Origin of the sequence: Burkholderia sp. TSV86 (assembly GCF_001522865.1) — a bacterium.
Taxonomy (GTDB): Bacteria; Pseudomonadota; Gammaproteobacteria; order Burkholderiales; family Burkholderiaceae; genus Burkholderia.
Genome location: NZ_LOWB01000033.1, coordinates 57,511 through 115,181 on the forward strand (window position 1 = coordinate 57,511; position 57,671 = coordinate 115,181).

Genomic DNA, 57,671 nt, shown 5'->3' on the forward strand with positions numbered 1-57,671 from the left:
AGAACGGCGGCTTCGCAAGCCCGCGATCGACGAAATGCGCGAGGTTGTAGAGGTGCGAGATGTCGTAGCACTCGAATTCGAAGCGCGTACCGTTCGCGCCGCAGCGCGTCAGGATGGTTTCAATGTCCGAGAAGGTGTTCTTGAATACGAGGTCGCGGCTCTTTTCCAGATGTTCGCGTTCCCACAGGTGCTTGAATTCCCGCGTGCGTTCGAGCATCGGGTAGAGGCCGAAATTCATCGAACCCATGTTGAGCGACGCGATTTCCGGTTGAAAATGAAGCGCCGGGCGCAGACGTTCGTCGACCGTCATGTGCGGGCTGCCGCCCGACGTGATGTTGATCACCGCATCGGTTTGCGCTTTGATGCGCGGCAGGAATTGTTCGAACACGGCGGGATCTTGCGTGGGCTTGCCATTGGACGGATCTCGCGCGTGCAGATGCAGAATCGCCGCGCCGGCCTGCGCTGCGTCGATTGCCGCGGTTTCGATTTCGAGAGGCGTGACGGGCAGGTGCGGTGACATCGAAGGTGTATGGATCGCGCCTGTCGGCGCGCAGGTGATGATGACTTTGCGAGCGTTTGCCACGGTGGTCTCCTGGTCGAGCTGGGTGCCGACGGATTAAAGCGTTTCAACGTTGCCGCAGACGGAAATGGCTTGGCCGGTGATGCCGCGTCCGCCCGGTGTGCACAGGAATAGCGCGGTGGCGGCGATTTCGTCGGGGTCGGTCATGCGGCGCAGTGAAATCTTCTCGAGGTAGCGTGCCTGCATCTCGTGATAGCCGAGGCCGAGTTGCGCGGCGCGTGCTTCGATCACGCGCCGCATCCTCGGGCCGCGCACGATGCCCGGCTGGATCGCGTTCACGCGGATGCCGAGCGGGCCGAGTTCGATCGCGAGACTTTTGACCAGACCGACGATCGCCCATTTGGTCGCTGAATACGGCGTGCGATACGCGTAACCCAACCGGCCCGCTACCGACGAAAGCGCAATGATCGAGCCGCCATGGGTGGCGTCGCGCAACAGCGGCACCGCACGGCGCGCGAACTGGAATTGCGCGTTCAGATTGATCGCGACGGTCTGTTCCCACTGAGCGGGGGTGATTTCGTCGATACCACCAGTCGGCCCTGCGATGCCGGCGTTGTTGACGAGCACGTCGAGCCCGCCGAATGTGCGCGTGATATCGGTGAACACGCGATCGATTGCGCCGGGATCGGTGACGTCGGCTAGCGTCGCACCGAGTGCTGGCCGTTGGGGCCGGTCGGCAAGCGCGGCGAGTGCCGTTTCGGATGCGTCGCAAATGTGCACGCGCGCACCGCAGTTAGCGAAGGCGTCTGCGATCGCGAGGCCGATGCCGGCTGCGCCGCCTGTCACCAGCACGCGCAGATCGCCGTAGGGTTTGAGCAAGTCGTGTGTGGCCATGCGCAATGTCTCCTTCGATGTTGGATGGTTTTTCGAATCGAAATCGAATCGGTTCGTGTGCGGCCGGCTCGTGGATCGCGGCGGGCCAGCGTGGCTGCTAGGTGTGTTGCCTAAGCGTCACGAGCGCGCGCGCAGCCGCGGCGACGCCTGTTCGGCCGTGAGTGAAGCAGCGAGATCATGCGCGGCATGGCCGATGTCCAGCGCGATGCCGGCACGCACGCCGGTGCCGTCACGCCGCTCGAGCGCATCGACGATCGTGCGGTGTGCATTCATCGAGCGGCGCATGTGCGGAATATCAAGCGCGACCATGTTCAAGAACGGGCCGATCCGCATCCACAGGTTCTGAATGATCGCGAGGGTGCTTTCGCCCGCGCCGTGCGCATAGATCGCGCTGTGAAACGCGAAGTTGCTTTGCAGATACGCATGGGTCCGGCCGGCTTCGGCTTGGGTTTGCATGGTTTCGCAGAGGCGACGGATGCCGGCGATCTGCGCGTCGTTCATCCGCGCAGCCGCGCGTTCGGCGACGCAGCCTTCAAGTGCGATGCGCACGTCACGCAGTTCGTCGAGCATGTCGGTCGTCATCGGCGGTACCACGAGTGCCCGGTTCGGCCCATCGATGAGTGCGCGCTCGGCTCGCAGCCGTGTGAGCGCGGCGCGCACCGGCATCGTCGACGAGCCGACCGCTTGCGCGACGCCGCGCAAGCTCAGCGCCTGGCCAGGCGCGAAGCGGCCGCTCATCAGTGCTTCGCGCAGTTGTTGGTAGACCTTATCGGCCATCGTTTCTTGTTCAATGACCTTCAATGCGGGAGGGGCGGTGCGCGTGATCAATCCGGGCTCCTGATTTTGATATGTGATTCGTGATCACACTGTGGGTGCGTGGAAGTGTTGTCGATGGCGTTGCGTGCGTCAAGGAGCGAGCGGTAGGGGAAAACGCTAGACGTGCGAGCGCAGTTGGGGATGTAGTCAGCACGCGCAGCGTGTTTGTGCAAGAATCCGCCCGGTTCGCCGAAACATGCCGGCAGCGTTGAATGCCGGTTAGTTCGCTAATGAGCATGCGATTGGCGTCACCCTGAACGAAGAGACGAGGAGAGACAATTGATTCAACGCATTTCCGCTTTTTTCACACAGATCGTGCATCGGGTGCTGCCCGACCCGTTGATTTTCGCGATCCTGCTAACCATCGCGACGTTCGCACTCGCGTTCGGCCTTACGCCGCAATCGCCGCCGCAACTTGTGATGATGTGGGGCTCGGGCTTTTGGAATCTGCTTGCATTCTCGATGCAGATGGTGATGATCCTCGTCACCGGGCATGCGCTCGCCAGCTCCGCGCCCGTCAAGCGCTTGCTGGTCGCGCTGGCGTCGTCGGCGCGCTCGCCGGGGCAGGGCGTGATGCTCGTGGCGTTCGTCTCGGCGCTCGCGTGCGCGATCAACTGGGGTTTTGGCCTCGTGCTCGGCGCGATGCTCGCGCGCGAAGTCGCGCGGCGCGTGCGCGGCGTCGATTACCGGCTACTCGTCGCGTCGGCTTATATGGGCTTTTTGAGTTGGCACGGCGGGCTGTCCGGATCGATTCCGCTCGTTGCCGCGACGAAGGGCAATCCGATGGAAAAGACGGTTGGCCTGATCCCCGTGTCGGACACCCTCTTTACCGGCTATAACGCATTCGTGACGATCGGCCTCACTGTGATGCTGCCGTTCCTCGCGCGGTTGATGATGCCCAAGCCGTCCGACGTCGTGATGGTTGATCCGAAGCTGCTCGAAGATCCGCCGAGCGTCGAGCGCACGCTCGGGCAGGATGCGACGCTTGCCGAGCGGCTCGAGGAGAGCCGTTTGCTGTCGATGCTCGTTGCCGCAGTGTGCTTCGTGTTTCTCGGCGTGCGCTTCACGCAAAAGGGCTTTGCACTCGACATCGACACGGTAAACCTTGTTTTCCTTGCCGCCGGTATCCTGCTGCACCGCACGCCGATGGCATACGCGCGCGCGGTTGCGGCGGCCGCGCGCGGCGCGTCGGGCATCATGATCCAGTTTCCCTTCTATGCGGGTATCCAGGCGTTGATGGATCACTCGGGGCTGGCAGGCGTGATCACGAAATGGTTCGTCGATATCGCGAACGTCCACACGTTCGCACTGCTCACGTTCCTAAGCTCGGCGGTGATCAATTTCGCGGTGCCGTCGGGCGGCGGTCACTGGGTCGTACAAGGGCCGTTCGTGATGCCGGCCGCTCAGGCGCTTGGCGCGGATCTTGGCAAGGCAGCGATGGCGATCGCATATGGCGAGGCGTGGACCAACATGGCGCAGCCGTTCTGGGCGTTACCCGCGCTCGCGATCGCAGGGCTCGGTGTGCGCGACATCATGGGGTATTGCGTGACAGCGCTGTTGTTTTCGGGAGTGGTGTTCGTGGCGGGGATGTATTTGTTCTGAGCATGCCTGCCCGCCACGGCGTCGATGGGTTTTGACTTTCGTGCGTGCGTCGCCTACGATGCGGGCGCGCATTGGCTCTGCCGGATGAGTTCCATCATGCCGGGGCCGCGAGGTCGATGTAGCGTTTGTAAATAGCTGGCCGCATAACGCTGCTGATCCTGATCCTGTTCGTCCAACAGAAAGGGTGTCAGTGCGTGGGCGGCTAGATCGCTGAAGAGGTTGTATTGATCGACGGAAGCAAAATGGCGAGTCGTGTCGGCCCACCGGGCATGCATCAAGGCCGAATACGAAGGCGGCTGTGCCATGCCGGCAACCGGCTCGGTCAATTGCTGTTGCATAGCATTGCTGACATACAGCGTGACCAGGTTGTCCGGAAAAACTCGCCGGATAGCGTTTAAGCGGCGCGCTTTTTCCACGCCAGTCATGTCGTCGGAAAACAGTCTGCGCATGATAAAGATGCCAACCGGGCGATGTGGCGCAATGGCCGCGCGCAATTTCTCGAGAGCGGCGACGATTTGCACGGTGGAAAAAAGCCTGAGCGTGCCGGCGGAGGTGGTGTAGTTGCCACCGAGCCAGATCGCGTAATCGACCGGCGGCGCGGGAACGGGCAAAACGTTGGTGTTGCGAACCGTCGTCATGACGAGCGGTGTCAGGTACACGGCAACGCGTGGATGCGCGCGCTGCAGCTGACTGTACAGATCGGCGTCCCTTTCTTGCAATAACGCAAGTTGTGAATCCGTCGTGTACAGATTCAGTCGGCCCATGCTGTCGATCTTGTCGCTTACGAATGTCTTGATCGTGCTATCCAGCAAATGGGTATAAATGGCAACGGGGCGCGTGAGCAGAGACGACCTTATCGGACGTGTTGTCAGCAACGAATCTGCGGCACGCTGCCCGACAATCATGATACAGGCCGAAGCGGTGACGTCGATTTCCTGCGGGGCGAGCTGTGCCAGATCGACGAACTCCGCCGCCGGAGTGAGTTGAGTTGCAAGCATCGACGCGGCTTGACTGTCGGCTCCGTTACCGGTGGCGATCAGCACCGTTTTTGCCGGTGCCGATACGTTGACGGCGAGCAGTATCGTCAACAGAGCAAGTTGGTTTTTCATGCGTTTGTTGCAGGCCAACGATGTGTTTGGGGCAGGTTTCGGTTGCTTGTCGCGCTTCGATTGCATTGCCGGGCACCTGTGTGGCGTCAATCGGCAATCGAGCGGCCGCACGTCATTTTTACCAGACGCGCGTGCGTCGGCGATCGGTATATCGGAGAAATTGATACGGTATCCGAAAAGGCGACGGCTTGGGATGCCGTCGGAAGCGGTGCGGCCTTTTTGTCGTGATTGGATGGTGATGGAAAATACACGCGCATTCTGACGCCGATGCAGGGCTCTTGGCCGGCTCGCATCGGCGGTGCCGAGAAGAATTGCCGCGTGTGGCGGATGCGCGCTGATGAGCGATCGAGAGACAGCGAATGAGACCGTCAAGGCAAGTGCGTGTTTTTTATTTCCGGCCGGGGTAAGCGCTTTTGCACGCCATTTGATATTTCCTTGATTGGCGATTTAGCCGGCCCGGGAAATATTCAAAGCATCGATTCCACCAAAGGGCGAGCCGAGCGGACATGGGCGGCACGCCGATAATCGGAAGGCGATACGCCGGTATGTTCCTTGAAAAAACGCGAGAAATTGCTGGCCGCCGAAAATCCCAGTTCATGCGCGAGGCTCGCGAGCGGCAACCGGCCGTTGATCAGTTCACGGATCGCCTCCTCGAGCCGAAGCGCGCGCCAGAACACTTGCGGCGTGGTATTGAGCTGATCCCGGAACAACACGAACAGGCGCGCGCGCGAAAGCCCTGCTTCGCTGGCGATTTCATCGATGGTCGAACGAGCATCGACGCGCTCATGCATCAGATGCACCGCCATTCTAAGCTTGCGGCTCAATACCGGCGCGTTGACGGCCTTTACTCCGCGCCGTGTCACGGCCGATGATGCTTGCACGGACATCATGATCAGTTGCTCGACGGCTTGGTCGATGGACGCGCTTTTTTCCGAATCGGAGAGAATCAGCGCGAGGAGCTGCCATAAGCGGGCACGTAACGCCGGGTTGATGTCGATTCTTGGCGAAGGAAATAAAAAAGGACCGCCCGCTGTGCGCGCCTTTTGCTCCAGCCACGCTTTCTCGATATAGACGGCAAGAAACAGCGCGGGCCGATCCGACGCGAGCAACTTCAGGTCGTGCTGCTCATATGGGTTGACCGCCGAAGCCTGGGTCGTGCTGTACCGAAAGGCCTCGGTGCCGATTCGCGCTTCGGCTTGCGCGCCGCCGAGCCACCAGACGATATGCGCATCCGGATGGGCGTGAGCGACCAGCCCCGAGCGCAGCGACAACAGCGATATGCGGCCGAAAGCGCCGTCGTGGAGTGCGAATGTCTCCGTCATGCTTCCTCCTGTCTACGTATCAATGCATTTGATTTATAGGCAATAAGACTAGCATTTTCGCGGTTGACCGGGAATCTGACACGTGAACGAATCCTGATTGATTTTTTTAAAAAGTGGATTCTTGGATAAGTTACGGCTGACGAGAAATAGCATGGCGAAAAAGATTTCGGTTTTCAAAAAATAGCGAGACGCCGCGATAGACCGGCAGACGTTTCGATATGGCGCAGGCAATCAGCATTCGTAGAATCGCCGCATACGGGATCGGGGTGTGTGGCCGCGATTCCAACTGGTGAGCGCGGTTTTCGCGCGCGCCCAACGGAGAGCGCGATGCGCACAGTGTCCGAGCAGCACACCCAAACAGCAGATCGGCGCGACGAGCCGTCAGCGGCCAGGCTGCTGGCCGAGACGCTCGTCATTTGCAGAACCTGCCCGAGAAACCGGCCCAGCAGTGGCGCGTTCGCCCATGCGCTGTACCGGGCGATGAAAGATGCGCTGTGCGGGCAGGGTGTCGACGTCAGGCTGGTGCATTGTCTCGGAGGCTGTGTCGATCCTTGCGTCGTGGTGCTTGACTCACCTGTGAAGCCGCGGCTTCGTTTGTCGGGGCTGACGGAATCGATGGCAGGCGATCTCGTCGACGCTGCATTGGCTTATCGGTTAGCCGATGCCGGGCATGTTGGCGCGTCGATGTTGCCGGTGGTATTGCAGTCGAACATATCGGCGATTTCGCCAAAAAACAGGTTTCGGACTGACGCCGGGCCGGGCCGGATCGGCCCTCAACCGATTTTCGAATCGATCAACGAATAATCAAGGAATGCAAATGAAGATACGATACGACGACGCGGGGCACGGCGAGCCGGTGGTTCTGGTTCATGGTCTGGGCGCCTCGGCGAATATTTTCGGCGCGCAGCTGGCGGCGCTGCAATCCGATTTCCGGGTACTCGTGCCGGATCTGATGAGGCAATGGCGCGACAACGGTATCGCAATATCGATCGATACGCTGGTGGGCGACGTGATTGAATTGATCGACGAGGTTGGTATCGAGACAGCCCATTTCGTCGGGCATTCGCTGGGCAGTGTGGTCGTACAGCACTTGGCGGTGCGGCATCGGTCGCGTGTGAAGAGCGTTGCGTTGATCGGTCCGATCCAGGTGCCCGCCGACGCAGGCAAGCAAGCTTTGCTCGGGCGTGCCGCACGCGCAAGGTCGTCCGGGATGACCGAAGTGGCGGATACGACGGTACTGTCGGGAACCGCAAAGGAGACCCGGCACGATCGTCCTGAAATCGCGGCATTCGTGCGCGAACTCGTCATGCGTCAGGACCCCGAATCGTATGCGCAAACCTGCGAGGCGATCGTCGCGCTCTCGCCCGCGCCTATCGAGACGCTGCGTTGCCCAACGCTGGTTGTGACCGGCGATCAGGATGCGACATCGCCGCCGGCGGTTGCGAAGGCGATTGCGCAGAAGATTCCGGCCGCGACGTATGTGGAACTGCCCGCCTGCGGCCACTGGACGCCGATAGAGAAAGCGCGCGAGATCAGCGGCTTGCTGCGCGAATTCCTGTTGCGTATCGCGGACTGAGTGTCAATGGCGGCGGCGCGCGAATACCGACGCGTCGAAATCAGGGCCCGGACCGCTCGCGGGCAATGTCGCGAGTGAAGGGTTGCATTCCGGCGTTCATCGTGAGAGATGCAAATGAAGCCACAATTATTCACGCAGTTGAAGATTTTCGATGGTACTGGCGCGCCCTGTTTCGCGGGCGAGGTGTTGGTCGAAGGGGGCCTCATCCGAAGCGTGGGGCGCGGTACGCACAGCATCACGCGCGAGTCGCACTACGACATCATCGACGGACAAGGAATGACGCTGATGCCGGGGCTCGTCGAAGCGCATGCGCACGTGACATATAGCAACATGGTGAAGTTCAACGAGCTTGGGCAAATTCCGCTCGAAGAGCATACGCTATTGGCGCTCGAGAATGTGAAACTGATGCTCGACTCCGGATTCACCAGCCTTTATTCGGCTGCATCCGCGAAGTTCCGGCTCGAGGTGCCGATTCGCGATGCGATCGACGCAGGACGTTTTCCAGGCCCGCGCATGCGCGCCGCGTCGCCGGAGCTGGTCGCCACCGGCGGTCTCGGCGACGAACGTCAATATCACATGCACCATCAGGGGTTTGAAGTTATCGCGGACGGTATCGACGAAGTGCGCCGCACCGTTCGCACGCTGATTCGCGAGGGCGTCGATACGGTCAAGGTGAATATCTCCGGCGATCCATTCTATGGCCGTCACGGCTTTGGCCATCGCCTGTCGTATACCGAGGCGGAAGTGGCCGCAGCGGCCGAGGAGGCGCACATGCGAGGCGCTTGGCTGTCTTGCCATGCGCGCGCGGACGAATCGGTGAGGCTGGCGTTGAAATACGGCTTTCGCGTGATTTACCACTGCGATTTCATCGAGGGCGACACCTTCGATCTGCTCGAAGCGCAAAGGGACCGCATTTTTCTCGCACCTGCGATCGGCGCGATCTACACGGCAGCCTACGAGGCCGAGCCTTGGGGCATCACGCGGCAGTTTGCGCTGGACCACGAGTTATTCGACATGCTTGAACGATGTCCGAGCGTCTACCGCGATTTGAAGGCGCGCGGTCTGCGAATTTTGCCGGGCGGGGACTACGGATTCGCGTGGAACCCGATCGGCACGAATGCCCGCGATCTCGAACACTTCGTGAATCTGCTCGGCTTCACGCCTGCCGAGGCGCTGATGGCCGCGACGAAATGGGGCGGCGAAATCATGGGCATCGCGAATCTGGGGCTGATCCGGGAAGGTTATCTCGCGGATTTGCTCGTCGTCGACGGCGATCCCATCGACGATATTACGTTGCTACAGGATCGCGACAACATCAAGATCGTGATGAAGGACGGAGCGTATTGCAAACGGCCCGTGCCCGCTGCCGGAATCATTGAGCCGCTCGGCGGTAGCCTGGCCTATGCGTGAGCGACGGCGTTTTCGAACGTGTGGATCCAATGCATGGTTATCCGAAATATTTGATGAGCGTGGACGGTATTGGCCGATCCGCAAGGAGGAGTATTTTCGATGATGATTGGCGGCATTTTTCATTGCGCGATCCGCACGGCGGATCTCGACGCTACGCTTCTTTTCTACAAGGGCGTACTCGGGCTGAAAGAGGTGTCCCGGCCGGCCGGGCTGAAATTCCCCGGCGCTTGGTTTGCCGTGCCGAACGCGATCGGCCAGCCGATTCTTCATGTTTATGCCGGCTATGCGGCGGCAGACGGCAACGGCGAGATTCCCACGGACAACGAACGAGGCGCGGTCGATCACATTTCGCTGCTCGCGCACGGGTTCACGCACTATCGTGCGCATTTCGAAAAGTTAGGGATCAGCGCGCGAGAGCAGAACCAAAAAGGCGGCTCGAACTGGCAGATGTTCGTTCATGATCCGAACGGCATCAAGATCGAACTGACTTTCGATCAGGCGGCGGAGCCGGACTTGCCGGTGCCCATTGTCGACGCGCGCCGCTACAACGCCAGCGAACGGTTCTTCGATGCGCGCGAATATCCGGCATTGAAAGAGAAGATTGTGTTGCTCGCGAATGACGCGACGTAAACGAAGCGTCGGGACGGCCGCATGCTGAGCAGGACGCGTGCGTGCGTTCCGGCGAAATCGACGTTGCGCGCGTGACCGTGCCGGCCGGTGCGGCTCAAGTGGCCAGCCGCGCGCTCATGTGATATCCGAGTTTCGCGCCGCCGATCAGAACGCCGCTGCTGGCTTACGGCCGCTTAGCGTGTTGTTCAGCTTACGAATTACCTTATGGACGAGAAGCGCCGGCTTGGAAATGTGCGGGCGCAGAATCGCGTGCTTGCGGACGTATCGGGGTACGTACCATTCGGAATGGCTGCCGGCGGGAAACAATGCGGCGTCGCCCGCGCGCAGCGTGCGAGGGGCATGGCCCGGTGACGCAATGATCACTTCGCCTTCGATCACGTGAATGGTCTCGTCGACTTCGAAGTACCAATTGAAGCGTCCCGCAGTGCAATCCCAGACCCACATGGTCGTCGTCGAATCAGGGCTGGACGACCATTGACCACAGCGGGCGACGGGATTGCCCTCGATGATCCAGGCCGGGTTGATGGGCGAGGGTTGCAACACAACGTCGTCCAACCGTACGGACTCGAAAGCGGGAGAGGACATCGATCTACCTTTGCAGCTGTTGAATTCGAGGATGAGAAAAGCGCGGTTCCCGATACAGGAAAATAGCTGCCGTGTACTTGATGAAGAACCGGCGATGGCTATTTTGTAAGGTTGAGCCGCACACCAGCAAGAAAAAAATTGTCTACTTGTACAGAATTAACAAATTCTGGTAGCGAATTTCAGGGTCGTTGCAAAAGATGATCAAATCGGACGGGCGCGACGCAATGGAATGTACTGGCATGCATTCGCTCGCCGAATTGGCAGGCGGCCACGTTCGCGGCGGCGGCGCGCTTTTCCTGCAGGAAGAGCCTTGATGCGTGGCATTCCGGCGCACCGCCTGATCGACGCGGTCTATGTTGGCGGGTAGTGATGTGTGATGGCGGTCCGGAATTTATCCAGGAATGCATGCGATTTACCATGCGCGGGGCACAACGTATTTACAGCGCCCGGACAATTCCGCCGTCTACCCGGATATTCTGGCCGGTGATATAACCCGCGCCATCCGACAGCAGGAACGCAACCGTCTTCGCGATTTCCTGCGTTTTACCGAAGCGGCCAAGCGGAATGCGCGCGACGATCTCAGGCGTTTGCGGCCAACTGTCGATGAAGCCGGGCAGCACTGAATTGATGCGGATGTTGTCGTTCGCATAACGTTCGGCGTACAAGCGCGTGAATGCGCTCAACGCGGCGCGAAGCGCGGACGAAACCGGCATCGCCTGCTCGGGAGCGTCGGCCGCGAAGCTCGAGATGTTGACGATCGCGCCGCCGCCTTGAGCCTGGAAGACCGGCGTGACGCGACGCAGCACACGCACGACGTTCAGAATGATGAGGTCGAGGCCCGCGTGCCATTTTTCGTCGTCGATCGACAGCAGATCGCCCTTGGGCGGGTGCCCGGTATTGTTGACGATAGCATCGATGCGGCCGTACCGTTCGAGCGTCAGGCGGACCAGGCGGTCGAGGTCGGCCATATCGGTCACCGAACCGGCAATGCCGATGCCGCCGAGTTCACCTGCGAGCTTCTCGGCGCTGCCCGACGGTGACATCAGCGCCACCCGGTAGCCGTTCGAAGCCAGCTCCTTTGCGATCGCCGCGCCCATGCCTTTACCCGCTGCTGTTACGAGTGCCACTTTTTCTACGGTCATATCGTTCTCCGGAATTCTTGCCGTATATTCTGCTGCCTAAAAATCTGCTTTTATTGACAGTACTTTAGAGAGATGGAATGGTTCTGTCGAACCATGATTTCTCATCATTGCCTGTAGTTTTTCTGCTGTATGAAAAATGAACTGAAAAGGCGGCGCTTGCCGCCGCTCAACGCATTGCGCGCGTTCGAGGCAGCGGCGCGCCATCTCAATTTTCGACTGGCGGCGCAGGAGATTGGCGTGACGCAAGGCGCGGTCGCGCAGCAGGTGCGCCATCTCGAAGCAGTGCTGACGCTGAGGCTTTTCGAGCGCCTGCCGCGTGGACTTGCGCTGACGGACGAAGGGCTCGCGTATTTCTCCGCCATTCAGCGTGCGTTGCACATCATCTCCGATGCAACCGACGCGCTCGATCGCCGCCCGTCGACACTGACGGTCAGCACGACGCCTTCGTTTGCATCGAAATGGCTGATCCCGCGCTTGGCTCAGTTCAGCGAAGCATATCCCGCCATCGAAGTACGTGTCGTGGCTGACGAAAAACTCAGCACGTTCAGGGGCGACGGCGTGGATATTGCAATTCGTCTCGGCAAACCGCCGTTCGGCAACGCAGTGAGCGGCGATCTGCTTTTTTCTCTCGATATCTTCGCGGTCGGCAGTCCGTCGCTGCTCGATGGTCCGCGCGCGATCGACGCACCGTCGGATCTGGCCAAGCATGTGCTACTGCACGACGCGCACGATCTATGGCCCGAATTTCTCGACGCGCTGGATCTGCTCGATCAGATCGATCCCGCGAAGGGGCCGCGATTCAGCATGTCGGCGCTGGCGATCGATGCCGCCATTGCGGGCCAAGGCATTGCGTTGACGAGCGAGCCGTTGGTGGGCCGGGATATCGCCGCGGGCCGGCTGCGCCGGATTGGCGATTTTTCGTTTCCGCTGTCGCTGGGTTTCTACGTGGTATATCCAAAGGAATCCAAATCATCGGACGCGGCCCGGGCGATGCGCGAGTGGTTGTTCGCGCAGCGCGACAAGGACCGGCAAAGCCACTGGGCGAGCTTGCTCCGCATGTGAGCCGCGCGGCTCGAACGCGCGCCGGTGTCCCGGCGCGCATTGCCGTTCGCTTACGGCGTCGTGCGCGTATCCGGAAACGACGGTAATGCCGATGCGTCGGTTCCCCACGCTGCGGCAGCCGGATCGCCCGTCATCGTGAAAGCCAGCTTGCCTCCGCGCGCGATTGCCGCGAGCGGCAGCCATGCGCTCGAATAGGCTGCACCGTTCAATTGCAGCGATTTGACGTAGAACGCTGCGGTGTCGCTCGAGCCGGCCCCCGGCGCGACGATATGCAACAGCTGGTAGCGGCCGTTCGCCTGCCCGATGCGCACGTCGATTTTCTCGAATTGCGGGCTCGACAGCGCCAGCCCGCTCACGCCCGGCACGACTGGATACAGGCCGAGCGCGGCCCACACATACCAGCCCGAGATCGCACCGAGATCGTCATTGCCCGGCAGGCCGCCCGGACTCGTATCGAACTGGGTGCCGAGCGCCGCGTGCAGCACACGTTGCGTATGGGTGGGCGCGCCGGCCCACGCATATACCCATGGCACCGCCATCGTCACTTCGTTGCCTACGTAGAAAAAGGGCTTTTCGGTACCGACGTTCAGGTTCGTGAAAAACGTATCGAGCCGCTTGACGACCGAGCGCGCATCGCCGATCCGGCTGAGCAGGCCGCCGAAATTCTGCGGCACATACCATGTGTACTGTTCGGAGTTGCCCTCCATGAAGCCGCCGTTTGCCACCCATGCGCCGGTCGGCGTCTTCGGATGGATGGCGCCCTGGTTGAGCAGGTTTTTCCAATTGCCGCTCGATTTCAGTAGTGTGGCGGCTGTGGCCGTGTCGCCGAGCGTCATGGCGAAGCGCGACACGGCGAAGTCGCGCAATGCGTACTCCAGCGTATTCGACGCGCTTTGGTTGTCGTCCGCGCTTGCCGAAGGCACGTAGCCGAGGCGATCGAAGTCGGCGCGACCGCCCATCACCGGCGAGCCGGCGCAGGCCGCGCCCGGCGCCGTGCTGTTCTTCATGATCGCGAGCGCGGCCCGCGTATCGAAATTCGTTGCGCCGAATGCGTGCGCATTCGCGACGAGCAGCGAACCCGCGTCGCCGGGCATGACCGCGGTTTCCGTGTTGAAGTACGCCCAGCGTGGGAATGCGCCGCAAGTCTGCGCGTCCAGAACGAGCGACTGCACGATGTCGCTCGTGCGCGCTGGATCGAGCAATGCTTGTAGCTGCATGAACGAGCGGTCGATGTCCCAGCCCGAGAAGTTTGCGTACATCGTGCGGCCGCGCGCGGCCTGCTTCGTTTTCGGCGTCGCGCTGGACGTAAGGAAGTCCGGATACTGGCCGTTGACATCGTTGAAAACGTTCGGGTGCAGCGATGCGTGATAGAGCGCCGTGTAGAACTTGGTCTTGTCCGCGTCGCTGCCGCCTGTTACCTGAATCGCGTTCAAACGCGCATTCCACGCGGTGCCGGCGGCGGCGCGCACTTGATCGAAGTCCCAGTTTGCCCGGCCGCCGGCATCGGTGTCGGGATTTTCGGCGTCCAGATTCGCCTTGGCGTTTGCCTCGCTGACGAACGAGATGCCGAGCTTCATCAACACGATGGGTTGCTTTGCGTCGAGCGCGAACGTCACCGCGACGGGCCGATTGGCGGCGAGCATCGGCTTTGCCGCGAACGGCCGGCTGAACTTTGCGTAGTAATAGACTGGCACGCTATGTCCGGCCCAGCAGAAGCCGCCGCCCGCGATCCGGCCTGAGAGCGCCCGATCGCCGATTTGCTGGATCGTGTCGCTCGTCGAACCCTGCGCGCGGTTGTTGAGCACGGTCGGATCGATCGAGATGCTCGCCTGCTGGCCCTGCGCGAGCGCCGGATAGCTGAAGCGCGCGTAGCCGGTGCGCAGCGTTGCCGTCAATTCCGCCTTGATGCCGTTGTTGAGCGTCACGGCGTAATAGCCGGCACGCGCGGTCTCATTCGCGTGACTGAAGCTTGTCTGCGTGCGCGCGCCGGGGGAGAGCGTCGGCATCACGTTCAGATAGCCGCCGTTTGCCCAGCAGCCGGTGCCGCTCAGATGCAGGACGCTGAATGCGTTGATCGACGTGTCGCCGTACCAATAACCGCCCGAGAACCCGGAGCCGTCGCCTACCGACGCGTCGTATTGCGCGGTCGGCGTCATCGGGCTCCATTGAATCATCCCGAACGGCAGCGTCGCGCCGGGGAACGTGCCGCCGCCAAGCCCCGAGCCGACCGGATCGGCGGGGCGGTGCGTCGCATAGTCCGTGCCGATCAGTGGGTTCACGTATGGCGTGAGTGCGAGATCTGCGTTTCGCTCGGAGGCCGCACCGCTCGAATCCATCCGGCCATTCGGCGCGGCGGCTATCGGTTGATCGAGCGGCGCGAGCCGTGCGCCGTCGAACGCAAGCGCATGGCCGCCATACGATGTCAGTGCCGCGCAGAGCATCAGCATCGCACCTGTCAGCTTCCCGCTTCTTCGCATTTTCGTCTCCGCTTGATTTTGTTCCGAACCGACCGGACCTGTTTGGCACCGTATCGATGTTTATTGAGTTTATTGAATTGAAATAAACAAAAGATTTCTGGAATGAGCGGCCGAATGTACGATCCTTTTAAAGGGATTCGGCGCGCGGCAATCAATAATAATCGCTCGTCGAGACAGTTTGTGGTTTTAGATGGAAGTTACTTCGTTTATTTGAGTGTGAGCGGCCCGCCAATGTGCGCTTGGGCACGAAACAGGCCGAACTTGCGACTAAACTGATCGATACAGGGAGGCGCAGGTTGTTTGTTGGGCTATTTCAAATAATATGTCTTATCAATATTCGGTGTATTAAAAGACCGGCTATTGATTGAAAGCATCCGGCAATGACGGCGGCGCGCCGATAAATCGGGGCGCGGAAACTTTCACGAATTCAAGCAGACGAGGTATTCGATGGGAAACCTGATCCGCAAGCCGCGGTTTCCGGCGCGAATCCGCGCGCGCTCACGCTGGGTGGGCTCGCTGTCATTGTTGGGAGGCCTGACTTTTTCGTTGACGGCGCTGGCTGGCGCGACAGGCTATACGACGCTGTTCGGCGGCGGCCCGATCTATAAGAATACGTCCAACAACATCAGTGAACTGGCGGCGTCGGGCGCGACCGAGATCGTCGTCTGGAACATCGCGGTGAGTTCGGCCGGCGATCTGAATTTCAACGGCGAGTTTCCGCTGGTGAAGAACGGGGTGTACGTCGGCAACGCCACCTATCCGAATTTCGCGAACAATCTGGCGGCGTTGAAGCAGGGCACTGTCAAGCGCATCACGTTCAGCATCGGCTCGTCCAATGTTGGCGACTGGCAGAACATCAAAGCCCTCGTGCAGTCGCAGGGAACGGGACCTTCCAGCATCCTCTATAAGGACTTCCTGGCGATCAAGCAGGCGCTGCCCTCGGTCGACGCGATCGACTTCGATGACGAGAACAGCTACGACGCCGCAACGACCGTCCAATTCGGCGTCATGCTGGGCAACTTGGGTTACCACGTGATGCCTGATCCCTATACCAACGCGTCTTATTGGACTTCGGTGGTATCGCAGATCAATGCGCAAAGGCCGGGAACGGTCGATGGCGTTCATCTGCAAACTTATGCGGGCGGAGCGCTGAATACCCCGTGCAGTGGCTGGAATTTCGGCGGCGTTCCGGTGTTTCCGGGTGTCGCGGATTGGGATGACTCGCCGCCGCAGGCCCAAGGCGTGATGAGCGCATGGAAGAAACAATGCGGGATCGTCGGCGCGTTCCTTTGGCTGTATGACGATATCGCGGGGAAAAGCTATGGGGGCGTCAGCGAAGCGTCGGCCTATATGAGCGCTTTCCGCGCCGGGCTGGCGGCCAAATGAGCGAGTAGGGGCGGCAGGCGGGCCGGTTCGTGCTCGGCGGGCTCCAGTGGGAAGTGAAATCCGCTTCGCTTCTGCGCCGATGGGTTGTGCAAGGCGATGGCTGCGTTTCGATTATCGCTTGGTCGATGCCCGGTCATATCCGCCCGATCGCGGCTTCGTCGAATGGACGGGATGCGTTTTCGGCGCGAGCGATTCGTATGCGGGAGTCACATGCACATGCGCCAACGGGCGCGCATTGGCAACCCGAGATCGAGGATGTTCGCCTGCCGGGCGGCATTCGCTCGCATTGCATTGATTCCATCGCCGTCGAGTCGGCCGGTATTCACAAAAGCTTAATGAGCCGCTACAATAACGCCCCTTGCCCAGGTGGCGGAATTGGTAGACGCACTATCTTGAGGGGGTAGCGCCGAGAGGCGTTCGGGTTCGAGTCCCGACCTGGGCACCAGTATTTTTCCCCGAGCCTCAAGGGCGCTAAAAAGCCTGTCAGTTTCAGGATTGGGAACTGCCCCCACGAAGTTGGACGGTTAAAGACTAGGCGCCCGAGGGCTTTGAACCGCTTGAATTTCTTGGACAGCGCTGAGCGTTAGTGTTCGGTTTTTCATGAGCCTTCGGCCGAAGGCTGTATTGCCGGGCGAATTCACCCGGCGTCAGATCCTTGAGCGCTGTGTAAGGTCGCATCTCATTGTAGTCGCGGCGCCAAGCCTCGGTCTCACGTTTGGCTTCCGCCAACGATTCGAACCAGTGCAGGTTCAGGCATTCGTCCCTGAACGAGCCGTTGAATGTCTCGATGAAGCTGTTGTCGGTGCTAGAGCAGATCAATATTGCATGCGCTCATTTTCTGGAATGCAATTACCGGGTTTCACTATTGGCAAGGTTCGCGTATTTATCTGTTTTATCTACAGCCTGGCAGTTTGCTGTTCCATTTGAGCGTCATCTCGTTGGCGGCGTCACTGTTCTTTTTCTTTTTTTGCTTCAAGTACACGACGTCTTTTTGGCAATGGCTCGGCGTCAAGCAGGTGGCGCACAAGCTGATGGGCAAGGACATGCCTGAGTATTACCGGGTACGTCAGAACGGGATCAAGCGTTATATCCGTTTTCCGCATCATACCTGTCTCGTTATTCTGTTCTGGACACACCCGGTCATGACGCAGGACACGCTGTTTCTGGCAATAGCGGCGACGGTGTATCTGTACGTCGGCACTTATCACCAGGACTTGCGTGGACTGCGCATCATCGGCGAGGACTGGGCGGCTTACCGTCAAGAGACCAATTTGTTATTTCCGGGCGGGAAGGCGTTTCGCCGCTTGTTTCGTGATTTGAAGGCGGCCTGTGCCGGCTCGGAAAGCGTGCCGACGCAGACTGGCTCCGGACGCGCAGCGCTCGAAACGGTGAGGGATTAGTGACGTTGCGCCGCAACCACGAATGTTTTGAACGGGGAATTTCCGGCGCCGTCGGGTGGGCAAAATTCGCTCGCCATAGAGCATGTCGAGCGAATTTTGCCGGCGCCATCCACTGCAGTGCGAAATACGGGCATGCGTCGCCTTGGCGCTCGCGTCAAACTTCCATCTGTGCCTGATATTTTCCAGCGAAATGAACTCATGCGAATTCGGGGTCTTCTCGCGTGAGCGTCCATTTATTCGGCCTGCTGCACGCACACATTGACCGATCTATCTAAGCATGAAACACTGAAATAAAAATAAACGGAAATATTACATTCCACAGTCGTTTCAACATCCATTTCTCGACTATCACTGTGCTCGGAGGCGGCATGCAGATTTATCGCGGGACGTCACAGCAATCCGAAGGCAAGGCGGTTGACCGGCTTGATTTGCTGTTTCCGGAAAAACTCGAACCGGGAAACCAGGCCATTGCGGTTTGGTACAACAGGAGCGGCGCAGGCGGGGTGAAGTCGCGCAGTGCCACCGCGACCATCGCGCGCGTCGATCAGTTGGCATCCGGGCATCACTTTCAAGCCGCATCAACTGACGGGCATCGAATCTTAGGAGCGCTTTCGCCGGATCAACGTACGATCACGGCGGAAGTATTCGACTCCGCGAACGTTCTAATATGCGGGCTCGATACTCATCTCATGCCGTTGGAACTATCAGGGGTTGAGGGGGCTTTCTCGACAACCACCACCGTGGAGAACGATACAACGCATATTTATTACGCGGTCTTGAGCGATGCTGCATCGAGTGCCGAAATCAAGATGTGGACATTTGCTGCAATCGGCGCGATCTTGGGCGTTGTCGGCGTGATTGCGACGCTCGCCGAGGGGCCGTTTGCAGTGGGCCTTGCGCTTGCCACCGCAGGTTACTTCACGGGCGCGGCGGGGCTCGTGGACGCTTTTATAAAGGCAGGCCCTGAGATTAGCGGTGTTCTGTTGCCAAACCGCAAGATTCAGCGAACATCGAAAGGCCAAATCAGACCGAGAAATGATTTGACGCTGACGCGGTTTTTGACTAGCGGGAGTACCGTAACAGTTAAAAGTTGCGTACTGCCTGGTCTCGGTGATGGCACCGTCCAACTTTCCGACCAGGATCTCGACGATCCCAAAAAATGGAACACGTTGTTCAGCTTGGTATTGGATGAAGGCAAAAATTACAGGGTGCAGCCGCGCGCACTCGGGGTAGTTCCTGGTCTTGTTATCTCCTCTGACGATGAATATGACGAAGTGCCAATCGGGGTCAACATGAAGGAGAAACCGCCAAACAGCATGCTGTCATTCGATCTCGAGGCAGGAACCGGACAGGCGAATCTATATGCCGGCGTCTTCACCAGCACGAATCGTCCGCAATTTAAACTGAATGAAAATGGCGTGGTGACATTCCTTGAAGCCCATAATGCGGATTATGGAAAACTTAACAGGGGGTTCATTTTCGGTGAGTTTCAAGACAATGGCTTGCAAACTCAATATATGTGCTTTAAAAATTTCGGCGCCACCGGAAATGGTGGGCGAGTTTTGGGGCATCCTGGCGGTGAAGGCGATGTGGCGGGAATGATGGACGCTAATCCAGATTGTGTCGCGTGCTTATGGCAGGGCGGCGGTAATCCTCTGATTGGTTACAAGGCAACGGAATCCATAACGATTTCATATAGACAAAGCTCTGGCAGCCCCAGCAATGTGTATCTCAGGGTCAAGCAAGAATTGCCATTTGTGAAATTGACATCCCAATCATGAAATTGCGTCGCGCACATGATAAGGCGATCGGCGTGTGCTTTTTGCCGGCCCAATGTTGCGACCACGCGGGTGTGGTGGGTGGACGAGCGAAGGCTCCGCTGTCCAACAGCGGGACGATGTCAGCGGATTCGCATGCGGCGTCGAGCCCGTGACGATGCGTTGGCTGGCACCGCCGGGTAAGTCTTTTGCCGATGGATTCGATTACCTGCTGTTATTTCGATATCGGTCAACCCGCCGACGGGGGGCACTACGAACGGCGAATTGGATAAATTTCGGTATTCAATAAGCACATTTCCGTCGCTCTCCTTTATCATTTTTTCGGAATGCGGCAGCGGCACTGCCGCATTCCGGTGCGGTTTCCTCCTACGCGTGCCCCACTTGCACGAGGCGAAAAAATGAATCTGCAACAATTTGCGCGTTATCCGCTTACGTTCGGCCCGACTCCGATTCAACCACTCGAACGCTTGAGCAAGCATCTGGGCGGAAAAGTCGAACTGTATGCGAAGCGCGAGGATTGCAACAGCGGCCTGGCGTTCGGCGGCAACAAGACGCGCAAACTCGAATATTTGATTCCCGACGCGATTGCTCAAGGTTGCGATACGCTCGTTTCCATCGGCGGTATTCAGTCGAACCAGACCCGGCAGGTGGCGGCCGTCGCAGCCCATCTCGGAATGAAATGCGTGCTCGTGCAGGAAAACTGGGTTAACTATCACGACGCTGTCTATGATCGCGTCGGCAACATCGAGATGTCGCGGATCATGGGTGCCGACGTGCGTCTCGTGTCGGACGGCTTCGATATCGGTTTCCGCCAGAGCTGGCAGGAGGCGATCGAAAGTGTTCGCCGCGCGGGCGGCAAGCCGTATGCGATTCCCGCCGGCTGTTCGGATCACCCGTTGGGCGGGCTCGGGTTCGTCGGCTTTGCCGAAGAAGTCCGCGCGCAGGAAGCTCAACTCGGTTTCAAGTTCGATTACGTTGTCGTATGCTCGGTGACCGGCAGCACGCAGGCCGGCATGGTGGTCGGCTTTGCGGTGGACCAACGCGCGGACCGCGTCATCGGCATCGACGCGTCGGCGAAGCCTGAGCAGACTCGCGAGCAGATCGCCCGCATTGCCGCTCATACCGCCGAGCAGGTGGGGCTTGGCCGGCGCATCGTCGACACGGATATCGTGCTCGATACCCGCTATGGCGGTCCCGAGTACGGTTTGCCGAATGATGGCACGCTGGAGGCGATCCGCCTATGTGCGCGCTTGGAGGGTGTGCTGACCGATCCGGTTTACGAGGGCAAGTCGATGCACGGGATGATCGACAAAGTGCGCAACGGCGAATTTCCGCCCGGTGCGAAGGTGCTGTACGCCCATCTTGGCGGTGTTCCCGCGCTCAATGCCTATAGCTTTATTTTCCGCAACGGTTGACGCGACGGCGCGATTGACACGCGCGGCCGCACCGGCCGCTTCGCAAAGCGCGAAAACGCGATCTCGCAGATCGGCGGAATGCGCCACTCGGCAGATTCACGGCCGAGGCCAGGCGCGCTATTCCGCGGCTTGCGCTCGAATGCACAGGATCTGAGTTGGACATCGTATGCATCAATGGCCCGATCAATTCGGGGAAATCCACAGTCGGGCGCCGCTTATGCGAACTGCTGCCGGGCGCGCGGTTCGTCGACGGCGACGATCATGGTGCGCCGGAAGACGCCGATCTCGATACCGTGATCGCGGTCGCGCTCGCGCGGATCGAGGCGCTGATCGCCAATGCCGATGCCGATCTGGTCATCGCCTATCCACTGCGCGTGGAAGATCATGCGCGCCTGATCGCCGCGGCTGGTCGCCGTGGCGCGGGGCTGTTCGTCGTGACGCTGGCACCGCCGCTTGCCGTCAGTTTGAGCAATCGCGGCGCGCGTGCTTTGTCGCTGGCGGAATGCGAACGAATCGCACAAATGTACGACGAGGGCTATGCCGATCCGCCATTCACCGATCTGCTGCTCGATAATGCAGCGATGGCACCGACGCAGACAGTCGAGGCGATCCGCTCGGCGTTGACAGCATGGCGCGTCGATCGTGAGCGTCGCCGCCGTTGAAATGCTGCTGCGGCTCGTTGCCGGCGGCCCGTCCGCCGGTTGCCCCCGACCGTCGCCACGCAGCTTGGCTCGTTGCTTGAATGCCGAGTGCGCATGCGGAACGCACGTTCGGCCTTTTGCGTGCTCGTAGCCTGACGGCAGAAAGATCTTGATGATCGCGATGCCGGACAGCATTCGCGATTCGATCGGTCGAATGTTGTCAGCGGCCGTCGTTGCGTGCACTGGCGGGCTGGCCCGATTTGGCCGGCCGTTTCGTGCGTGACACGCCGTTGTCCTCCCAGATTCCACTGATGAGCGCAATACCGATTGGCGGCCGAGCGCCGGACGCTTGCGAATCCGCGCGGGGGCATGGCCAGCCGGATCGCGACGGCCAATCGCGTGTGTACCGGCGCTCGAGCGGCGGATTGGCGGGTGTCCTGAGGGGAAGTGACGGCGCGTGATGTTGCATGCGCTCGAGCGTTTGCGAGCCGTGTCGAGTGAAGACGAAGCGTTCGCGGATGCCTCCGGGCCTTCGCAGACGCAGGATCGCGCCGGATGCGGCGCGTAGAGCGGGCGATGGATGACGCGTGACGTGGCGGAGGGGCGCCAGTCGGTCGTACCGCGTCAGAGTTGCTCCATGCCGAAGGCCGCGAGCGTGCGCAGATCGAGCACGTCGATCTGGTTATAGGCGACGCGCAGCGCGCCCAGCGCCTCCAGATGCTGGAGCGCCTGATTGATCCGTTGCCGTGATAGACCGACGAGCATCCCCAGTTCCTCCTGCGAGATCGCGAGAGTCGCACCGGTGTCCGGGTACAGATCGGGGTTGAAGAGTTGCGCCAGCGATTGGGCGACCCGCGCGTTCACGTCGAGCAGCCGGCTGTTTTGAATCGATGCGATGAATTCGCCCATCCGGTTGTTCAATTGGCGGATCACGAAGCCGGTGAACGGCAGGCTGCGTTCGAGGAGCGCGTGGAACGCATCGGCGGGCACGAACAACACGAGCGAGCGCTGGATCGCGATCACGTCGTACTTGCGCTGCTCGCGCTTGATCACGCTGCCTTCGCCGAACCAGCCGCCGGACGGCACGCCGGAGAACGTGCAGCCTCGTCCCGATACGCCATAGATAGACAGCTTCACGAGCCCACGATGCACGCCGATCCAGTAATTGGACGGTGCGTGCCGGCGCGCGACCCAATCTCCGGCATCGTGATGCTGCGCGTACGATTGCGCGATGACGAACGCTTGATGTTCGGGCGCAAGCGCATTGAACCAGCCGCTACGCGTAAAGAGTGCACGCAGACTGCCGGTGATGCGGCGTCGGGCTGAGCGGGTGGCGTTCGCGTCGATTGCCGGCGAAACAGTGGGCGATGATGTGGTGCAGATGTCGGCAGAGGGCATGCCGGCCGCTTTGCCGCAGGCTTGGGCGAGCCCTCCGACAGATGCCCCGCCAGCTGCTCCCGCCGGTGCTGCGCATATCGCTTCGATAGCCGCACAGGCCGATGCTTGTCCCGCTGCGCCGGCGGGCCTGCCGTTGCGAGCCGTGCCAGGCGATTCGCCCGCATGCTCGCCGGCCGGCCCGGCCAACGATCCGGAAATTGGCGCAGCCGGCTGCGCGGCGGGCGTCGGCGAAACTCGGCAGGCTTGATGATCGTTTGACATCACACAGGGTTTGCGAGGATAGGGAATACGCGCGGTTGCCGGCGGCGAGTCTGTCGTTCGGATGACAGACGGCTCACAATGGCCGCGAGTAGCCTGATTGGATCACAAACGAACGCATCGAGGCGCCCGCTTCGCAGGAGACGACATCATGACGCAGAAATTCGACGACGGGCTGGGCCGTCGCGACGCGAACTACGTGCCGCTCACGCCGATCGACTTCATCGCGCGTGCGGCGGAGGTTTATGGCGACCGGCTGGCCGTCGTGCATGGCGACGTTCGCCGCACGTGGCGCGAGACTTACGTGCGCGCGCGGCGGCTCGCGAGTGCGCTCGCGCGCTTGGGCGTGGCGCGCGGCGATACGGTAGCCGCACTGCTGCCGAACATCCCGGAGATGATCGAGGCACACTTTGGCGTGCCGATGGCGGGCGCGGTACTGAACGCGATCAATACGCGGCTTGATATACCGTCGATGCTGTTCATGCTTCGCCATGGCGAGGCGAAGGCGCTGATCGTGGATACCGAATACGCGGAATTCGCGCGGCGCGCGGCGCAGGAAATGCCGGGGCTCGCGATCATCAGTGTTGCCGACGCGCTGCCCGCCGATCCGGTGTGCTTCGCGAATGCGGCGGACTACGAAGCGTTGCTCGACAGCGGCGACCCGGCATACGCATGGGCGCCGCCGCCCGACGAATGGGATGCGATCGCGCTCAATTACACGTCGGGTACGACGGGCGACCCGAAGGGCGTCGTCTATCACCATCGCGGCGCGCATCTGGCTGCGATCAGTAACATCCTCGAATGGGATATGCCCAAGCACGCAGTGTATCTATGGACGCTGCCGATGTTCCATTGCAACGGCTGGTGTTTTCCGTGGGCGGTCGCGGCGCGTGCGGGCGTCAACGTATGCTTGCGCAAGGTCGACGCGCAGCGCGTGCTCGAGTTGATCCGGCGCGAGCGCGTGACGCACTACAGCGGCGCTCCGATCGTTCACGGCGCGATCGCCAATGCTCCCGCCGACTGGCGCGCGGGGATCGACCACACGGTTCATGCATTCGTCGCGGGCGCCGCACCGGCACCCGCAGTGATCGCGAAGATGAAGGAGATCGGCTTTGAGCTGACGCACGTGTACGGGTTCACCGAAGTGTATGGTCCCGCGGCCGTGTGCGCGAAACAGGCGCATTGGGACGCGCTCGCCGACGACGAGCTTGCGCGGCTCAATGCACGGCAGGGCGTGCGCTACCACCTGCAGGCGGGGGCGACGGTGCTCGATCCCGATACGATGTCGCCGGTGCCCGCGGACGGCGAGACACTCGGCGAGATCATGTTTCGCGGCAACATCTGCATGAAAGGCTATCTGAAGAATCCGCGCGCGACCGACGAAGCGTTCGCGGGCGGCTGGTTCCACACGGGCGATCTTGGCGTGCTGACGCCCGACGGGTATATCCGGATCAAGGACCGTCGCAAGGACATCATCATCTCAGGCGGCGAAAACATTTCGAGCATCGAGATCGAGGATGCGTTGTACCGGCATCCGGCGGTCGCGGTTGCGGCGGTCGTCGCGCAACCCGATCCGAAGTGGGGCGAGGTGCCGTGCGCGTTCGTCGAGTTGCGCGAAGGGATGACGGCGACCGAGGAAGAGATCGTCGCGCACTGCCGGCAATGGCTCGCCGGCTACAAGCTGCCGAAGGCGGTGCGCTTTGGCGAGCTGCCGAAAACGTCGACCGGCAAAATCCAGAAGTTTCAATTGCGGGCGCAGGTCGGGTCGGCAAGCGCCATCGATCTAGCGGGCGGCGGCGCGGGCAAGGACCATGGCGGGCAGTGATGCGCGGCGGTGTGTACGGGCCGCCGCGTCAGTCATTGCCGACGCGTGCATGAGTACCCGGCGGATGTCTGCCGGATAATCGCGGTGGCGGCAATATCGTCCCGGCCATGCTTGAGCGCGCGCACCGCCGACGGTCGAATTCGCCGCCCTGCGGCGATGCGCGCCGCTTACTGAAGTGAGTTTGCTTCCGTAAAACGAAAGTCCGGCAATCGCATCGTTTGTGCGAAAGCCTTGTCCGGTTTCGAAGGCTCAGCCCGCGGGCGTTTGGCGGCGCAATTCGCTTTTGCGATTGAGCCAGTAAGTGAGTTGAGATGACGGCTGGGATGCGAATTCGCCGGCCGGGTCTTCAGACGTGCTACCGTGAATTCGGCGCTCGCTCGTGGCGCCGGACGCCGATGCGTTTTGGCTCGATTCGCCATGATCGATGCGCGGCCGCTTGGACGGCGGCCCATCTCCGGAGTCGCCGTTGTCCGATCCGGCAGGCCGCTCCGGCCGGGGCGCCAAGCGCTGCAAGCGCTGCCGCAGCTGCTGCAACGCCTGTTCGGTCGCCTGTATCAGCTCGTCGGCGCCTTGCGCCTCGTCGCCGTGTCCGCCCGGAATGCCGCCTCGCAGAAGCCTCTGCATGCGCGGCAACGTAGCCTCGTGAATCACCTGAAGCCAGTCTGCCTGCTGCTCCAGGAATTGATCGTGTGTGTGAGCAAGCTCCGGCGCCAGAAAAACCTCCATTCGCCGCAACTGGTTGCGTTGCTGTTGCAGATTCGCACGAAAGATGTTGTCAGGCGGCAGGTTGTTCAGCGCATGGTCGACGAATTGCCGGGCCTGACCCACGTTGGTTCGAATGTCTTCACCGTGACGCTGGGTGGCGGGATTGGCCATATGAATCCGGGCTTGGTTGACGGCCTCCCAGGCGGGTTGGACTAGCGGCCGAACTCGATCCAGGGGCGTCTGGGCCTGTGGAATCAGCGCTCGCGCCCGCCCCAGGTTTCGCTGTGCATTGTCCGCGAGCGGCCATATGGTCTGCGGATTCTCGCCCTGGTCGAGCCGAGCCGTCGCGTCCTGAATGTGGTGCCGTGCTTGGACGATCTCGTTTCTGATATCGGTGACCACACGCTGAACCTCGATGGCCTGCGTGGTGGCATCGTTGAGCTGCGCGAGGGCCGGCAGAAGCGGAACGGCGAATTGGTTGAACTGGAAGATAGCCAGGTCACCTGCCAGCATCGCCTGATGGTCGAGCGGCAACGCAGGCACTGGGGGATCCAGGCGGGTGGGATCGGAGGGGATTCGGTTGTCTTCCCTTTTGACGCGCTGGGGTGACGATTCCTGCGTCTGTTTTAGATGTTGGACGACGCCATTCTTCAGTGCCTGAGGCGCTTGGGTTGGCCTGGGCCAATCTGCGCCGGATAGCTGACCGTCTCGACGATCAAACTGAATCGATGCTTGCTCGACCTGTGTTGAACCTACTGCTATCGACATTCAAAAACTCCTAAGGAAACTCCAAATTTTCCCTCTACCTATGCGCGAATAATGTTTGAAGGGAAGAAGCGCAACTCAGGAGGCTAATGGATATAACGATGAATCCCGCGCCACTGCCCGAAAGCATCGCTCGTCGAGCGAAAGCAGGCGGTTTATCGCATATTTAATCCGCTATTTTGGATGGCCGTCTCATCGCGGTTTTTCGTCGCGATGGCCGGTTTGGGTGAATGCACCGCCGATTTTTCGAGTGCTGGAGTGTTGGGATTTTGACGAATAAGAAAATCCGTGATGCGTGACGGCGCGCGGATGCTTGCCGGAAATGCGCGAGCACACGCGGCCGGTGTGGCCGGCCCGTCGCCGTCGCTCGCCGTGCTAATCAGCCGCCTGCTCCGCGGGATCGGTCCGGCCTGCTGGTTTCCACTTCGCCGAGTACCGGAAATGGCTGCCCCACTCGATCGTGACGCCCAGTGCGATGCCGCAAGCCGCGACCAGCAGCCCGACATGCCGGAACGCAATCTGATCGGCAAGCCAACCGGTCAGCAATGCGAAGAAGACGAGCAGGCCGGTTCCGATCGCATTGCTGCCGGCCGTCAGCGTGACGATATCTTCCGGTTCGCTGGTTTGAATCAGCGCCGATTGCGCTGCTGTGAACGCAACTTCGAACAGGAAGATGAACGCGAAGTAGAGCGCGAGCAATTGCGCGCGCGATTGCGCGAAGGTCGTTGCGTAAAGGCTCGCCGATGCCAGCAGGTTGACGGCGAAGCCGAAATGGTCGAGCTTCACGAGCTTCGGCATGATCGACACGGCGAGCGCGCCGAGCACGATCGCGATGCCGCTTGCCACCTGCAATTGCATGACAGCGGTATCGGACAGCGCCATCGTCCTGATCGGCAGGATGGTGCGCGCGGCGTTGTGAAAACCTTGAAATACGCCGGTTGCGACACACAGATAGCAGAACGCGCTGAACAGCGCGCGGTGCTTCATGGCCGCGGCAGCGGCCGACGCGATCGCGCCGCGCGCAGCGGGTGCGGCGCGCCGCTGCGGTGTCACGTTCGGCAGTAATGCGTAGCAACTCGCCGAGAACAAGAACGCGCCCGCGCTGATTTGCGCGACGCCGAGCAACGACACGCGGCTCACGAGCACGCTGCCGAGCACGCCGCCGAGCACGCCGCCCAGGTAATACGACAGATTGAATGTCGATGACGCCAGTTCGAGCTGACGGCCTTCGAACAAGTATTTGACCATCACCACGCGGCTCGTTTTCGTGATCGCCTCGACGAAACCGCGCAGCAGGAAGCAGCCAAGCACCGGTATCACCCAGCCGTGCGCGAGCAGCAGCCCGATCGTCAACGACAGCACGGCGCCGGTCAGATCGCTGGTGACAATGGCACGGCGCAGGCCGGCGGTCTCGCAGATGCGCCGGATCGTCGAGACGAGCAGTACCGGCAAGATCCACTGGAAAGCAAATACCGATGCCGCGCCGATGCCCGAACCATGCACGCGGACCAGATTGGACGACACCGCGAGCAACAGAAAGAACGTGCCGGTGGCGCTGACCAGCATCGCCAGCCATAGCAGCAGGAAGCGTCGGTCGCGCGCGAGGAGTAGCCAATCCCGCATAGTTGTCCTTTCTCAATCTTTGATTTCGACCAGCTTGATGCCTAGTACCCGCTCCACGTCCGCGTGCACTTGCGCGACTTGGCGCACCACGTCCGTGTAATTGTCTGCGGTCATGCGCACCACGCCGTGAACGCCATAATTGTTGTCCATTTTACGCAGCGCCATCCCGGCGCGGATATCCGAGCTGCCGGAATGCAGCCGTGGGCGGAATGCACCGAACCAGTCGGCCGGCAGGTCGTCGCGCACCACGCAATCGCGCTCGGCCGCGATGAACGAATGGCTCGCGGCCGTCAGCGTTGGCAGGCGCTCGATGTTCAGGCGCTCGCCCAGGTAGACGCGCACCAGCAGCTCGAACAGGTTGACGCCGCTCGATGCGCAGATCAGATCCGGAATCGAGCCGCCGGCGATGCGCGGGTTGACTTCGACGAGCTGCGGGCCGTCATGAGTGTAGATGAATTCGACGTGGAAGATCCCGAGATCCAGCCCGAGCGTGCGCACCACGCGGATCGCATAATCGGCCGCCGCCGCGTACTGCTCGTCGTTCAGGCCGGACGGAATCGTCGAGCCCATTTCGAGGATCGGATTGTGGCGGCCGGTCTTGCGCCGCACGATCGCAAGCGGCGCCCATTCGCCATGGGCGCTCGCTGCGACTTCGATCGAGAATAGCGGCCCGAGCGCGATCTCTTCGATGATGAACGCGAGCGAGACTTCGTCCTTCAGGCCATCCTCCAGTGCGTCGAACTCCCTGGCCGCCTGCTCGAAGTGCGCGGCGAGCCCGGCGTCGTCGTGAACCACCGAGGTCAGGATCTTGCCCATGCCGGTGGCCGGCTTGACGATCGCCGGATAGCCGATTCCGGCGAGCGCGCGCCGTGCTGCTTCGAGCGACGTGACGAACGCGTACTTGACGCACGGCACGCCCGCTGCCGAGAGCAGATCGCGGCATGTTGCCTTGTTGCGGGCATTTTGAATACCGGCGACGCTGGTGCCGCGCAGTTTCGAGCGCTCGGCCGCGATCGCGGCGGGCAGCGCGCACATGTGCAGCGCGCTGAGCACCGTATCGACGCGGTGCTCGGCGGTGCATGCCGTGAGGGCTGCATGAACGGCGTCGGCGTTTTGCGTGTCGGCGGCCTGCCAGGTGAAATCGACAAGGTGCTCGCGCTCGCCCTTGGCGGCGTCGTCGAGCAGCCAGTCGAACTTGCCGGACGTGATCAGCGATACGGTATGGCCGAACCGCTTCGCTGCTTCGAGCGCTTGAAGGCCGGGGCGGGTCGTTTCGACGAAAACTAGGTGAGCCATGACGGGGCAGTTTATTCGTATTCGTGGGTGGAAACAGAAATATCGGACGATGGCTCGTTCGGCGCAAGACCCGACCCTTGCGGTTCGCGGCCGCGCGCGCGCAACGCTTGCAGGATCTGCCCGCCGCGCAGCGCGTATTGTCCGGTGGGCGTCAAGCTGTTGTCGTCGTAAGGGTATGGATTCATCCCCATTACGAAGAGCGGCAGCGTCCCGGCGCCGGGCGCGCGCAGCCGGCCGGTGCGATCCGTCTCTACGATGCCGCCTGGCGTGCACATCGGCACGTCGACGCCGTCGACAGTAAGCGGCAGCACGTTGCTTTCGTAGCCGAGCGCCTGAACGATGCAGTCGGCTGCGTCTAGTTTCTGCGCGGCCGCCGCGATCGAAGGCGCGCGCAGCAACGTGAAGCCGGGTACGCGGCCCGCCGAGATATCGACGAACGTGGCGCGCGCCGCATGGCGCAGGCCAGAATAGCGGAACACGTTGCCGGTTTCGGGACACTGATTGAGAGCCGGATCGGGCACGGCTTCCAGCGGATAATGGAGCTCGGCCGCGTATTCGTCGAAATTGCGGTAGAACAACTTGACCGGGCCGCGGTGCTGCAGCGTTACGGTGCTGCCGGCTGCGAGCGCATCCGGCGCGCGCAACAGATTCGCGATCGCGTATGCGCTGTGCGAACCGCCGACGATATGCACATTGACCGGTGCCTCGCGCCAGCCAGCGGGCACGCCGTATTCGACGATGTGCCGGGACAATAGCAGCTTGTCGCGCCAGCGCGCCAACTCGGCGTGCGGCCGTTCGCGGATGCCGGTGGCCAACACCGCCATATGCGTGTGAATGCGCGTACCGTCGTTGAGATGCACAGTCGCCGCGTCGTGCTCCACGTCGATACGCATTGCCCGGCGGCGTTGCCACACGCGCGCCGCGCCCAATTGATCGCGGATCGCGTCGCCAAACGGACGCAGCGCGTTCGCCAGCCGCGCGAGCGGGAAGCTGCCGGCTGACTGGCGCAGCAAGGTCACGTCAGCGTGGCGCAGCGCGCCGCTGAATGCGCGCTCGGGGTGGACCCAACCGAAGAAATCCGAGCCGTAGGAGTTCGAATCGATCCGATACGATGCGAAGCTGCCGGGGCCGAGATGGTCCCCGGCATCGACGACGCCGATCCGGTATTCGAGTAAATCGGGATTGGCGCTCAGCAGGCCAGTGCCGCGCAGCCCGCATCCCACCAGCAGTAAGTCGAGTGCTTGATCGGGTTTCATGGTCGATGGCGCAGGCTCGCGACAGCACACGGCCCCGTCGCGAGCCTGTTTTGCCGTTCAGGCTGCAAGCGAAGTGGGCCGAACCGTTGGCAGCATGACCATCATCCTGTCGCAGACTTCGGCCGCATGTTCCAGCCGGCGCGCCATGCCGAGCGCGATCGGCGCGAGCAGTTCGGGCTGCTTGGCGAGCAACGGCAGTACCACTTCGTTCATCCAGCCGTGTGCGTGCTCCACGTCGACCACGGTGTGTTCGAGCAGATAGCGCATCCGGTCATCCGTCCAGCCGATCCGGCGCCAGCCCATGATCTGCTGGTCCAGGCGGCCCGGCACCATCAATTCGGTTGCGAGCATCATGCCGATTGCCTGCGGCAGTAACGCGCGATTGAACACCGCGTGAAAGTACATGTTGGCCAGACGCAGTTCCTCGACGCAGAAGCGCTCGATCTGCGACAGATAAACGTCGTCGACTTCGTCGAGCGCGCTCGTCATGTCCAGGCGCAGTTGCCGATGCATCGCGGCCGTTTCGCCGCGGCCCATTTCATCCCAGAAGTTTTTCGAAAATTCCGATTTGGCCGCGCCGTAGACACCCGGCAGCATTTTCGCGAGGATGTCGCCGAAATGGATATCGAACGGCGTTTCTTGAATCAGGAATTCGCGCAGTTGCGCGTAGCTTGCAGTGTCGCGCAAATAGGCGAAGAGCGGGTGACCGACGTTCGAGCGATGCGCCTGACAATGCCGGGTCGCCCATGCTTCGAAATCGGCCGGCGCGGGCAACGGGCCGAAGAAATCGCGATAGCACGCGGTTTCGCGTTCGGACCATGCATCTTCGAACATCTGCCGTAACCGGTCGAAGCGGTGATGATCGAGATTGCGCCAGCCGGATGTCCACGGCGCGGCGATCCGGCCGGCATACAGCGCGTAGAGGACGCGGTGCAACGCCATCTCGGCGCTGGCCTGTCTTTCGCCCGGCATGCCGAACGCCGATGTGCAGGCATCCTCGGCCGCCTGGAACAGGCGCTGCCAATCCTGCTCGGTCGAGGCGGCCTCGATGCCGAGAAACAGCGGCCAGACGGGGTGGCCCGTTGTTGCTTGGGAATGCGCGATCATGGGGTTCATGGTTGTCTCTCGATTTCGTTAGTTGTGTTGAAGCAATTGCGTATTCAGCCACTCGGCGACTTCATCCTCGGTGAAGAGCGACTGATTGAGGGTGCGGTGATAATCGGCGATGCAGCGGCGCAGATCGTCGTGCGCCGATGCGCTGCGCCGTTTCCACTCGGCTTCGAGCAGCGGGTACAGCCGATCCGCGAGCTCGGCGGTTGGTTCGAGCCCGTGGGGTTCGAGCAAGCGGGTTTCCCGCAAAAAGCGCAGCAAACCATCCCGTCCACTGCGCACGCCGAACATCTTGACGAGACTTGAGCCGATCTCGCACGGATCGAGGATGTCGAAGATCGTCGGTGCTTTGGCGAGCAGCTCGGTACGTATGCCGCTCTGGATGCTGTGCGTGATCACGCCGGTGATCGCTTGCGCCGGATTCTCAAGCAATCCGTACAATCGCTCGCCGAGCCGGCTCAAGGTGAACAGGCCACGGTAGTCGAAGCCCGCGAGTTCGATGCCGTACAGCTTGCGCAGTGCCATTGCCACTTCGGCAAGCGCCGGATGGCCGGCGCGGTTCGCGAAGCCGCCAACCGACACGTCGACGCCCTGCAAGCCGAGCGACAGGCCCACGATCGCATTGCTCGTTGCCATGCCGAAATCGTCGTGGAAATGGCCGTAGAAGCGCAGCGCCGGATGGCGCGCGACGAGCGCGCCGACGGTCTGCTCGAGTTGGTGCGGCAGGCAGGTGCCGGCGGTATCGACGAGCCGCACCTGCTCGAAGCCATGCCGGGCGACGAGATCGACTGCATGGACGAGATGCCCGTGGTCTGCGCGAAACGCATCAAGCAGGCCGATCATCACGCCGCCGCCTCGAAAGCGCTTGAGCGTCGGCAGAAACGCGTCGAGCCACTGTAGATTGAAATCGCGCCGCTCGGCCGTGGTGCGGGCGTCCCAATTGGCTTGATCGAAATCGATCGCGCAATCCTTGCGCAGAATCACCGGGAACAGATGTTGGACTTGTTGATCGGAAACCGAATGAATCGCGATCAGCCACACCGAATCCAACGGCAGGCCGTGTTCGCGCGCGATCCCATCGAGCGCTGCGAACGATTGCTCCATCGTGATGCCGACATGCGAGATCACCATAAAGCGCACATGCGCGGCAATCCGACCTGCCTGCTGCCGGCGCAGCAATTCGGCGAGGAATGCGATGTTGTGCGGGACGTCCGGAAACATACCCACCACGATCGTGCGCACGCCGCACGCAGCAATTGCTTCGGCAAGATCGCATTTCGCTTCGAGCGTCGGTGGCACGGTTGCGCGCTCGGCGCCTTCGCGCAGCGATTCGTCCATCAAATCGATATCGGGCTTGAAGTGATACGTTCGTTCTGGCAGCACCATGCGTGTAATGCTCGAAGCGGCGCTCATGCGGCCACCTCGTCCGTCGCGCGCGCGCGGTGGTCGGTATCGGCGGCATAGCCGTTGGCGCGCATCCAGTCGTCGTCGAGGAATTTACTCAGATACATGTTGCCCGAGTCGGGCAGGATCACCACGATGTTCTTGCCAGGATAGCGGGCGCTGATGCGCGTGGCGACAGACATTGCGCTGCCGCTCGAGCCGCCGCACAGAATCCCTTCCTCGCGCACGAGGCGGCGCGCCATCACGAATGATTCGCGATCGTCGACCTGGACGATGTCGTCGATCACGCTGAAATCGACGGCCTTGACCAGATAATCCTCGCCGATGCCCTCGACTTGGTAGGTGTGCGGCGTGCTTAGGCGCCGATGATGGAAGTATTCGTAGAACACGCTGCCGATCGGATCGACGCCGATGATCTGCACATTGGGGTTGCGCTCCTTCAGATAGCGCCCAATGCCACTGATGGTGCCACCTGTTCCGATGCCGGAAACCAGAACATCGATTTCCCCTTCGGTTTGCTCCCATATTTCAGGGCCCGTGCTCGTATAGTGCGCTTCGGCGTTCAGCGGGTTGTTGTATTGATCGGGGTAGATCGCGTGCGGCGTTGTCGAGGCGATTTGCCGGGCGACGCTATAGTAGCTGCGAGGATCGTCGGCGTCGACTGCGGTGGGTGCCACGACGACTTGTGTGCCATAGGCCCGCATCCGAGAGATTTTTTCACGGCTCATCTTGTCAGGAATGGTAACGATGCAGCGCAGGCCCTGTGCTGCTGCCACCATGCTAAGTGCTGCGCCGGTATTGCCAGACGAATTCTCTACCAATACCGAGTCTTGCGTGAGTTCACCGCTTTCCTGCATGCGCTTAACCAGATGCTTGACCAGGCGATCCTTGATGCTGCCCCCGGGATTCATGAACTCGAGTTTGGCATAGATGTTTGCAGCATGCCCTTCGCCGAGTAACCGATTGATCTTGACGAGTGGGGTATGGCCGATCGCATCGAGAACCGATTCTGAAGCCTTCATGTCATTACTCCGCTTATTAATTGGCATAACTAACAGATTGATGTCGGGAACGATGCGCTCAGGCGTGTTCTGACATATCTATCGGGCAGCCCTATGCCTGAGCATCCGACAAGGAAATGGATATGCGGAGATACCCTCGGTGCAGCGAGTCGTTTGCCCTGATCGCTGCGCTTATCACGTTTAGTTCTATGGTTATTCCATAGAAAAAATAAAGCAGTGTCAATCCGTGATTTGGAAGGCCAAATTGAAGGGATCAAGTAATGTGTGGAAAATTAGAAGAACGGTCGTTCGAAAAAATGAATTGGTTTTGAGGAAGGCGACGGTGGATATTGACGCAGGCGGAGGAATTCAAGTGTTGGTTTTGCTATTTGGCGGAAAAAAATCCTGTCAAAAATAACAGGTTTCGGAATGGGGCGTTCTATTGATTTATTTCTGGCCAAATATATGAAGGCTTCAGATTTGGGATGGGTTTGATAGGGGATTACCCGTGCTTGGAGCTATTGAACTACTTGCATTTCTCAATGATGACGAGCGCGCTTGCTCTTCGACAGATTATGGGGGCGTGCCGCCGTGATCGCACACCCCCTTGGGATTCAATTCGACGGCATGTGCCGGCGCAATTCGCTTTTTGAATCGGAAAAATAAGTGAACTGAGACGAAGAGGACGGCGCGAATTCGCCGAGCTGATCTTCCGACGTGCTGCCGTGGATTCGTTGGCCGCTTGCAGTGCCGGACGCTGACGCATTTTGCTGTGGATCACCGTTATCGACGCGTGGCCGCTTGGCTGGCGGCCCATCCCCGGATGGGTCGTCGTCTGCTCCGAATGGCCGATCCCACGAAGGCGGAATGCGTTGCAGGCGATGCCGAAGTTGCTCAAGCACTTGTTCGCTTGCTTGTATCAACTCTTCGGCACCCTGTGTCTCGTCGCCGTGCCTATTCGCAACGCCGCCTCGCAAAAACCCTTGCATACGTGGCAGAAGGTCATCTTGAAGTACTTGGAGCATATCCCGCTGCCGTGCGGCGTCTTCGAAGATCTCAGCTTGCAAATCCCGTAGGTGTTGCTGGTGAGCCAGCAACGTTCGACGCAATTCCAGGAGAATGCCCCGTTGTTCATCTCCGGGCGGCGGCTGATTTCCGGGGAGGTATCTGCGCACGGTCCACGATCCGCTGGGCTTGGCCGACATTGGTCAGAATATCTTCGAGATGATTTCGGAAGTGATGTCCCGCGAAAAGATTGTGGTTCGCCAAGGCCGGTTGAAGCAGCTGTCGAATCTGATCTATAAGAGTACGGGCCTGCGGCAGGCGTTCTCGAGCCTGGTTCAGATTTCGCTGGGCATTATCTATGACTTGCCGTGTATGTTGCGGATTCGCTCCCGAGTCGAGCTGTACCGTCGCGACCTGGATGTACCTTCTGGCTTGGTTGATATCGTTTCTGACGTCTGCTGTCACGTCTTCCACTTCGTTGAATAAGCGCGTGATTTCGGAATGCTGATCATTAGCTTGTTCATCGGCACATGCAAGCAAATCGACGAATCTCTCATATTGCGTCGTGGCTTCTTCGCTCGCATCTTCAGCCAGCACGTGAAGTGGCGGCGGCGCAGGTTCGGGCTCATCGGGTTCCAAGTGGGCAGGGGCCGAATGGGTATGGGCGCTTTCCCTTTTGAGACGCTGAGCCGAGATGTCTTGCTTCAAACGCTGCATCATGCCATTTTTCAATTCCCGAAGAAGACGGCTTGGTGTGTACCCGTTCCGGATGGATAATGGATTCGCGCGATAATTGAATTGATTAAAAGTCGATGTGACGTTGCCCGAATCAGTTGTTATCGGCATTCAGAATACCTCCTCGGTCAATTCAAAATTCTCTCGATCGCATGGAGGAGCAAGAGATGAAAAAGGCTGATCGTAAGATTAATGGATGTGACGAGTGGCTCATGTCATCGTGCGAAATGACTGTTTTCCTAAAGTTTTGGTTTAAAGAAGGTGCGCTATGTGACCAGTTTGAGCGAAAAGCCTGCGGGAAACGCACGGCACCAAAGTTTTTGACGGCGATCTCCGGTCCCGACTTCTTTGGGGCGGACGGAACTTGGTCATCGGTGAATAATTACGGTTGGCTGATTTTCGGCAGGCTCGAAATCACCGCTCAGCAAAATTGGTATACGTCAAATCGCTTCGAAACGCTTCATGCCCAGCGAACTTGAACACATTGACCGTGAGTGCAAGCCGAATCGCCTCGTCGCGCAGCATCACGGCTGTAAGTTTAGCGCCGGTAATCAGCATCGCGTGTTGTTTAGGCGGGGCTCCGATTCGTATGGCTGCGGTGTTTGCTCATTCGATTCCGCTCGACTGCTCGCTTGAAGCTGCGCTGATTTCCGCATTGATCGAGCGTACCAGGTTGGCCCGCGTGACGATATCGTCTATCGACCCGCACGCATTTGTGGCGTTCCTGAAGCCACGCTCGACCTTGGGCTCCGATTCGCCGACACGCGCATCGATCATTTTCGCCGCGACGGCGATACGTTACGCGAGCGCGTACACCTTGGCCGAGACCACGGCGAAGCCTTTGCTATTTTCCCCGCGTGTGCGGTTTCGATCGCCGCACTGAACAAGACGATACTGGCCGCGATATCTTGGATCGTGCCAGCGATTTCGGCAATTTACGCGCGCTGCCTGCGATGTCGAAATAACAGAGCAAAAAGCGCAGAGGCTGGCGTAGCGAGGTACGCACCGTCGCCCGTACGGCGGAAAAGCCGATTCATGAAGACTTCGGAATGCTGAGCGTGGTGACGCGCAATACGCGCGTCATTGAAGCCTTGTTGCGCGATTGCCGGAAAATGGAGCGGAAATTCTGTAGTTTATATAAGGTCAGGCGCAGTGGGCTTGCAAATGTCAGCGAGTGACAAACGGTGGTGTGATGCCCGCCGTGCCCACGCTGCGGGCGAATTTTCGTTCGCGCAACAGGGCGACCCGGCAATTTTCGCGTGCCGTTTCGGTGCCGGCATCGTCGAGCAGCACGAGATCCCCACGCATCACATTGAACGTGACGACCATGCCGGTATCGGACGCAAGAGCCTCAGGCGTGTGGTGCGAACCGGTTGGCTCGAGCACGGTGCTGCCTGGCCGGGCAATCCAGTCGTATTCGCGATAACGCCATTCGCCTTGCAGCGTATAGACGAATACCGGACCGTCGTGCCGATGGCGCGGCAACGCGAGACCTACCGGCATCTTTAGGAGTACGGTCAGTTCGTCGCTTGCGACATTGATGTGCAGATACTTGATTTCGAGGCCAGGCAGATTTGCATCCATTGGCAGCCACGGGCGATCGTCGTCTTGCACGCATGGAATCGGCGGCAAAGGGGTAGAGGGAGCGGGAGGCGGCGGTTGATGCATGGCGTCGACATGGCGCTTGCGCGCGGCAAAATGCGTGAAGCGCGATTATCGCAGACCGGGCCGGGGAATGCCGTGCGGACTCAATTCGCTGCGACGCGGGCCGGATCGCGGGCGCTGTCGTCGGTATGGTCTGCCGATGCGAGTATTTCCAGCGCGATGCCTTTTGTTTCGATGCCAAGCAAGCCGACCGCGAGCGCCGCCGTGGCGAACGACAGCGCACCAAGCGTGAATACGCCGCGTTGTCCGAACACTGGCAGCACGATGCCGACAACGTAAGGCCCGATCAGCGAGCCGACGCGCCCGATCGCCGATGCGAAGCCTGAGCCTGTAGCGCGCACGCCGGTGCCGTACAACTCCGGCGTATACGTATAGAGCACGGCCCACATGCCGAACAGGAAGAACTGCATCGCGAGACCGGTGCCGATCAGCAGCGCGATGCTGTTGCCGGCGAGCGCGCTTTGCCCGTATGCATAAGCCATCGCGCCACCGCCGATGAGTGATGCGATGCAGGTAGGCTTGCGGCCCCAGCGCTCGATGAGCCATGCGGCGCACAGAAAGCCGGGGATGCCGCCGAGCGAAATCAGCACCGTATAGAACACCGACTGCGTGACGGCGAAGCCCGCTTGTTGCAACAGCGCACCCAACCAAGACGTGAGGCCATAGAAACCAAGCAGTGCGAAGAACCACAGCAGCCAAACCATTGCCGTGCGACGACGATAGGCGGCACTCCAGAGCTCGAACAGCGCGCCGCCTCGGCGTGTCGTCGGCGTGCCGGGATCGGGGCTCAATCGTGCGGGCGCGGGCAGGCTCGTGAGGCGCGCAGATCGCTTTACCTTCGCTTCGATATGTGCGAGCACGCGTTCGGCATCGGCGAGACGGCCCTGGTGCTCGAGCCAGCGCGGTGATTCGGGCACGAGCCGGCGGACGACGAGCACGAACACGGCGGGCAGCGCGAGCAACGCGAATACGGTGCGCCAGCCGAAGGCCGGTAGCACGAAATAACTGACGACGCCGGCGGTGATGAAGCCGAGCGGCCAGAAGCCGTCCATCAGCGCGATCAGCCGGCCACGCTTTGCCGCCGGGACGAATTCGGACAACAGGGTTTGCGCGACCGGAAATTCCATCCCCATGCCGATGCCGAGCAATACGCGATAGATGATCAGCGTTTCAACGCTTTGCGCGGTCGAGCACAGATATGATGCCGTGCCCCACAGTACCATGCTCCACTGAAACACCGGCCGCCGGCCGAAGCGATCGGCAAGCAGGCCTGCGGTGGCGGCACCGGCTACCATTCCGAAGAAACTCGCGCTTGCCACGGCGCCGGCCGTCGCGCTCGACAGACCAAATTCCTTTTTGATCGATCCGAGCACGAATGTCATCGTGCCGAGATCGACTGAGTCGAAGAAGAAGGCGATCGCGATGATCGAGAAGATCAGCCGGTGATAGCCGGAAAACGGCAGGCGTTCGAGACGCTCGGCGGCGCTCACGCGCGGGGCGGGCGAGCGGAAGGCGGCGGTCATGGCGTCCTCCGGCAAGACGGCCTCGAAGCGAGGCGCGGTTTGCTCAGTAGACTCGGCCATTATTCGCCACCATAGAAGGAAAGCGGCATTCGGCTGGAACGCTCGCGCCATGCACACGGCGCGCCGTTCGTCGATTCAACTCTTTAGGCGGTAGCCGGTCCGGAAGATCCACGCGACGACGGCGAGCAGCACGACGAGGAAGAGCGCAGTCATGCCGAGGCTCGCACCGATATGCACGTCGGCGAGCCCGTAGAATGCCCAGCGAAAGCCGCTGATCAAATAGACGATCGGATTGAACAGCGTGACGACTCGCCAGAACGGCGGCAGCATGTCGACCGAATAAAAGCTGCCGCCGAGGAATGTGAGCGGTGTGATGATGAGTAGCGGCACGAGTTGCAGCTTCTCGAAGTTATCGGCCCAGATCCCGATCACGAAGCCGAACAGACTGAAGGTGAAAGCCGTCAGAAGCAGAAAGACGAGCATCCAGACCGGGTGCAGGATATGTAGCGGTACGAAGAGCGCGGCTGTCGCAAGGATGATGAGCCCAAGTATGATCGATTTCGTCGCTGCCGCGCCAACGTAGGCGACGACGATCTCGAGCGGCGAGATCGGTGCCGACAGCAGTTCATAAATTGTGCCGGTGAAGCGCGGGAAGTAAATGCCGAACGACGCGTTCGAAATGCTCTGCGATAGCAGTGACAGCATCACGAGGCCCGGCACGATGAACGAACCGTAGCCGATGCCGTTTACGTCGCTGATCCGCGAACCGATCGCGGAGCCGAACACGACGAAGTACAGCGATGTCGAGATCACGGGCGCGATGACGCTTTGCGTCATCGTGCGCCGTGTACGGGCCATTTCGGCGCGGTAAATCGCGCGGATCGCGTGGAAATTGATCATTCGTCGTTACGCTTATCGGGTATGGCCGGGTGGCCGTTTGCATTCTCGTTGCCATTGCCTTCGCCGTTGCGCTGGTTGCCGACCAAGCGCACGAAGATTTCCTCGAGCGAGCTTTGCGTCGTGCGCAGATCTCTGAAGCCGATGCCTGCCGCGCTGAGCGCATTCATCAACTCGACGATACTGGTGCGCTCGCTGCGCGTGTCGTAGGTATAGACGAGTTCGCCGCCGTCGCGCGACAGCTCCAGCCGGTACGCGGCAAGCTGGGGCGGCACGCCCGCGAGCGGCTGCTCGAGTTGCAGCGCGAGCTGTTTCTTGCCAAGCTTGCGCATCAGATCGGCCTTCTTATCGACGAGCATGATTTCGCCGCCGTTGATGATGCCGATGCGGTCGGCCATTTGTTCGGCCTCCTCGATATAGTGCGTCGTTAGCACGATCGTCACGCCGTCGGCGCGCAGTTCCTCGACGAGCCGCCACATGTCGCGGCGCAGCTCGACATCGACGCCCGCAGTCGGCTCGTCGAGAAACAGCACGCGCGGCTCGTGCGCGAGCGCCTTGGCGATCAGCACGCGCCGCTTCATGCCGCCCGACAGCGTGATCAGCTTGCTGTCGCGCTTGTCCCAGAGCGACAAATCCTTTAGCACCTTCTCGATATAGTTCGCGGCCGGTGCCTTGCCGAACAGGCCGCGGCTGAAAGACACGGTGTTCCACACCGATTCGAACGCGTCGATCGTCAGCTCCTGTGGCACGAGCCCGATCAGCGCGCGGGCCGCGCGGAAATCGTCGCGGATGTCGTGGCCGCCGACTGTCACGCGGCCTTCGGTTGGCGTGACGATGCCGCAAATCGTGCTGATCAGCGTGGTCTTGCCGGCACCGTTCGGCCCGAGCAGCGCGAAGATTTCGCCGCTCAGGATATCGAGATTGATGTTTTTCAGCGAACGCACGCCGGATTTGTAAGTTTTCGACAGATTGGAAACGGACAGGATCGGCTGCATGCTCGGAGGACGTTGAGTCGAGCGGGAAGGGCTCTTGTTGCGAAGCGCGCGAGCAGGCCGGCCGGATGCGGGACGGCGCGACGCGGACATATCGGAACACTTGCCGCAACGACGGGACCGCTATCTTAGCAACCGCCCGGAAAATTTGCACAACGCGCCGACGCAGGCTTTCGACGGCCTTTTTATAGCAGATGGAGGCCGATGCCGGCAGGAGGGAAGGTGCGCCGGCAGGCTGGCCGGCGCGGTTCGGTGCGGCACGGATGCGGCCTGCGATTTGACGGATCGATGCAGGCGACCGTTTTCGGTTGCGCTGGTGGCCGGCACTCAGCGGGTGCGGCCAGTGCGTGGATGGGCCGGCGCTTTCACGCCGCGTTGGCAGGACGATCCTGTCTGCCGGGCCGATTACAGTCGGCCTGCGGTGCGATCGCGCCGGCCGGGCCGATTGCTGCGGTTTGCACGATGAGCCCGCCGTTGGCGTCCGGCCTGATTTGCGCAATTGTCTGCGGGAATCACCAACTGTCCGGCCGCTCGTCGGCGCGCTTCGTGCGGTGTGTTACACGACGGCAGGTGTTGGCGCCGGGTTGCCGGGTTGTCGCGCGGGCGCGCCGTTCGCGACGTAGTATGCAACGTTTGCCCGAGCGAGCGGCGGGCGCTTGCGGATTCGGTCGGCGATTTTTTCGGCGATCATGATCGTCGGCGCGTTCAGATTGCCGGTCGTGATGATCGGCATGATCGACGCGTCAACGACTCGCAGTCCGTCGATGCCGTGCACTCGGCCTTCATCGTCGACGACTGCCATGTCGTCGAAGCCCATCTTGCATGAGCAAGACGGATGAAACGCGGTTTCCGCGCGAGCCCGCACGAATGCGTCGAGTTCGGAGTCGGTCTTCAGATCCGCGCCGGGGTTCAACTCACGGCCGCGATAGCGATCGAGTGCGGGTTGCACCATGATTTCGCGCGTCGCGCGGATCGCGTCGCGGAACTCGCGCCAGTCGAGTGCTTCCGACATGTAGTTGAACAAAATGCTCGGATGGTCGTGCGGGTCGCGCGAGCGCAGCTTCACGCGGCCGCGGCTCGGCGAGCGCATCGAGCCGACATGCGCCTGGAAGCCGTGCATGTCGATTGCATTCGAGCCGTTGTAGTTGATCGCGACGGGTAGGAAGTGATACTGAACATTCGGCCAGAGGTCGTCGTCGCGGGTGCGGATGAAGCCGCCCGCCTCGAAATGGTTGCTTGCGCCGAGACCCGTGCCAGCCAGCATCCATTCGAGCCCGATCTTCGGCTGGTTATACCACTTGAGCGCCGGATACAGCGACACGGGCTCCTTGCATTCGTATTGGATGTACATCTCCAGGTGATCCTGCAGATTGCGTCCGACACCAGGCAGATCGAACACGACCGGGATGTCCAGTTCGCGCAGCCATTCGCCGGGTCCGACGCCCGAGCGCTGCAGCAATTGCGGCGACGCGATCGCGCCGCTGCACACGAGCACTTCACGGCGTGCGTGCGCGGTGACGCGTTCGCTGCCCCGCATGAACGTGACGCCCGTTGCGCGCTTGCCGGAAAACAGAATGCGATCGGCCATCGCGTGCGTGACGATCTCCAGGTTCGGACGCGCGCGCGCTTGATCAAGATAGCCGCGCGCGGTCGACGCGCGCCGGCCGCGGGGCGTGACCGTTCGGTCCATCGGGCCGAAGCCCTCTTGCTGGTAGCCGTTGAGATCGTCGGTGCGCGGATAGCCGGCTTGCACGCCGGCCTCGACCATGGCCTCGAACAGCGGATTCACGCCGGGTTTGCTCGTCGTTACCGAGACAGGGCCGTCGCCGCCATGATAGTCGTTCGGACCTGCGTCACGGCTTTCTGCTTTCTTGAAATACGGCAGGCAGTCGAGATATGTCCAGTTGACGAGGCCCTCGTGCTGTTGTGCCCAGTTGTCATAGTCGAGCGCATTGCCGCGGATGTAGCACATTCCGTTGATCAGGGACGAGCCACCGAGCCCCTTGCCGCGCCCGCACTCCATACTGCGGTTGTTCATGTGCGGCTCGGGGTCCGTTTCGTATGCCCAGTTATAACGACGGCCCTGCAGCGGATACGCGAGCGCCGCAGGCATCTGCGTGCGGAAATCGAACCGGTAGTCCGGGCCGCCCGCCTCGAGCAGCAGCACACGGACTTCCGGATCCTCGGTAAGGCGCGTGGCGAGCACGTTGCCCGCGGAACCCGCGCCGCAAATGATGTAATCGAATTCGCGAGTCGTCATCGCAGCGGTTCTCCTAAATATGAGGCTTAGAACACCGGCTGATAGCGGCCGAGTTCGACCTGTACCGATTTGATCCGAGTGTAGTGCTCGAGCGTCGTGACGCCGTTCTCTCGCCCGACGCCGGATTGCTTGTAACCGCCAACCGGCATTTCGGCCGGCGATTCCCCCCACGTGTTGATCCAACAGATGCCGGCTTCGAGGCGATGGATCGCACGATGTGCGCGCGACAAGTTCTCGGTGACGACGCCGGCGGCGAGCCCGTAGTCGGTCGCGTTCGCGCGTGCGATCGCTTCGTCTTCCGTATCGAATGCGAGGATGCTCATCACCGGGCCGAAGATTTCCTCGCGAACGATCTTCATATCGTCACGGCAGCCGTCGAACACGGTTGGCGCAACGTACTGGCCGTTCGCGAAATGATCGTGCACGAGGCGCTCACCGCCCGCGAGTAGCTTCGCACCTTCGGCCTTGCCGCTTTCGATGTAGCCGAGCACCTTGTCGAGTTGCGCGGCGCTGGCGAGCGGGCCGAAATTCGTATCGGGATCCGAAGGTTTGCCGATGCGGATCCGTGCGACGCGCTCGAGCACGCGCGCGACGAAGGCGTCCTTCACCGTGTGCTGGACGAAGACGCGCGTGCCGTTCGTGCACACCTGGCCCGCGCTGAAGAAGTTCGCGGTGACGGCGATGTCGGCCGCTCGGTCGAGGTCGGCGTCGTCGAACACGATGAGCGGTGATTTACCGCCGAGTTCCATCGTCACTTCCTTGAGCGACGACGCGCCTGCGGCCGACATGACTTTCTTGCCGGTTTCGACGCCGCCCGTAAACGACACCTTCGCGATTCCCGGATGCGACGCGAGCAGCGCGCCGACCGTGCCGTCGCCTTGTACGACGTTGAACACGCCGGCGGGCACGCCCGCCTCGGTATAGATCTCGGCAAGCTTGAGCGCGGACAGCGGCGTGACTTCGCTCGGCTTGAAGATCATCGCGTTGCCGGCCGCGAGCGCAGGAGCGCTCTTCCAGCACGCGATCTGGATCGGATAGTTCCACGCGCCGATGCCGCAGCACACGCCGAGCGGCTCGCGACGCGTATAGACGAACGAGTCGGGGCGCAACGGCACTTGCAGCCCTTCGATCGCGGTCGTGAGGCCCGCGTAATACTCGATCACGTCCGCGCCGGTGACGATGTCGACGGCGCGTGTTTCCCCGATCGGCTTGCCGGTATCGCGCATTTCCAGTTCGGCGAGCACGTCGTTGCGCTCGCGCAGCAGCTCGACCGCGCGGCGTAGGATCCGCGAGCGCTGCATCGCGCTCATCGCGGCCCATTCGCGCTGGCCTTCGTGTGCGGAGGCAACCGCGCGGTCGATGTCGTCGGCGCTCGCTTGCTGAACCGTCGCGAGCAGTTCGCCCGTCGCGGGATCGAGCGTGTCGAACGTCTTGCCGCTGGTGGCATCGGCATAGGCGCCGGCGATGTAAAGGCGTTGCAGACCGAATACGGACATGTGGATCTCCTTGTACGGTGATAGGGCGAGTGCGCGTCGCGTCAGGGGGTCGACGCGAGCAGCAGGTCGATGTAATCGTTGGCGAGCGCGAGCGCCGCCTGGGTGTCGAACGGTCCGCCCGCCAGCGCGCCGCGCAGCCACAGGCCATCGATCAACGCCGCCAGGCCGCTGGCCGCTTCGCGGGCGCGCTGGCGGGGCAGCGCCAGCGCGAACGCAGCGCACAGATTCGAATAGAGCCGCCTTGTGTTGATGCGTTGCAGGCGCCTCAGCGCTGGCTCGTGCATGCTTTGCGACCAGAATGCGAGCCAGGTCTTCATTACCGGCGCGTTGATCTGTGTGCCGTCGAAATTCGCTGCGGCGACCGCCCGCAGGCGCTCGCGCGGCGTGCTTGGCGCGGCGGCGCGGTGACGGGCGGCGGCCGCGCGCAGATCGTCCAGTACCCGGCGCATCGTTGCTTCGAGTAGCCCGTCCTTGTCGCCGAAATAGTGGCTGACGATGCCGGTCGAGATGTTTGCGCGCTGTGCGACGGACGCGAGCGTCGTGCCGGGCAGGCCGACCTCGTCGATCGAGCGCAGCGTCGCATCGATCAATTGCGCGCGGCGAATTTCGCGCATTCCAAGTTTCGGCATCGTGTGTTTCGGTGCACTAGGTTGAGGAGGAGATCGAAAGGATATCTTTTTTTTATTGAACGATCAATCAATAAAAATGAAATGGGGGGAGGATCGTGTCTCTGGCTCTGGCATTGCGGCTGCGGCTGGGGGTGGGATTTGTGGTGGCAGTTCGATGCTGATGGGCGATGGCGATATTGCGCGAGCGCGTGACGGTGCAAATGAAAGGAACTGGAAGGAATGCTGAGAATGTTTAAAACGTTTTAATCGGGTACTAATAATTACTTATTGTATAAACGGTAATTTGGATACGATTTGCCGATCGACTGATGAGTGGCGGCGGATTGACGGTCGGATATTGAGGTGTCGGATTGGGTGTGCGTTTGTGCTTGGCTGAAGGCGCCGGCAATAAAGTAAGTCCACGAAGGCTATCAAAAATATGTAAAGCGGAGTCAAGTATTTTTTTGGTTCTATGTGATTGATTTTTATGGAGTACGTGTAGGGTTCCATGCCGGGGGGGCGGGGTGTGATGGGCGCGCTCGGAGCGGGGGCTGCGTGATGTCGCGCCATAGCACAGACAATATTTCTTGGTGATGAATGAGTTAAGTTTGAAGGGGAATTAGAGGGCATTGTTCAATGTTGGCTGGAACACATTCGATGAATTTTTGAAGAAAGTTAGCAAAAGTGGTTGAGGCAGTAATATTTGGCGTATTAATATCACACACATAAAAACGCCAGCTGCACGATTGCCGGCGAGCGTGTTGGAATCGGGGTGCGGTTGGCCGAAATCAGAAGGGGCGTCATGCGAGACAAAGGGACTGGAGACCGCGAGCCGATGATGAGGGCAGGATCGGACTTGGCGGGAAGCATGGCCTGCGACGGTGGCATGCAGGCGTGTTCAGTTCCATCGGACGGGTAATCCGTGCGGCATTCGGCGCGGCCAAGAGTGTGCCGGTTGATGTGCGGTTACGTGAAAGCGCTCTGGAGAGGGGGCGCACTAACAGTTCAATTGTCGAGCAGATGCGGGAGAAACTCGATGGCTATCGAAAAACAGGTCGTAGCGCTGCCGAGCGGATTGAAGGTCCATGTCGAACGCCACGTGTTCGATCCATCTTTTGAAACGGTCATTCTTGTCAACGGAGCGTTGGCGACGACCGCGTCGTTCGGCCAGACGATCCGTTATCTGGGTGAGCGCCTGAATGCGGTGTGTTTCGATTTGCCTTACGCGGGCCAATCGCGGCAGCACAATCCGAACGAATTCATTCTGACGAAGGACGACGAGGTCGATATTTTGCTGTATCTCGTCGACCGGTTCGCGCCGAGCTATCTGTTGTCTGTGTCATGGGGCGGCGTCGCGTCCCTGTTCGCGCTGGCGCGCGGCTGTGCGAGCGTGCGCCGGGCGGTAATTGCTTCGTTCTCGCCGTTTCTGAACGACGCGATGGTCGATTACGTGACGCGCGCGCGATCACATTGCCGCTGGCGAGAATTTGAAGGCCGCGCAGTTGCTGAACGACACGGTCGGAAGCTATTTGCCGCGGATCATGAAGCTCTATAACTACCGCTATCTGACCAAACTGCCGCGCCAAGAGCAAAACCAAGTTGCGTTTCACGTCGACCAGATCCTGTCGTTGCAGCCGGAGCGATATCTGCCGTCGTTTCGCAATATCAATTGCCACGTGCGATTCATCAACGGCGAACTGGACGAATACACGACGGCGGAGGACGTGCGGAGGCTGGGCGAGTATATTCGCCGGGCGGATTTTCAGACGATCCGGCAGGCAGGCCATTTCCTGGATCTTGAGGGGCGCCAGCAACAAGAGCAGGTGCGCAAGGCGGTGCTCGGCTTTTTCTGCACGGAACGCGGGGCCGGTGACGCTGACGAGCCGTTCAGCCGGCAGGCGAATCTGGTCCGTGGCGAATTGCCCGCGATGTCGTGATGCATCGGACAGGTGTTTCCCTCTCCTTCGTCGATAAAGGCTGACAAACGTGAACATCGTTCAAACCATCGCCATCATCGTGCCGTGGCTCCTATGGCTCGCCTACTGGATCGCAACATCGAAGGCCGTTAAGACGACGGCACGCAGGGAGTCAACGCGCTCGCGTAGGTTTCAGGCGGTTCCACTTATCGTCGGCGGCGCATTGATTGTGCTGCCCGATCTGTCCGCGAGCGCGCTGGTTCCGGACTGGTCGTATATTGGCCCGCTTCAGTACGCAGGTTTGGCGATCTCGGTCGCGGGCTTGCTGTTCTCGGTATGGGCGCGTGTGCATCTCGGCACCAACTGGAGCGTGTCGGTCACGCTGAAGGAAGGGCATGAGCTGATCCGCAGCGGGCCTTACGCACTCGTTCGGCATCCGATCTATACCGGCTGCCTGCTCGCGCTCGTCGGTGACGTGATGATCGGCGGCGTGTGGCGCGGCGTGCTCGGCATCGTGCTGATCTTCGCGTCGCTCGCCTACAAGGTGCGCGTCGAGGAAAGCTGGCTGACCGGGCACTTCGGCAATGCGTATGCACAGTATCGCCGTGAAGTGGCGGCGCTGATCCCCGGCCTTTACTGATCTTTCGCCGGACGTTCGTCATGGCGAAGATGGTGATTACCGCTATCGGTTCGGCCGGAGATATCCATCCGATGCTCGGGATCGGCCGCGCGCTCGCTGCGCGCGGCCATCATGTCGTGTTCTGCACGCATCCGCAGTTCGAAACCGAAGCGCGGCGCTGCGGCTTCGAGTTCGCGCCGGTCGGCACTGCCGACGAATACGCGCGCGCGATGGCGGATCCGGCGCTCTGGAATCCGCGCACGTCGTTCAAGACGCTGTGGCGTGTGATCGCGCCGAGCATGCAGCCGCATTTCGATACGTTGCGCATACTCACCGATCGCGACACGGTGCTGATCGGCACGCTCTGGGCGTTTTCCGCGCGGATGATGCAAGAGCGGTACGGCACGCCGTATGTGTCGGTGCAGATTTCACCGTCGACGCTGTTGTCCGCGCACGCGCCGCCGACGCACAAGCGGCTGACGATCCCGCGCCGCATGCCGCTCGTCCTGAAAGCGGGGCTGATGACGCTGATCGAGCGGCAGGCGCTCGACAAGGTGTGCGGCCCGCAACTCAATGCGCTGCGCACGTCGCTCGGCCTTGCGCCGGCCAAGCGTATTCTCGGCCGCTGGCTGCATTCGACCGACGGCGTGCTATGCCTGTTTCCGGACTGGTTCGCGGCGCCACAGCCGGATTGGCCCGCAAATCACCTGCAAAGCGGTTTCCCGCTCTTCAACGATGCGGGGGAGCGCAACGCCGATGCGGAACTCGACGAATTCGTCGCGGCAGGCGAGCCGCCCGTCGTGTTCACCGCGGGCTCGACGCTCGTCGATGCGCTCGAGTATGCGCGCGCGGTTGCCGAAGCCGTGCATGCGACGGGCGTGCGAGGGCTGCTGCTGACGCCTGACGGGGAGCGCGTTGCGCGCGATGCGGCATCGGCGGGCCTGCTGGTGCGCCGCTATGTACCGCTGCGCACGCTGCTGCCGCACTGCCGCGTGCTCGTTCATCACGGCGGTATAGGCACTGCATCGCTTGCGTATGAGGCGGGCATTGCGCAGGTCGTCACGCCGTTCGCGCACGATCAATTCGACAATGCACAGCGGGTTGCCGACAGCGGCTGTGGGCTGCGCGTCGACGCGCCGGTGCGCGGCGTGGCGCTTGCCGATGCATTGGCACGGGTGCTGGACAGCACGGCGGTCGCCGAGCGTTGCGCGCAGGCGCGTGAGCGGATTCTGGCCGCGCCGGACGGCTGCGTCGAGGCGGCGCGGTTCATCGAACGTTTCGTGCCGGCCGCGGGCGTTGCCGCGCGGCCGGCGCACGCGCCAATGGTTGCCGGCGCACCGATGGCGCGGGGCGCATGAGCGCCGCACCGTTGGTGCCGGCCACGGCGGCGCCGTTAGCGAATCGCGGCCTGCGGCTTGCGTTGCTGACGTTCGCGCTGTCGCTTGCGACCTTCATCGAGGTGCTCGATTCGACCGTGACGAACGTCGCGGTGCCTGCGATTTCGGGGAGTCTCGGAGTGTCGAACAGTCAGGGCACGTGGGTGATCAGCTCATATTCCGTCGCCGCAGCGATCGCGGTGCCGCTGACTGGCTGGCTCGCGCGGCGCGTCGGTGAGGCGCGCCTGTTCGTCGCGGCGGTGATTCTGTTTACGTTGACGTCACTGCTCTGTGCGTTCGCGACCGACATTCGGATGCTGGTCGTCTGCCGAGCGTTGCAGGGGCTGTTCTCCGGGCCGATGGTGCCGCTGTCGCAGACCATCCTGTTGCGAAGTTTTCCTCCCGAGCGGCGCACGATTGCGCTTGCCTTGTGGGCGATGACGGTGCTGCTTGCGCCGATCTTCGGGCCAGTGGTGGGCGGCTGGATCATCGACAATTTTTCGTGGCCCTGGATCTTTTTGATCAACCTGCCGATTGGCGTGTTCTCGTTCGCGGTATGCGCGACGCTGCTGAACCGGGAGCCGGGCGACAAGGCGGCAGGTTCGATCGATGTCGTCGGTATCGCGCTGTTGGTGGTCGGCGTCGGTTCGCTGCAAGCGGTGCTCGATCTCGGTCATGACCGCGGCTGGTTCGATTCGACGCTGATCGTGACGCTTGCGATCATCGCGGCGTTGTCGCTTGGGTCGCTGTTGATCTGGGAGGCGGGCGAGGCGCATCCAGTGGTCGATCTGAGCTTGTTTCGTGACCGCACGTTTTCGTTTTGCGTGCTGATCATCTCGCTCGGGATGATGAGTTTTTCGGTCGTCGGTGTGATTTTTCCGCTGTGGTTGCAGGCTGTGATGGGGTACACGGCGTTCCACGCAGGGCTCGCGACTGCGCCGCTCGGTATTCTGGCACTCGTGTTTTCGATTCTCGTCGGCATCTATGCGAACCGGTTCGATGCGCGGGTGCTCGTGACGTTTGGCTTTCTCGTGTTCGCTGGCGTGTTGTGGTGGGATGCGCATTTCACGCTGAACATGACGTTCACGCAGATCATCACGCCAGGCTTGATACAAGGGATTGGTCTGCCATGTTTTTTTATTCCGCTGACGGCGGCGACATTATCACGGATTCCTGACGACAAGCTCGCGGCAGCATCGAGCCTCTCGAATTTCCTTCGCACACTGTCAGCAGCGTTCGGTACGGCGATGAGCGTAACGCTCTGGGACAACCGCGCAATCTATCATTACGATGTCGTGTCGCAGGCGGTGACGCGCGCGTCGGGCAATACGCAGCGCTTCGTAGCGTCGCTGCACGCGATGGGATTTGACGGCGCGCGGGAGCTGAGTGTGCTGCACCAGGTCGTGATGCAGCAAGCGTACATGATGGCCACGGGCGATATGTTTTTCATCGCTTGCGTCACATGCGTGGTGCTTGCCGCAATGATGTGGCTGACCCGTCCGAAACGCGGCGCTGCCGCCGCGTTTGGGCATTGACGGTGGAGCAGCGATGAAGCTCGGCGCGCTGATCATTCTTTATCATCCGACTGCCGACCAATTAGCTCGTATTGCGAGGATTCGGCGCGAGTGCGATGCACTGGTCGTCGTCGACAATACGCCACAACCTGATCAGGCGGCGCGCGCAATGGCTGAGCGAGACGGCGTGACGCTGCTGCATCATGGCAATCGCGGCGGTATCGCCGGTGGATTCAACGCGGGGCTTGAGGCGCTGTTTCCGGCCGTCGACGCAGTCGCGCTGTTTGATCAGGATTCGACTTTGCCGGACAGGTATTTTCCGACGATGCGCGAGATTGGCTCGAAGCTCGCGTCGCGGCCGTTTCTCGTCGGTCCGCGCATCTTCGACGAGAATGGGCAATGCTTTCTGCCCGAATTGATGACGAACGGCTTTACGGTACGCCGCGTGCGGCTGGAGCCGAACGGCGAGATGCAGCGCTGTGCGTTCCTGATTTCGTCGGGCAGCGTGGTGTCGCGCGAAGCATTCCAACTGCTAGGGCGCTTCGACGAGTCACTCGTCATCGATCACGTCGATACCGAATACTGTTTTCGTGCGCTCGCGAGCAATGTCCCGCTGTATGTGGTGCCGTCGCTTGTGCTGTCCCACCGGATTGGGGTGCGCAAGCGGCACCAGATTGGTCCGTTTGAATTTACATCGATGAATCATCCGTGGTATCGCCGCTATTACAGTGCACGCAACGCGGTGCGGCTCGGCATGCAATATGGAATGCGCTATCCCGTGGCAATCGTGCCGAATTTGCTGACGGTTTGGCAAATCGTACAAATCGCGCTGTACGAGCGCGATAAATGGACGAAGCTGAGGGGTATTCTGCTGGGCATAGCAGACGGGTTGCTGGGGCGGCTCGGCGCGCTTGAGGATGTACGTCCGCAGTGGACGGCACGTGTTGCGCAACGCAGCGCGCGTCACGGATGACGACGCTGATGAGGAGGCTGTCGAATATGGGTTTGCGCGCTTGGGTCGGGGTGGCCGCGCTCTCATTGGTGTGCGCCGGCTGCGCGCCGTCGGGTTTTCTCCCGTCGTTCGCGCCGCGCACGCCGGCGAGCGACGCGCTCGCGCATACCGCGCCCGGCTCGCCCGACGGCGAGTGGCCTGCGCCTGACTGGGTCGCCCGGCTCGGCGATCCGCAGCTTGACGCACTCGTGGCCGATGCGCTGCGCGACAATCCGGATCTGCAGGCGGCGCGCGCGCGAATCGACATTGCCCAGGCGCAGTTGCAGCAATTCTCGTCGTTGACGGGATTGACGGGCACCAGCGCGCTGTCCGTCAGCAAGGCGCGCATGCCGCAATCCGACGACGTCGCCAACGTGTCGGTTCAAGGCTATCAGGTGCCGGTGCAGTTGTTTGGCGATCCGGTGGTGTCGCCGTCGTCGCTGTTCGTCGCGCTTCATTATCAGCTCGACTTGTGGGGCAGCAACGCGGCCGCAACGCGAGGGCTGGTGTCGATGCGCGAGGCGGCGCGCGTCGATGCGCAGCAGGCACGGCTCACGCTGACGGTCGCGCTCGTCACGCTGTATTGCCAGCTCGACCACGCGTATGCGATGCGCGATTTGCTCAATGAGAAGCTTGCCGCGAGCGATCAAGTCGACGCAGTGCTGCGCGAACGCGCGGCGCGCGGCATCGATAACGCGTATGACGCGAACGACGCGACGCTCAAGCGCAACCGGCTGCGCGCGCAGGTGCAGCTCAACGACGAGCGCTTGCAATTGACCGGGCTGCAGCTCGGCGCGCTGTCGGGGCGCGGACCCGAGGCTGGGCTGTCGCTGAAGCGGCCGCATCTCGCACCGCTTGCCGATGCGCCGCTGCCGCCGCGGTTGTCACTCGACCTGATGGGGCGCCGGCCCGACATCGTCGCGGCGCGGTTGCGCGTCGAGGCCGCTTATGCGAATCTTGATTCGACACGCGCGCAGTTCTACCCGGACGTGAATCTCGCCGCGTTCGGCGGGCTTTTCTCGCTGACGCCGGCTGGGCTGTTTTCGAGGAAGGCGCTCGCGGGCTCGATCGGCCCGGCGATCTCGCTGCCGATCTTCGACCGCGGCAGGCTCAAGGCGAAGCTTGGCGAGGACGCCGGCCGCGCGGACGTCGCGATCGCGCTGTACAACAAGACTGTCGACGATGCACTCGGTCAGGTCGCGCAGCAGATGACGTCGCTGCGCTCGGTCGATGCGCTTCTCGCGCATCAGGCGCAGTCGGTCGATGCGGCCGCGAAGATCGCCTCGGTTGCCACGCAGCGACACCGGCGCGGCCTGATGATGATGCGCGACGTGAACCTCGCACGGTTGTCGCTGATCGACGAGCGTATGCAGCTCGTTGAGTTGCGCGCGCGGCGGCGCACGTTGCGCGTCGGGCTGATCGGCGCGCTTGGCGGCGGTTTCGACGCAGGCCCGGATGCAGCCGCGCCGCCCGCGCCGGGCCGGCGCAAGCCGCTTGCCGGCGCGCCCCGTCACGATGGTGACAGTGCGCCGTCCGCGTTGTCTGAACAACACGCTCGTCCGAACGATACAAGACTCGACTGAATGCACGCCGACAACCACGTTCACCAAGATCCGATCGTCGCTCAGCGCGAGGCTGAAGCGCTTGAGAAAAAGCGCGCAACGCGCCGGCGCCGTTTCACGATATTTTTTGGCCTCGTCGCGCTGATCGCGATCGGCGCGGGCGTGCACTGGTTTCTCAGCGCGCGCTTCAACGAGGAAACCGACGATGCATATGTTGCCGGCAACGTCGTGCAGATTGCCGCACAGACGGCCGGCACGGTCACCGACATCCTCGTGGCCGATACGCAGCAGGTAAAAGCCGGTCAGACGCTCGTGAAACTCGACGACACCGAGGCATCGGCTTCGCTCGAGCAGGCGCGCGCGCAACTCGCGCAAGCGGTGCGGCAGGTGACGAACACGCGTGTTTCGATGGGCATGTACGAACAGACGGTGAAGGCGCGCGAGGCCGACCTGAAGCTGGCGCAGCAGGCGTATGCGGCGCGTGCCGGCGCGTCGGTCGAAGTGGTCGCGCCGGAGGAACTGGCGCGGGCGAAATCGGCGCTTGCAGGCGCGCAGGCGGCGCTTGCCGGTGCGCAGGCGCAGCTCGACGCGGCGCGCACGTTCGGCCCCGAGCGTCCTGTCGACCAGGCGCCGAGCGTGCAGCAGGCGGCCGCGCAATTCAAACTCGCGTTTCGCAACCTGAAGCGCACGACGATCATATCGCCCGTTGACGGAACGGTCGGGCAGCGTTCGGTGCAGATCGGTCAGCAGGTGGGGCCTGGTGTGCCGCTGATGTCTGTCGTGCAGTTGCGGCAGGTTTGGGTCGACGCGAATTTCAAGGAAGGGCAGCTTCGGCATATGCGGGTGGGGCAGCCGGTGCGGCTGGTCTCGGATCTGTACGGCTCGCAAATCGTGTACCGAGGGCGGGTGGAAGGTTTCTCCGCGGGAACGGGAAGCGCGTTCTCGATGCTGCCGTCGCAGAACGCGGCGGGAAATTGGATCAAGGTCGTGCAGCGGGTGCCGGTGGTCATCTCGCTCGATCCAGCACAGCTTGCCGCGCATCCGTTGCGTGTCGGGCTGTCGATGCAGGTGACGGTCGATACGCGGGAGCGCGGCGGCCATTTGCTGGACAGCGAAGCGCCGCTGCCGGCGCTTGGCACGCGCGTGCACGACAGCTACGCGAGCGAGGCGGACGCGGCGGCCGACGCGGTGATTCGGGAAAACAGCGGACGGTGGTAAATGGGGGGGGGCCGGCCGCGAGCGCTGTTTCGCAAGCGCGTCTACGTTGCATGCACAACGGCGGATCGAGCCGGTGCGCACCGATGATGACCGAGCGTGTCGGATAACGAAACATCCGCGGCGATGCGGCGCACCGTTGGGTTTGATTCGACGATTCGGCTGTGAGCAGCCGTTTCTACGGGGCGTTGATCGGAAAAACGCTCTATTGGTGTTTCCGGGCAATCGTAATCGTAGCGGGATTGCCCGCAAGACGATTGCACGCGTCGGCTTCGATCGCCGTTTGAGCGCTCGGCCGCAGCCGCCGACCTTTGCTCAGTTCGACCGTTTCTTCCGCCTGTTCGACGCAATCCGCCTATTCAGGCCGCTTCGTATGCGGGGTGATTCGCGAAGTCATTTCTATCGTTTGTTCGTTATCCGTTCTTTTGAAATGAAAAATAATTAGTTCGGCTTTTTCGTCGTCTCTCTCATAGTGGGTGCCTGATGGCTATAGACGGCATCGGTCGTCAAGCCTGCCCCATATTTCGTGCGCCACGCGCGATATTCCGAAGGAGACGCCATGACGGTCGAACTCGACGAACGCACCACTCATCCAATACTCGAAGCCGCGCGCGAAGCCGCTCGCGAGGCGGGATTGCCTTATGCGGGCGGCGTATCGCCGCAGGACGCATGGGCGCTTGTCACGGCCGGCGGCGTATTGCTCGTCGACGTGCGCACGGCCGAAGAGCGCGCGTTTGTCGGCCACGTGCCCGACAGCCTGCACGTGCCCTGGGCCACCGGCACGAGCCTGACGCGCAATCCGCGCTTCGTGCGCGAACTCGAGGCGAAAGCAGGCGGTAAGGATACGGTCGTGCTGCTGCTGTGCCGCAGCGGCAATCGCTCGGCGCAGGCCGCCGAGGCTGCCGCGAAGGCCGGCTTTTCGCAGGTTTTCAATGTGCTCGAAGGCTTCGAGGGCGATCTCGACGACGCTGGCCACCGCGGCGCAATCAACGGCTGGCGCTTGCACGGCTTGCCGTGGCGGCAAAGCTGATGCGCGGGGGCGCGCGCAGGTAGAGAATCAATCGCAATGCAGGTGAACTGCATATATAGACTGAGGGGCGGCAACCGTGGCGGTATTCGATATCGACGACATCGTTCAATCGCTTCAGACCGTGCGCCAACGCTGGCGCGAAGTGCAGCGGCGCTCGCTGGAGCCCGGCGGGCGCGAGTTTCCGGCGCGCGAGGCGCTCGCGGATATCGTCGACGCATTGAAAGGCGTGCTGTTTCCGATGCGGCTGGGGCCACCCGAACTTCGTCAGGAAAGCGAAAACTTCTATATCAGCCACGCGCTCGACGATGCGCTGCACGCGCTTCTTGCGCAGGCGCGGCTTGAGCTGCGCTACAGGGCTCGGCACGATACCACGCCGCCGGCCGACGCCGCGATCGACGCGAATGCCGCAACCGCGGTGCGCGCATTCGCCGCCCGGCTGGCGGAGATTCGCGCGCTACTCGATTCCGACGTGCTCGCCGCGTTTCATGGCGATCCGGCGGCAGGCAGCGTGGATGAGGTGTTGCTCTGCTATCCCGGCGTGCTCGCGATGATCCATCACCGGCTTGCCCATGCCCTGTACCGCCTCGGGCTGCCGTTGCTCGCGCGCATCGTCGCCGAGCATGCGCATGCGCAGACTGGCATCGACATTCATCCTGGTGCACAGATCGGCGCGGGATTCTTCATCGATCACGGCACGGGTGTCGTGATCGGCGAGACCGCGATCATCGGCGAGCGGGTGCGCGTCTATCAAGCGGTGACGCTCGGCGCGAAGCGCTTTCCACGTGATGCGGCCGGCCATCTCGAAAAAGGGCTCGCGCGTCATCCGATCGTCGAGGACGATGTCGTCATTTATGCGGGCGCGACGATTCTCGGCCGCGTCACGATCGGCAAGGGCGCGGTGATCGGTGGCAACGTCTGGATCACACAGGACGTCGCGCCCGGCAGCCATGTCACGCAGGCCGTCACGCGCAACGATCCGGCCCGGCTGGCCGATACCGCGCTGCCGTCACCGCAGGCGCAAGGCGTGGGCGGCGCGGCGCTGTCGTCGGCGGGAGTGCAGTGATGACAGCGCTCATTCAACGCTTTGGCGCGGCGATTCGCGCGTTGCGCGAATCGCGCGCGTGGTCGCAGGAGCAACTCGCTGAGCATGCGGGGCTGAATCGTTCGTATGTCGGCGAAATCGAGCGCGGCACCGCGATTGCGTCCATCGTTACCGTCGACAAGCTCGCACGCGCGTTCGATGTGCCGATCGCGCGCTTATTGCCGCCTGCCGTCGAAATATCCGATCAACCGCTGCCTGGCCTCGGTGCGTCGGGCGCACCGAGCCGGCGTTGCGCTGATCCGAGTTGAATTTTCAGCGTCGAGTTTCGCTTCCAATCGTTGAATGTTGACGGCTATAGCATGTTGAGCCGCCCAAATCACGTCTCGATAATGCAAATGCATTCTCGTGATAAGCATTTCTCTTTTTGTTCTAAGAAATCCGGAGTTACCTATGTCGACGACCGTGGGCGCCCAGACGGCGCTCGGCGACAACGCAGCACGGCAACTCGCCAATGCCACCAAGACTGTTCCGCAGCTTTCCACGATTACGCCGCGTTGGCTGACGCATTTGCTGCAATGGGTGCCGGTCGAGGCCGGCATTTACCGGCTCAATCAGGTGAAGAATCCCGAAGCCGTGCGCGCCGCCTGCACCGCGCGGGAGGACGAAGGAACACTGCCGACCACATTCGTGCCTTACGAGGAAGAGCCGCGCGAATATTTTCTGAATGCCGTAAGCACGGTGCTCGACGTGCATACGCGGATTTCTGATCTATATAGCAGTCCGCACGATCAGATCAAGGAACAGCTCCGTCTGACGATC

General features: G+C 61.4%; 50 protein-coding genes, 1 tRNA gene and 2 pseudogenes (2 of these 53 only partly in view). 27 read left to right on the plus strand and 26 right to left on the minus strand.

Annotated features, from left to right (window positions below; all coding sequences use genetic code 11):
- The 3 genes from WS68_RS05725 to WS68_RS05735 all read right to left on the minus strand — a co-directional run.
- Nucleotides 1-583, minus strand: the 5' portion of a protein-coding gene (locus WS68_RS05725) for a 3-keto-5-aminohexanoate cleavage protein (protein ID WP_059569873.1). It extends 350 nt beyond the left edge of the window; only the first 583 of its 933 coding nucleotides appear in the window; its start codon is at nt 581-583; its stop codon lies off the left edge, out of view.
- A 33-nt stretch (nt 584-616) separates the two neighbouring features.
- Complete coding sequence (locus WS68_RS05730) at nt 617-1,414, minus strand: SDR family oxidoreductase (protein ID WP_059569874.1); 798 nt, start codon at nt 1,412-1,414, stop codon at nt 617-619.
- 117 nt (nt 1,415-1,531) lie between these two features.
- Nucleotides 1,532-2,191 (minus strand): GntR family transcriptional regulator, encoded by a 660-nt coding sequence (locus WS68_RS05735; protein ID WP_059569875.1) that lies wholly within the window; start codon nt 2,189-2,191, stop codon nt 1,532-1,534.
- Nucleotides 2,192-2,509: 318 nt separating this feature from the next.
- Here WS68_RS05735 and WS68_RS05740 point away from each other — a divergent pair, with 318 nt between their 5' ends.
- A complete protein-coding gene (locus WS68_RS05740; protein WP_059569876.1) occupies nt 2,510-3,832 on the plus strand; it encodes a TIGR00366 family protein in 1,323 nt (440 codons plus the stop codon).
- 53 nt (nt 3,833-3,885) lie between these two features.
- Here WS68_RS05740 and WS68_RS05745 read toward each other — a convergent pair whose 3' ends face one another.
- Complete coding sequence (locus WS68_RS05745; RefSeq protein WP_156429351.1) at nt 3,886-5,313, minus strand: hypothetical protein; 1,428 nt, start codon at nt 5,311-5,313, stop codon at nt 3,886-3,888.
- Nucleotides 5,314-5,408: 95 nt separating this feature from the next.
- Nucleotides 5,409-6,263, minus strand: coding sequence for a helix-turn-helix domain-containing protein (locus WS68_RS05750; RefSeq protein WP_059569878.1), 855 nt, complete (start codon nt 6,261-6,263; stop codon nt 5,409-5,411).
- Nucleotides 6,264-6,533: 270 nt separating this feature from the next.
- Here WS68_RS05750 and WS68_RS05755 point away from each other — a divergent pair, with 270 nt between their 5' ends.
- The 4 genes from WS68_RS05755 to WS68_RS05770 all read left to right on the plus strand — a co-directional run bounded on the left by WS68_RS05755 (nt 6,534) and on the right by WS68_RS05770 (nt 9,879).
- Complete coding sequence (locus WS68_RS05755; protein ID WP_156429352.1) at nt 6,534-7,067, plus strand: DUF1636 family protein; 534 nt, start codon at nt 6,534-6,536, stop codon at nt 7,065-7,067.
- A 13-nt stretch (nt 7,068-7,080) separates the two neighbouring features.
- Complete coding sequence (locus WS68_RS05760; RefSeq protein WP_197419528.1) at nt 7,081-7,839, plus strand: alpha/beta fold hydrolase; 759 nt, start codon at nt 7,081-7,083, stop codon at nt 7,837-7,839.
- Nucleotides 7,840-7,953: 114 nt separating this feature from the next.
- Nucleotides 7,954-9,249: an amidohydrolase family protein gene (locus WS68_RS05765; RefSeq protein ID WP_197419529.1), complete on the plus strand. Its 1,296-nt coding sequence runs from the start codon at nt 7,954-7,956 to the stop codon at nt 9,247-9,249.
- Nucleotides 9,250-9,348: 99 nt separating this feature from the next.
- Nucleotides 9,349-9,879 (plus strand): VOC family protein, encoded by a 531-nt coding sequence (locus WS68_RS05770; RefSeq protein ID WP_156429353.1) that lies wholly within the window; start codon nt 9,349-9,351, stop codon nt 9,877-9,879.
- A gap of 144 nt (nt 9,880-10,023) precedes the next feature.
- Here WS68_RS05770 and WS68_RS05775 read toward each other — a convergent pair whose 3' ends face one another.
- Nucleotides 10,024-10,464: a cupin domain-containing protein gene (locus tag WS68_RS05775; protein WP_059569883.1), complete on the minus strand. Its 441-nt coding sequence runs from the start codon at nt 10,462-10,464 to the stop codon at nt 10,024-10,026.
- Between the two features lie 437 nt (nt 10,465-10,901).
- On the minus strand, nt 10,902-11,606 hold the full coding sequence (locus WS68_RS05780; RefSeq protein ID WP_059569884.1) for an SDR family oxidoreductase: 705 nt from the start codon (nt 11,604-11,606) through the stop codon (nt 10,902-10,904).
- Between the two features lie 129 nt (nt 11,607-11,735).
- On the opposite strand from WS68_RS05780, the gene gcvA reads away from it, so the two are divergent.
- Nucleotides 11,736-12,668, plus strand: a complete 933-nt coding sequence (gcvA, locus tag WS68_RS05785; protein WP_059569885.1) for a transcriptional regulator GcvA — start codon at nt 11,736-11,738, stop codon at nt 12,666-12,668.
- Nucleotides 12,669-12,718: 50 nt separating this feature from the next.
- Here gcvA and WS68_RS05790 read toward each other — a convergent pair whose 3' ends face one another.
- A complete protein-coding gene (locus tag WS68_RS05790) occupies nt 12,719-15,145 on the minus strand; it encodes a GH92 family glycosyl hydrolase (RefSeq protein WP_059569886.1) in 2,427 nt (808 codons plus the stop codon).
- A 447-nt stretch (nt 15,146-15,592) separates the two neighbouring features.
- On the opposite strand from WS68_RS05790, the gene WS68_RS05795 reads away from it, so the two are divergent.
- On the plus strand, nt 15,593-16,531 hold the full coding sequence (locus WS68_RS05795) for a hypothetical protein (protein WP_059569887.1): 939 nt from the start codon (nt 15,593-15,595) through the stop codon (nt 16,529-16,531).
- Nucleotides 16,532-16,891: 360 nt separating this feature from the next.
- Nucleotides 16,892-16,976: transfer RNA gene (locus tag WS68_RS05800), tRNA-Leu, on the plus strand.
- A gap of 86 nt (nt 16,977-17,062) precedes the next feature.
- On the opposite strand, the pseudogene WS68_RS25745 reads toward WS68_RS05800, so the two are convergent.
- Nucleotides 17,063-17,335, minus strand: a pseudogene (locus tag WS68_RS25745) (integrase core domain-containing protein); the annotation flags it as partial.
- A 17-nt stretch (nt 17,336-17,352) separates the two neighbouring features.
- On the opposite strand from WS68_RS25745, the gene WS68_RS05805 reads away from it, so the two are divergent.
- The 3 genes from WS68_RS05805 to WS68_RS05815 all read left to right on the plus strand — a co-directional run bounded on the left by WS68_RS05805 (nt 17,353) and on the right by WS68_RS05815 (nt 21,124).
- Entirely contained in the window at nt 17,353-17,931 is a 579-nt protein-coding gene (locus WS68_RS05805) for a hypothetical protein (RefSeq protein WP_197419530.1), read from the plus strand.
- 368 nt (nt 17,932-18,299) lie between these two features.
- Nucleotides 18,300-19,712: a hypothetical protein gene (locus tag WS68_RS05810; RefSeq protein ID WP_059569888.1), complete on the plus strand. Its 1,413-nt coding sequence runs from the start codon at nt 18,300-18,302 to the stop codon at nt 19,710-19,712.
- Nucleotides 19,713-20,107: 395 nt separating this feature from the next.
- Nucleotides 20,108-21,124: a 1-aminocyclopropane-1-carboxylate deaminase gene (locus WS68_RS05815; RefSeq protein WP_059569889.1), complete on the plus strand. Its 1,017-nt coding sequence runs from the start codon at nt 20,108-20,110 to the stop codon at nt 21,122-21,124.
- A gap of 215 nt (nt 21,125-21,339) precedes the next feature.
- Here the strand turns inward: WS68_RS05815 and WS68_RS28745 are convergent, their stop codons facing one another.
- Nucleotides 21,340-21,960, minus strand: a complete 621-nt coding sequence (locus WS68_RS28745; RefSeq protein ID WP_231752950.1) for a hypothetical protein — start codon at nt 21,958-21,960, stop codon at nt 21,340-21,342.
- A gap of 429 nt (nt 21,961-22,389) precedes the next feature.
- Nucleotides 22,390-23,487: a Crp/Fnr family transcriptional regulator gene (locus WS68_RS29535; RefSeq protein WP_442857147.1), complete on the minus strand. Its 1,098-nt coding sequence runs from the start codon at nt 23,485-23,487 to the stop codon at nt 22,390-22,392.
- Between the two features lie 85 nt (nt 23,488-23,572).
- Between WS68_RS29535 and WS68_RS05830 the strand changes: the two genes are divergently transcribed.
- On the plus strand, nt 23,573-25,246 hold the full coding sequence (locus WS68_RS05830; RefSeq protein ID WP_059569891.1) for an acyl-CoA synthetase: 1,674 nt from the start codon (nt 23,573-23,575) through the stop codon (nt 25,244-25,246).
- Nucleotides 25,247-25,495: 249 nt separating this feature from the next.
- Here the strand turns inward: WS68_RS05830 and WS68_RS27285 are convergent, their stop codons facing one another.
- The 7 genes from WS68_RS27285 to WS68_RS05870 form a co-directional block, all read right to left on the minus strand.
- Nucleotides 25,496-26,719 (minus strand): hypothetical protein, encoded by a 1,224-nt coding sequence (locus WS68_RS27285; RefSeq protein ID WP_156429354.1) that lies wholly within the window; start codon nt 26,717-26,719, stop codon nt 25,496-25,498.
- 372 nt (nt 26,720-27,091) lie between these two features.
- Complete coding sequence (locus WS68_RS05845; RefSeq protein WP_059569894.1) at nt 27,092-28,339, minus strand: MFS transporter; 1,248 nt, start codon at nt 28,337-28,339, stop codon at nt 27,092-27,094.
- Nucleotides 28,340-28,351: 12 nt separating this feature from the next.
- Nucleotides 28,352-29,635, minus strand: a complete 1,284-nt coding sequence (locus WS68_RS05850) for an ATP-grasp domain-containing protein (RefSeq protein ID WP_059569895.1) — start codon at nt 29,633-29,635, stop codon at nt 28,352-28,354.
- 11 nt (nt 29,636-29,646) lie between these two features.
- Complete coding sequence (locus WS68_RS05855; protein WP_059569896.1) at nt 29,647-30,891, minus strand: hypothetical protein; 1,245 nt, start codon at nt 30,889-30,891, stop codon at nt 29,647-29,649.
- 57 nt (nt 30,892-30,948) lie between these two features.
- Nucleotides 30,949-32,007, minus strand: a complete 1,059-nt coding sequence (locus WS68_RS05860; RefSeq protein ID WP_156429355.1) for an iron-containing redox enzyme family protein — start codon at nt 32,005-32,007, stop codon at nt 30,949-30,951.
- A gap of 18 nt (nt 32,008-32,025) precedes the next feature.
- Entirely contained in the window at nt 32,026-33,414 is a 1,389-nt protein-coding gene (locus WS68_RS05865; protein WP_059569898.1) for a homocitrate synthase, read from the minus strand.
- Nucleotides 33,411-34,427: a PLP-dependent cysteine synthase family protein gene (locus WS68_RS05870; RefSeq protein WP_059569899.1), complete on the minus strand. Its 1,017-nt coding sequence runs from the start codon at nt 34,425-34,427 to the stop codon at nt 33,411-33,413. Before WS68_RS05870 ends, WS68_RS05865 begins: the two co-directional genes overlap by 4 nt.
- Nucleotides 34,428-35,173: 746 nt before the next feature.
- Between WS68_RS05870 and WS68_RS28750 the strand changes: the two genes are divergently transcribed.
- Nucleotides 35,174-35,482, plus strand: a complete 309-nt coding sequence (locus WS68_RS28750; protein ID WP_059569900.1) for a hypothetical protein — start codon at nt 35,174-35,176, stop codon at nt 35,480-35,482.
- Nucleotides 35,483-35,537: 55 nt separating this feature from the next.
- Here the strand turns inward: WS68_RS28750 and WS68_RS27295 are convergent, their stop codons facing one another.
- Complete coding sequence (locus WS68_RS27295) at nt 35,538-36,257, minus strand: hypothetical protein (RefSeq protein WP_156429357.1); 720 nt, start codon at nt 36,255-36,257, stop codon at nt 35,538-35,540.
- A 56-nt stretch (nt 36,258-36,313) separates the two neighbouring features.
- Between WS68_RS27295 and WS68_RS27300 the strand changes: the two genes are divergently transcribed.
- A complete protein-coding gene (locus WS68_RS27300) occupies nt 36,314-36,625 on the plus strand; it encodes a hypothetical protein (protein WP_156429358.1) in 312 nt (103 codons plus the stop codon).
- Nucleotides 36,622-37,029, plus strand: coding sequence for a hypothetical protein (locus WS68_RS05890; RefSeq protein WP_156429359.1), 408 nt, complete (start codon nt 36,622-36,624; stop codon nt 37,027-37,029). The genes WS68_RS27300 and WS68_RS05890 overlap by 4 nt, the downstream gene beginning before the upstream one ends.
- A 284-nt stretch (nt 37,030-37,313) precedes the next feature.
- Here WS68_RS05890 and WS68_RS05895 read toward each other — a convergent pair whose 3' ends face one another.
- From WS68_RS05895 to betI, 7 genes are all read right to left on the minus strand, one after another.
- The gene (locus WS68_RS05895) at nt 37,314-37,814 is read right to left on the minus strand and encodes a 2,4'-dihydroxyacetophenone dioxygenase family protein (protein WP_059569904.1); all 501 of its coding nucleotides are present in this window, start codon (nt 37,812-37,814) and stop codon (nt 37,314-37,316) included.
- Between the two features lie 80 nt (nt 37,815-37,894).
- Complete coding sequence (locus WS68_RS05900) at nt 37,895-39,334, minus strand: MFS transporter (RefSeq protein ID WP_059569905.1); 1,440 nt, start codon at nt 39,332-39,334, stop codon at nt 37,895-37,897.
- 135 nt (nt 39,335-39,469) lie between these two features.
- Nucleotides 39,470-40,234, minus strand: coding sequence for an ABC transporter permease (locus WS68_RS05905; RefSeq protein ID WP_059569906.1), 765 nt, complete (start codon nt 40,232-40,234; stop codon nt 39,470-39,472).
- Entirely contained in the window at nt 40,231-41,226 is a 996-nt protein-coding gene (locus WS68_RS05910; RefSeq protein ID WP_059569907.1) for an ABC transporter ATP-binding protein, read from the minus strand. The genes WS68_RS05905 and WS68_RS05910 overlap by 4 nt, the downstream gene beginning before the upstream one ends.
- Nucleotides 41,227-41,779: 553 nt before the next feature.
- Complete coding sequence (betA, locus tag WS68_RS05915; RefSeq protein ID WP_059569908.1) at nt 41,780-43,483, minus strand: choline dehydrogenase; 1,704 nt, start codon at nt 43,481-43,483, stop codon at nt 41,780-41,782.
- A gap of 26 nt (nt 43,484-43,509) precedes the next feature.
- Nucleotides 43,510-44,979 (minus strand): betaine-aldehyde dehydrogenase, encoded by a 1,470-nt coding sequence (gene betB / locus WS68_RS05920; protein WP_059569909.1) that lies wholly within the window; start codon nt 44,977-44,979, stop codon nt 43,510-43,512.
- A 41-nt stretch (nt 44,980-45,020) separates the two neighbouring features.
- On the minus strand, nt 45,021-45,608 hold the full coding sequence (gene betI / locus WS68_RS05925; RefSeq protein WP_059569910.1) for a transcriptional regulator BetI: 588 nt from the start codon (nt 45,606-45,608) through the stop codon (nt 45,021-45,023).
- A gap of 1,015 nt (nt 45,609-46,623) precedes the next feature.
- On the opposite strand from betI, the pseudogene WS68_RS05930 reads away from it, so the two are divergent.
- From WS68_RS05930 to WS68_RS05985, 12 genes and pseudogenes are all read left to right on the plus strand, one after another.
- A pseudogene (locus tag WS68_RS05930) lies at nt 46,624-47,524 on the plus strand (alpha/beta fold hydrolase).
- A gap of 49 nt (nt 47,525-47,573) precedes the next feature.
- Nucleotides 47,574-48,143 carry a methyltransferase family protein gene (locus tag WS68_RS05935; protein WP_059569911.1) on the plus strand — a complete coding sequence of 190 codons (570 nt, stop codon included), beginning with the start codon at nt 47,574-47,576 and terminating at the stop codon, nt 48,141-48,143.
- A gap of 20 nt (nt 48,144-48,163) precedes the next feature.
- Nucleotides 48,164-49,480: a glycosyltransferase gene (locus WS68_RS05940; protein WP_059569912.1), complete on the plus strand. Its 1,317-nt coding sequence runs from the start codon at nt 48,164-48,166 to the stop codon at nt 49,478-49,480.
- On the plus strand, nt 49,477-51,033 hold the full coding sequence (locus WS68_RS05945) for a DHA2 family efflux MFS transporter permease subunit (protein WP_059569913.1): 1,557 nt from the start codon (nt 49,477-49,479) through the stop codon (nt 51,031-51,033). The genes WS68_RS05940 and WS68_RS05945 overlap by 4 nt, the downstream gene beginning before the upstream one ends.
- 13 nt (nt 51,034-51,046) lie before the next feature.
- Complete coding sequence (locus tag WS68_RS05950; RefSeq protein ID WP_059569914.1) at nt 51,047-51,985, plus strand: glycosyltransferase family 2 protein; 939 nt, start codon at nt 51,047-51,049, stop codon at nt 51,983-51,985.
- 26 nt (nt 51,986-52,011) lie between these two features.
- A complete protein-coding gene (locus WS68_RS05955; RefSeq protein WP_231752951.1) occupies nt 52,012-53,586 on the plus strand; it encodes an efflux transporter outer membrane subunit in 1,575 nt (524 codons plus the stop codon).
- Nucleotides 53,587-54,783 (plus strand): HlyD family secretion protein, encoded by a 1,197-nt coding sequence (locus WS68_RS05960; protein WP_082709820.1) that lies wholly within the window; start codon nt 53,587-53,589, stop codon nt 54,781-54,783.
- 136 nt (nt 54,784-54,919) lie between these two features.
- On the plus strand, nt 54,920-55,225 hold the full coding sequence (locus WS68_RS05965; RefSeq protein ID WP_156429361.1) for a hypothetical protein: 306 nt from the start codon (nt 54,920-54,922) through the stop codon (nt 55,223-55,225).
- Between the two features lie 114 nt (nt 55,226-55,339).
- Nucleotides 55,340-55,810, plus strand: a complete 471-nt coding sequence (locus WS68_RS05970; RefSeq protein ID WP_059569916.1) for a rhodanese-like domain-containing protein — start codon at nt 55,340-55,342, stop codon at nt 55,808-55,810.
- Between the two features lie 76 nt (nt 55,811-55,886).
- A complete protein-coding gene (gene epsC, locus WS68_RS05975; RefSeq protein WP_059569917.1) occupies nt 55,887-56,873 on the plus strand; it encodes a serine O-acetyltransferase EpsC in 987 nt (328 codons plus the stop codon).
- The gene (locus WS68_RS05980; protein ID WP_059569918.1) at nt 56,873-57,160 is read left to right on the plus strand and encodes a helix-turn-helix domain-containing protein; all 288 of its coding nucleotides are present in this window, start codon (nt 56,873-56,875) and stop codon (nt 57,158-57,160) included. The genes epsC and WS68_RS05980 overlap by 1 nt, the downstream gene beginning before the upstream one ends.
- A gap of 142 nt (nt 57,161-57,302) precedes the next feature.
- Nucleotides 57,303-57,671: the beginning of a family 2A encapsulin nanocompartment shell protein gene (locus WS68_RS05985; RefSeq protein WP_059569919.1), read on the plus strand. It continues 564 nt past the right edge of the window; 369 of the gene's 933 nt are visible here — the first part of the coding sequence; the start codon lies at nt 57,303-57,305; the stop codon falls past the right edge of the window.

Coding starts and splice junctions, on each gene's coding strand:
- WS68_RS05730 (WP_059569874.1), bottom strand. CDS start 1,414: ATGGCCACACACGACTTGCTCAAACCCTACGGCGATCTGCGCGTGCTG.
- WS68_RS05735 (WP_059569875.1), bottom strand. CDS start 2,191: ATGGCCGATAAGGTCTACCAACAACTGCGCGAAGCACTGATGAGCGGC.
- WS68_RS05750 (WP_059569878.1), bottom strand. CDS start 6,263: ATGACGGAGACATTCGCACTCCACGACGGCGCTTTCGGCCGCATATCG.
- WS68_RS05760 (WP_197419528.1), top strand. CDS start 7,081: ATGAAGATACGATACGACGACGCGGGGCACGGCGAGCCGGTGGTTCTG.
- WS68_RS05765 (WP_197419529.1), top strand. CDS start 7,954: ATGAAGCCACAATTATTCACGCAGTTGAAGATTTTCGATGGTACTGGC.
- WS68_RS05770 (WP_156429353.1), top strand. CDS start 9,349: ATGATGATTGGCGGCATTTTTCATTGCGCGATCCGCACGGCGGATCTC.
- WS68_RS05775 (WP_059569883.1), bottom strand. CDS start 10,464: ATGTCCTCTCCCGCTTTCGAGTCCGTACGGTTGGACGACGTTGTGTTG.
- WS68_RS05780 (WP_059569884.1), bottom strand. CDS start 11,606: ATGACCGTAGAAAAAGTGGCACTCGTAACAGCAGCGGGTAAAGGCATG.
- gcvA (WP_059569885.1), top strand. CDS start 11,736: ATGAAAAATGAACTGAAAAGGCGGCGCTTGCCGCCGCTCAACGCATTG.
- WS68_RS05790 (WP_059569886.1), bottom strand. CDS start 15,145: ATGCGAAGAAGCGGGAAGCTGACAGGTGCGATGCTGATGCTCTGCGCG.
- WS68_RS05795 (WP_059569887.1), top strand. CDS start 15,593: ATGGGAAACCTGATCCGCAAGCCGCGGTTTCCGGCGCGAATCCGCGCG.
- WS68_RS05810 (WP_059569888.1), top strand. CDS start 18,300: ATGCAGATTTATCGCGGGACGTCACAGCAATCCGAAGGCAAGGCGGTT.
- WS68_RS05815 (WP_059569889.1), top strand. CDS start 20,108: ATGAATCTGCAACAATTTGCGCGTTATCCGCTTACGTTCGGCCCGACT.
- WS68_RS28745 (WP_231752950.1), bottom strand. CDS start 21,960: ATGCTGTCCGGCATCGCGATCATCAAGATCTTTCTGCCGTCAGGCTAC.
- WS68_RS05830 (WP_059569891.1), top strand. CDS start 23,573: ATGACGCAGAAATTCGACGACGGGCTGGGCCGTCGCGACGCGAACTAC.
- WS68_RS27285 (WP_156429354.1), bottom strand. CDS start 26,719: ATGTCGATAGCAGTAGGTTCAACACAGGTCGAGCAAGCATCGATTCAG.
- WS68_RS05845 (WP_059569894.1), bottom strand. CDS start 28,339: ATGCGGGATTGGCTACTCCTCGCGCGCGACCGACGCTTCCTGCTGCTA.
- WS68_RS05850 (WP_059569895.1), bottom strand. CDS start 29,635: ATGGCTCACCTAGTTTTCGTCGAAACGACCCGCCCCGGCCTTCAAGCG.
- WS68_RS05855 (WP_059569896.1), bottom strand. CDS start 30,891: ATGAAACCCGATCAAGCACTCGACTTACTGCTGGTGGGATGCGGGCTG.
- WS68_RS05860 (WP_156429355.1), bottom strand. CDS start 32,007: ATGAACCCCATGATCGCGCATTCCCAAGCAACAACGGGCCACCCCGTC.
- WS68_RS05865 (WP_059569898.1), bottom strand. CDS start 33,414: ATGAGCGCCGCTTCGAGCATTACACGCATGGTGCTGCCAGAACGAACG.
- WS68_RS05870 (WP_059569899.1), bottom strand. CDS start 34,427: ATGAAGGCTTCAGAATCGGTTCTCGATGCGATCGGCCATACCCCACTC.
- WS68_RS27295 (WP_156429357.1), bottom strand. CDS start 36,257: ATGCCGATAACAACTGATTCGGGCAACGTCACATCGACTTTTAATCAA.
- WS68_RS27300 (WP_156429358.1), top strand. CDS start 36,314: ATGAAAAAGGCTGATCGTAAGATTAATGGATGTGACGAGTGGCTCATG.
- WS68_RS05895 (WP_059569904.1), bottom strand. CDS start 37,814: ATGCATCAACCGCCGCCTCCCGCTCCCTCTACCCCTTTGCCGCCGATT.
- WS68_RS05900 (WP_059569905.1), bottom strand. CDS start 39,334: ATGACCGCCGCCTTCCGCTCGCCCGCCCCGCGCGTGAGCGCCGCCGAG.
- WS68_RS05905 (WP_059569906.1), bottom strand. CDS start 40,234: ATGATCAATTTCCACGCGATCCGCGCGATTTACCGCGCCGAAATGGCC.
- WS68_RS05910 (WP_059569907.1), bottom strand. CDS start 41,226: ATGCAGCCGATCCTGTCCGTTTCCAATCTGTCGAAAACTTACAAATCC.
- betA (WP_059569908.1), bottom strand. CDS start 43,483: ATGACGACTCGCGAATTCGATTACATCATTTGCGGCGCGGGTTCCGCG.
- betB (WP_059569909.1), bottom strand. CDS start 44,979: ATGTCCGTATTCGGTCTGCAACGCCTTTACATCGCCGGCGCCTATGCC.
- betI (WP_059569910.1), bottom strand. CDS start 45,608: ATGCCGAAACTTGGAATGCGCGAAATTCGCCGCGCGCAATTGATCGAT.
- WS68_RS05940 (WP_059569912.1), top strand. CDS start 48,164: ATGGCGAAGATGGTGATTACCGCTATCGGTTCGGCCGGAGATATCCAT.
- WS68_RS05945 (WP_059569913.1), top strand. CDS start 49,477: ATGAGCGCCGCACCGTTGGTGCCGGCCACGGCGGCGCCGTTAGCGAAT.
- WS68_RS05950 (WP_059569914.1), top strand. CDS start 51,047: ATGAAGCTCGGCGCGCTGATCATTCTTTATCATCCGACTGCCGACCAA.
- WS68_RS05955 (WP_231752951.1), top strand. CDS start 52,012: ATGGGTTTGCGCGCTTGGGTCGGGGTGGCCGCGCTCTCATTGGTGTGC.
- WS68_RS05960 (WP_082709820.1), top strand. CDS start 53,587: ATGCACGCCGACAACCACGTTCACCAAGATCCGATCGTCGCTCAGCGC.
- WS68_RS05970 (WP_059569916.1), top strand. CDS start 55,340: ATGACGGTCGAACTCGACGAACGCACCACTCATCCAATACTCGAAGCC.
- WS68_RS05980 (WP_059569918.1), top strand. CDS start 56,873: ATGACAGCGCTCATTCAACGCTTTGGCGCGGCGATTCGCGCGTTGCGC.